Genomic DNA, 54,697 nt, shown 5'->3' on the forward strand with positions numbered 1-54,697 from the left:
TCGCCCAAGGAGTGAAGCCGACGCATTGCGCCTTCGCGCTGTTTGGCTGCCACTGTCCCGCCGCTGCTTCCCGCCTGCGGCTGCAGGTCTGCCCGAAACGCAGTGTCTGTCATGGTAGCCCCTCGTGGTTGCCGGTGCGCGGACTACGGTCCCTTCGCCATCGGACTCATTTGTTCGCTCGTTGGCTGGCCAGCGTCGAAACGCGGGGGCTCTAAACCCGCCGGACTATCCGCTTTGCCATTATTTCTTCGACCGTTGGAAACGCCTTGAGGGTCTGATCCGGTAGGCCGCTCCCTGAAGCGATCGCCTTCATCCAGCCGCCATGCGGTTCTGGTTCGCCGACTATGATGCGTCCGACCATTCCCGCCAGCTCATGGGGAACGCAATAGTAGTCATAAACTCCTTGCTCGGTGAAGGTTACCGAGAAGCTCGCGTCGGGCAGGAGATAGTCCGAATCCCAGGACTTAGCCCTTTCAGGAATGCGCCGCGGCCTCCCGAAGTTTGCTGGATGATAGGCGGTCGTCGTATGCGAATTGCCGGGGTTGGTGTTGGTCCAGCGGACCATCTGACCCGGCTTGATCAGGAGACCGATCGGGTCAAACCAGGCATGTGAGCCATAGGCGCGCCCTTGCATCCGGATCTCCACTACCTCCTCGGCCCATACGTCCCGCCCGGACAGCGAAAGGACGGCGACGAGCCCGCCACCGAGACCCAGCACTTCACGCCGCGCGACACTCATTTGGCGACGCTCGCTTCGCCGGCAGTTGCAACATGCCACAGGACGACATGGACATGCGGCTCTTCCACGCCTGGATGGCCGGCATTGTAGTAGACGTCGACATGGTCGACGCTGCCTCCGGGCGCTGCAAGATTATCGAACGACCTGTCCGGATTGAGATCCTTGGTCGGCAGCATGTAGATCGTGCTGACAAGCTTTCCGTCATGATTATATGCGAGGAACGGACCAGCCGGCAGTGTCGCCGGATCGACGAAGAGCTGGCCAATGCCGGGGAGGAAATCGGGTAACTTCACCAGCTTGCTGACCTGCTGATAAGGGGCGGCCGGCGGCGCCTTTGCGGCTTCATCCGCAGCCATGGCACCAAGCGTGCTGGCCAGTGTCAGAACAGGAACGAGGAAGAGTTTTTTCATCGGGGAGATCCTTTTCTCCGTTCAAAGCCGAGATCGCGGAAATTCCGGCGGCTAATGGCTGCTCGTACGACCTGTCGCGTGCAGCCATTCAAGAACCAGGCGGTAATATTAGTCCAATGAAATAAACTGGCATTTCAGTGCAGTATTTCTGCATCCCTCCGAATTTTTGGCCTCACCGCCCTCTGATGGCCGGAAGTCTACTGAACGCGAGATATCCACGAATTCAGAGCGATCCACGTCCTAGCCGCGCGCTTGATTTCGAGAATTCCGTCCCCATGTTTTAGTTACTATGAATACTTTCGCACCACAGAGAGAGCCACAACGCCTCAAAGCAGGCCTCTAGCCCGGACGTGAACTCTACCGGCTTCGCGTCCGGGTCAGCCACATCCTCGATTAAATCAGTAAGCGCAGCAGACGGCGTGCCAAACGCAGTTCGTTTGCGCTCGCGCGTATCGGCTTAGAGGCAACCATGATGACGTTCGGCAACCTGTCAGAAGAAAATATTACTCTTGACCTTGCGACAAAGGGAAAGCACTCGGCGCTGTCCAGGATCGCTGTCAAACTTGCGCGAGGAACCGGGCTTGATGACCAAGCGATTCTTCGGAGCATTTGGAGGCGGGAGCGGCTCGGCTCAACCGCCATCGGCCGTGGCATCGCCGTCCCGCACGCATTGCTGCGCTCAATCTCGTCGCCTGTAGCGTCATTTACGCGACTGGCTCCTCCGATAGATTTCAACACCCCCGACAGCGATCCCGTCGATCTCGTCCTTACCGTGCTTTGGCCCCGCTCTGAGGCTCGTACCTTCTTGCCTGCGCTGTCGCGACTATTCCGTATGGTGCGCGCGCCGCTGATCAGGGAGGGGCTCCGGCTGGCCCAATCCCCCGAGGAGGTGATGGCGATTTTTATGATCGAGGCAAGGCAGGTCAACGGTATCCCATGGCGGACCAATGTCGCGCACTCGGTGGCACTAAGATGAACACTGAGGAACGGAAAATGAAGAAGCACCTCCAGAACTCACAAAAGCCTTCGATCGTGATTGGCGAGACGGATCACCAGCGATTGAATAAACTTGCTCTTGCTGCGGCTGATCGCCTTCCCGAGGTTTCCGATGGTCTCTTGATTGAGCTCGAACGCGCACTCGTGGTTGCGGGCACCTCGGGGCCTCCGAATGTCGTTCGAATGGGATCGACGGTTGAGTATGAAGCTGACACCGTTGATGGGCGAACAGTGATACTCGTATTCCCGATAGACGCAGATATTTCCGAAGGCAGGATATCCATCCTGACCCCCATCGGAACTGGCCTTCTCGGCTTGTCCGCCGGTCAGACCATGGATTGGAGCGGACGGGATGATAGGGGGCACAAGCTGACGGTGTTTGCGGTTACTCAACATCGGGCGGAAAGCGAAGTCCTCCGTTCCTCCGAGACGTCAAGCATAAAGTAGAGAACGATTATCGCTGGCGTCGGGATCCTTTCCCCGATCAGCTCGAGCGTGGCAAATTCGCCACCTTGCTGGCCGAATGGCTACGATTGATCGCCCCGATGCTGGGGCGGTCTTGTTTGTAGAAAAGGAGAATAACCATGATCACTGGCTCCCAATGTCGTGCGGCACGTGCACTTACCGACCTCTCGCCCGAGCGTCTCGCAATATCTGCCGGCGTGGGCGTGGAAACCGTGCTGCGTTTTGAGCGCAAGCTCGACAAACCGGGTGATGATGAAATGTTTGCCTTGCAATCGGCTCTGGAAAGAGCCGGCGCCGTCTTCATTCCTGACAATGGCGCCGGCATTGGTGTGCGCCTGAAATTTACTGGATCAGAAGCTAAACGCATCGACATTCTTGAGAATGAAGGCGGTATAGTTGCACCTGACCGGGTGCCTTAACTGGAGTATGACAGTGGCAATTTGCGTGCCAGTTTCTCGAGCAAACGGGCATCGACATCGCGTTCCAAGAGGTGCGTCCGGGCCTGGAAAAACTTTGGTTTAGCGCCCGCTCGCTTCCTTCTGCAGTCATAGGTTCCCAGAATTCCACCTTGGCAAATCTCTGATCTTTGCCGTCGCCCCAAGGATCCTCGCAGATCCGAAATGAAGCAGGTCACGCTGAACGGCGGCTCGTCTCGCATCGCGCCCCTTCATGCTAATCGCTGCGAGCGACCGCTTGCCACCCGGTCCAGTCATTCCCGCACCCTTCGCGGACGACCGCTGTACGCCCCGGTCGTTGAGGAACAGCCCTGTTATTCGAAGCGGACTCGATAGCGGCCGTGCAACGAACGCGTCCCGAGAGCGATGTGCCGTTGCGTCACGTTCGGATCACACCATCCTCTAACGCCAGCAGGTCACTCGTGCGGAAGGGGTCCCCGGAAAGGCCGTGCTTTGCTCCCCTTCGAACGATAAAGAGAAGGGGCGAATGAACCGCCCCGGTCTCATCGTAGCAACAGTGCCTGAGCGTTATTTTTTCAGGCGCGCTTGAGTGCGGGCTCCAGGCCAACGGCGGCGGCTAACCCGCCGATATCCTCGATCTCGGTATATTCGTAATAGGGATTGGCTGGCTCATGGCCGCGGTTGACCCAGACCTTGCTCTTGATGCCCAGGTCATAGGCGGTCATCAGGTCGTAACGGAAGGATGAGGACACATGAGTAATGTCTTCGGGCCCGCAGCCGAGCTTGTCGAGCATGTATTCGAAGCCCTTCATCAGAGGTTTGTATGCCCCGACTTCTTCCGCCGTGATGACCATATGGATGGGCGCGCCCAGCTTTTCCACGTTCGACATGATCAGGCTGTTCATGGAGTTCGACAGGATGACCAGCGGAATTTCCTCGGCCACCCTGGACAGGCCAGCCGGGACGTCCGGGTGCGGACCCCAGGTTGGCACTTCGTCATAGATGCGTTGCGCGTCTTCCGGTTTGAACGGGATACCGATGCGTTTGCAACTGCGTTCGATGGAATTGTGCACCACTTCGAGGAAGGGTTTCCATGGCCCTAGCACCTCGTCAAGGCGATAGCCTCTAAAAGCCTCGACAAAGCGGGCCATCGTTTCTGGGGAGAGGCGCTCGGCGTAGACGCGTCGCGCAGCGCCGGCCATATCGAAATTGGTGAGTGTGCCGTAGCAGTCGAAGGTGACGTACTTCGGTCGAAATCGAGTCATGGCGTGTATTCCTTCCAATTTTCACGGCACAGTGTGCCTATACAAGGTCAGGTTGCTGGGCATGCCGCCTCGTCTAAAGAGTCGCGGTGCCGATAGACCGCAATGCGGCAGCGTATCTGATCAGTTTCATTGCCTTCGCCTCTTTTGGTATCGGGCCAATTCACCCAGCGGAGCACTCCAACTTGCTTGCTGCACTCCGGCCAGTGGGGAAGACATTGGCATAACTTTGTGGCCATGGCAATTAAATTGTCCAACAATTTTTCGAGACTGATCGTCCTGCTGCTTTCCGGCAGCTTGAGTGCGTCGTTATTCGCACAACACAAACTGCGCGGTGATGCGACGCAATTCCCTGGTATTCGCTCGTTTTGGTGTACGCATTCACCAGAAAATCTCGCGAATTCGTTAATCTTCCTTGGGCAGAGAAAGACCATTCAAACGGCAAGAAATTTCAATCAAAAAAGAAATTGTTGTACAAAAATTGGAAAGTGAGATACTAAAGCCTCGAGCTGCCCATTCCCGAGGCAGGATCTGAATGAGTTAAAGATGGGTCACAAGCATCAGTGCGGGCCAGCCCGCGTCCCTGAGCTTTCCGAGGTGTGCCACCCCGTGGGCGCTGCGGAAGCCGAAGAAATCGCCGAACGGCTATATGGCGCGCGAGGCTCGGCCACGCGCTTTCAAACCGAGAAAGACGACACGTTCCTCCTCAACTGCGCGGCCCGGGGGAAGTTTGTGCTGAAGATCGCTCATCCTTCCGAGCGGATGGAGGAGCTCGATTTTCAGGTCGCCCTGCTGCGTCATCTCGAGCAGCGGGCGCCAGATCTACCCGTCCCCCGTGCACTTCGCGACGCCGACGGTGTGGATTTGCCCAGCGTCACCACCACGGCCGGCGAGCGGCGGGTGGTGCGGCTCATCACCTTCCTCCCCGGTACGCCGCTCGACCGGACATCTGCCACAGCCCCACAGCGCGAGCGGATCGGTGAAATCCTGGCAAAGCTGCGTCATTCCATGGCCGATTTCTCGCATCCCGCAGACGGCCGGACGCTGGCATGGGACGTCACCCATCTGCTCGATCTCACCGATTTGTTGAGTTTCATCCCCGGGGGCGGCAAGCGGGCCTGGACCGTCCGCGCGCTCGAGCGGTTTGCCGAAGTCAAGCCGAGCCTCGACCAGTGCCGGCGGCAGGTGCTCCACAACGACTTCAATACGTCGAACCTCGTCGTCGATCACGCCAGCCCGCAGTTCCTGACCGGCGTCATCGACTTCGGCGATGCGGTCCGTACCGCCATCGCCGTCGATGTCTCCACGGCGTTGATGAATCAGATGCCAAAAACGTTCGACCATGGGAACCGGCGTGACCTGTTCGACGAACCGCGCGACGTTCTGCGCGGTTATCTCCGCCAAGCCGAACTGACGGACGAGGAACTTCGGCTCATCCCCTTCCTGTCGATGGGCCGTCTTGCGGTCCGTGCGCTTCTGACGTGCTGGCGTGCCGAAATCTTCCCGGAGAATAGCCGCTATATTCTGCGCCATACCGAAGCCGGCTGGACCCACCTCGAGTGGTTCCACTCGATTTCGGCCGCGCAGATTTCCGATCTTCTGACACGATAGGAACCGTGATGTCCCAGCAATCGACTACCCTGCCCAAGGGCTTCCGTGGCGACATGCCAAATGGCTTCAACCCCCAGGACACGTCTCATCTCACAAGTGAAGATTTGGCGCATATCGCCAGGCGGCAAAGGCTGCTCGGGCCCGCTTATCGGCTCTTCTACAAGTCGCCGGTTGAGATCTCCCGTGCCAAGGGCGTCTTCCTCTATGACAGGCACGGCGACGAATATCTCGACGCCTATAACAACGTGGTATCGCTGGGTCACTCTCATCCACGCGTCATCGAGGCGATCCAGAAGCAGCTCGAGGTACTCTGTACCCACACGCGTTACATGCAGGAGCCCCTGCTGGACTATGCCGAAGCCCTGATCAATACGTTCGGTGGCGAACTCGGCCGAACCGGATGCGCGATGTTCACATGCACCGGCTCGGAAGCCAACGATCTCGCCTTGCGTATCGCGCGTTACCACACACGCAAGACCGGCGTCATCGTCACGGCCGAAGCCTATCACGGCAACAGCGGCGCGATAGCGGCAATCTCGCCCTCGCTCGGCAAGAAGTCGGCTCTGGATCCCTATGTCCGCACGGTCGCCGCGCCCGATTCCTACCGCCTACCCGCCGAGGAAATCGGCCGGCGGATGGCGGAGGACGTCGCACGGCAGATCGCGGACATCGAGCGGCACGGCGGCGGCCTGGCGGCCTTTATCGCCGACTCCGTCTTCTCCTCCGATGGCCTCTATGTCGATCCGACGGAAGTATTGGCGCCGGTGGCGGAAGTGGTGCGCAAGGCAGGCGGCCTGTTCATCGCCGACGAGGTGCAGTCCGGATTCGGGCGGACCAGCACCCATTTTTGGGGTCACTCCCGTCACAAGGTCGATCCGGACATCGTGACAATGGGCAAGCCCATGGGCAACGGCTATCCCGTTGCCGGCGTAGTCCTGCGGCCTGAACTCATCGCCGAATTCGGTTCCAGCATGCGCTACTTCAACACGTTTGGCGGCAACTCCGTCGCTATCGCCGCTGCAAGGGCCGTGCTAGACACGATCCTCGAAGAGGGCCTGTTGGACAACGCCGCCAAGGTCGGCGGCGAAATCCTCGACGGCCTGCGGGACCTGCAGAAGAAATATGAACTCGTCGGCGATGTTCGCGGGGCCGGCCTCTATTTCGCCGTCGAACTCGTCAGGGATCGAGATCGGAAAACGCCGGACATGGACCGGGCGCTTGCTGCCGTCAATGCATTGCGCGACCGGCGCATCCTCATTTCCGCGACGGGAGCGGACGCGCATATCCTCAAGATTAGGCCCCCGCTCGTCTTCACATCGGCCAATGCGGCGCGTCTGCTCGAGGGTGTCGACGAGGCGCTTCGGTCCGTCCAGATCTAGGACCCGGGCGGCACAATATCATCTCCCTTGCCCTATGCCGCCGCATGTGGCGTAGGTATGAAAGCAAATAAACGAGAAAAGCCACAGCCATGCCGACGCTGCACGCCACGAATCAAGCCGATGATCTTGAGATGAAAGTCGAGCCCATGCCGGCTAGCGCGGTGGAAACCCTGACACACGCCTTGCGACGGCGCATCTTGTCGGGAGATTTCCATCCGGGCGAGTTCCTTCGCGACGTGAGGATGTGCGAGGAGCATTCGACCTCGCGGCACACATTCCGTACAGCAGCCCAAGTGCTCGTCACGCAGGGCCTGCTGCGGCAGATACCGAACAGAGGCTTTGTGGTGCCTGAATTCGGGCCCGACGATATCGTTGATATCACACGCGTGCGCGGCGCCATCGAAGGCGAGGCCATTCGTCTGATCGTGCTGACCGGCGTCATCCCATCTCAGGCGCTGGAGGCGGTCGAGGTTATGCACAGGTCGACTCTATCCACCGACAGATCCCTGTTGGTTGGCGCGGACCGTGACTTCCACCGCGCGATTATCGCCGCAAGCGGCAGCGCTCGGCTGAAGCGAACCTATTCAGACCTCGAGGGCGAGATCGAGCTTCTCCTCGCACAGCGGCAGGATTTCTACGCCACTGCCGAAGAAATGGCGGAAGAACACGAGCGGCTCATCAACAGCTTGAAAAGCCGCCACTACGACACGGCGCGGGAGGCGTTCCAGGAGCACTGGGAAGATCTCCAGATCAAATTGCTCGATCATCGCTGACCAGCGCTCCGCGCCCATAACCGGCGAGCCGACGCTGTGGATGCCGGCGCCGCCGGTTCGACGCGGAGCAAGCACCATCTCGGGTCCTTCCTCTCCGCCAGAGCCTGCTTTTCGGCGGAGTCGCGGCGTCGCCGCCAGCCGCATGGCGCCGAAGGCGCAGTAACGGCCGCTGCCAATTTGAGCGAATTACGCCACGGAGAAGTTCGATGCGTGAATACTTTATCGCAAGCATACCCGCCGACGGTATCGGACCTGAGGTGATCGCCGCCGGCCAGACGGTTCTTGCGAACCTCGAGAAGCGACTCGGCGACGTAAAATTCACCGTGGAAAATTTCGACTGGGGATCTGACTACTACAAGAAACATGGTGTGATGATGCCCTCGCATGGGCTGGAGCAGCTCAAGAAATTCGACGCTATCTATTTCGGCGCGGTCGGAGCACCGGATGTTCCGGACCATATCACCCTTTGGGGGCTCAGATTGCCGATTTGCCAGGGCTTCGACCAGTACGCCAATGTCCGGCCAACCAAGATCCTGCCTGGGATAACCCCTCCGCTGCGCAATTGCGGCCCCGGCGACCTCGACTGGGTGATCGTGCGTGAGAACTCCGAGGGCGAATACTCCGGTCATGGCGGCCGCGCCCATCGCGGCCTGCCGGAGGAGGTCGGAACTGAGGTCGCCATCTTCACCCGCGTCGGCGTCAGCCGCATCATGCGCTACGCCTTCAAGTTGGCGCAATCGCGGCCTCGGAAGTTTCTCACGGTCGTCACGAAATCGAATGCCCAACGCCATGGCATGGTCCTGTGGGACGAGATCGCCGCCGAGGTGGCCGAGAAATTCCCTGACGTCACCTGGGACAAGATGCTGGTCGATGCCATGACGGTGCGGATGACGCTCAAGCCGCAGAGCCTCGATACCATCGTGGCAACCAACCTGCACGCCGACATTCTCTCCGATCTCGCTGGCGCGCTTGCCGGTAGCCTGGGGGTTGCACCGACGGCGAACATCGATCCGGAGCGCCGATTTCCCTCGATGTTCGAGCCGATCCACGGCTCCGCCTTCGACATTACCGGCAAAGGCATCGCTAACCCGGTTGCCGCCCTCTGGACTGCTGCCCAGATGCTCGACCACCTCGGCGAGCGGGAGGCTTCGTCCCGCCTCATGCGCGCTGTCGCGCGGGTGACAGGCGCGGGCATCCTTACCCCTGACGTTGGCGGTACTGCCACCACCCGGGAGGTTACCGAGGCAGTCTGCGACGCGATCCACTCCTCTAACGTCTAGGGAGACGTGGCCGACTATGGTCTTGGACAATCAGAAAGCAAGGAAGTCATTGCGCCGGATCTTTGACGCTGCTGTCGGCAGTGCCGACACCGCGTTTTTCGTCCCGCGGGATCTGCCGCCCCCACCAAGAGGCAGATGTGTCGTAATCGGCGGCGTCCGCCGGCAGCCCTTCGGGTGCTCGAGTATGGGAAGAAACGCCGAAGGGACTGGAGCCGCCGGCAGCAGTACGTGTCGTGGCGGCGCCCGCGCTGGCGCTGGCGCTTGCAGCAGCTGCCGAGGCTCCGACGAGCCTTGGGCTGAAGCCGCGCGCCGCGATAGGTATACGGCTTTCGAGCCATCGGAGATCTCGTGGTCACCGGCCCAACTCTCACCAACATCAACGAGATCCGCGCGAGCGGGAGCAAGCCAATGAAACTTGATCGGATCGACGTCAAGATACTCAACGCATTGCAGAGGAACGGGCGAATGACGAATGTCGAGCTTGCGGAAATGGTCAATCTCTCGCCAAGTCCCTGTTTGCTGCGAGTGAAAAAACTGCAGGCGGAGGGCTATATCGAGGGCTATTCTGCGCAGATCAATATCGGAAAACTGGGCCAGACGGTGACGGTGTTCACCGAAATCACGCTGAAGAACCACCGCCAAGTCGACTTCGCGAAATTTCTTGCTGCGATTAAGAAGGTCGATCAGGTCATCGAGTGCCATCTGGTTTCGGGAGACTACGACTACCTCGTAAAATGCGTCACCGCTGGAATCGAAGAGTATCAGACGCTGATGGAGCGGCTCCTGGATTCGGAGATCGGCATCGACAAGTACTTCAGCTTCGTCGTGCTGAAATCGCCCCTTGTCAAAGCGCATTTGCCGCTGGCAAGCCTGTTCCAGCAGTAACCTCGTGGCAGACCTCGATTCCCTCATTCGACTGCCGTAAAGATCGCGTGTGCCTCTGCGATCTGAGGTTGATCAGTGTGCCGTGCCAGTCGAAGTGATGTATTTCGGGCGGAAAGTGGTCATGCGCTTCGCCCTTTTTGGCGGAATCTGTTTCCGATATGAGCAATCGTGGGCCGCGCCTCAGCCGCTGTACCGGCCGGACTCCTCGGCCCATCAGCACAGATTCTGGACGAAAGGTCAGGTTGGCTCTTTCGATTTCGCGTGGAGGGTGATGCAATCTCGAGGCGCCGAGGCGAGCCGCCATCGCCAGTCAGCAAAGGATAAAACACCATGACCCGCTTCTCAGCGCCTGCCGCAAAGGCTAATGATGCCGCCATGTATATTCGCCCCGCCGCATCCGCAGACGCTCCGGTCGTCTGGTCAATTATTGAGCCCATAATCCGAGCGGGAGAGACCTATGCGCTTGATCCCAACCTGAGCCGGGCAGAGGCTCTCGCGTACTGGATGGGAGCAGACAAGGAAGTCTTCGTTGCCGAACAAGCGGGCGCCATCCTCGGCACCTATTACATGCGTTCCAATCAGGCGGGTGGTGGTCAGCATGTTTGCAACTGTGGATACGTCACAGCACCTAATGCGACCGGTAAAGGCGTCGCACGTAGTTTGTGCGAACACTCAATGGCAACCGCCCGCGCCCTCGGGTATCGGGCGATGCAGTTCAACTTCGTAGTGAGCACCAACCTGCGGGCCATTTCGCTATGGCAGAAAATGGGTTTTGAAGTCGTGGGCACGTTGCCCGGCGCGTTCAGGCACCCGACGCATGGCTACGTTGACGCCTTCGTTATGTATCAAGCGCTATAAAGGCATTTGGCGTTCGCAGTGTGACAGTTGCGCCGTTGGCCGTTTCAGCACCCGCGCGCCGATGGCCGCGATAGGACGGCGAGTGGCTGAGGCAGATCGCACCGTCGAGTGTGACAAGCGGGTCCACGCAGTTTTTAACCAAGATCAACCGAGTGCCTGACTGACCAGCGCGAGTTGCGGTGATACGTGGGTCTGCTTTGCCCGCACGCGGTTAGCCATCCTGCAAGATCCGTGAGACATCCGTATAGATACGGACGAACCCGCCCTGGTGATGGGCGAGCGTGAAATCGATCGGGGCCCTGGCTTCGGAAGCGTTCCTGTCCGCCAACGACAATGGCCTAGCAAGATTGGCATCAACGAATTCGGCAACTCATTTGAACTGGCGCTGACCAAGCGGAGTTGCTGTCAACGGAGGTTCGCTTTTGCCCGTCTTGTTGGAATGTCGCTGCGGCAGACGCGTAGCGAATGCTCTGCCCAACTGGTCTACGTAGAGAGCGGACGATGGAATGGGGTCACGAGCGATCTCGGAGATCCCGATAGCCAGTTGCTCCAGAAGCGGATCGGAAGCCGCGAACTGTGGGATGATCTCAATCAGTTCCGGGTCGCCCTTACAGAGATCGCCCGCCAGTTCCTCTGATCTGGGATTGTCAGAAAGACATCGCCGAATACCTGCCCGACGAGAGCGGCATTACTGAGCACGAGCTGGTGCAGATGCTCATCGCCCGTCTCGACGGGAGCCAGGCGAAGGAAGCGCTAGGCGACGACTGGCAAGGCTGGTGGCCAAATGACGATGGAGGCGGCGACGGCGGCAGCCCCCGCTGGCCTGACACGAATAGAGCTGCAGTGGTGGAAGTGAGGACCGCTGCAGCTCCATAAGCGACATTTTCCAAGGTCATCGGCTCTCGCCTGTTCCATCTAAGGGAACCGCTTCGAACGTCGCTGACCATATTGTACTCTCAGCGGAAGCCGTATCAAGTGCGCACCGGGGAAAACTAACGAGGAACCGAGCCCATGGTCGAGATTTATCTGTTCCCGAAGACCGCCGAAGAGCAGGAGGCTGAGCGCCGACTGACCGAGGCTCTGCACACCTTCAATGCGGCCATAAAGCATGCTGCGCAATGTGGGTTCGACATTGAACTGAGGCGGGAACATGGTCGTTCACCACATACATTCGCACGCCGGTGCCTTACGTCGACCTTACGGCTCGTCTTCCGGGGAGGAACGTGCAGCCAGAATTTGTCGAGATCTGAGGAGCGCCTACCAGCGCGCTGAAGTGAACCCAATGAGATTGCGCACTGGCGACGATTTCAGCACTTGCATCTTCCTACAATTTCGCTGCCCGAGCGCTGCCATTAAGATCCGGTTCTCCGATCTGAACAGTCAAGGTCGAAACACAGAGCGATGGCAGCAAACTGAAATTTCCACCGATGGTCGACAACCGCAGACTCTCACTGTCCCTGAGGACGCTCCACGCAGCGAAGCATCGCGAGGACCTTCACCCCGCATTGCGCAAAATTTGCGTGCGACACGGCCTGTCGCACATGACATTGCTTGTGGTTTGCAACGGAGGCAGGTCGGGTTTGTACCCCGACTACTGCACGACATATCCAGATACGTGGACTGAGATATACGTCGACAAGGGCTATTTCGACATAGATCCGGTAATTGACGTCGCCCGTTGGGGGTTCCTCCCGGTGGACTGGTCCTCTCTCGATCGGCGGTCAGCACAGGTCTACCGATTGTTTAAGGAAGCGCGTTCCTACGATATTGGCCCCTATGGCTTGACGATCCCCATCCGAGGCTCGAAAGGCGAACGGTCTCTCTTTTCCGTGACCTCGAACCTGCCCAAGCGCGACTGGTCGCGGCTACGCGCTTCGAGCATTCACGAGCTGCAGATCCTTTCCCACTTCTTCATGAGACGATGCTGTCTGCAAGCGGTCTTCGAGAGATTGGCCGCTACCGGAGCCTCTCCAGGCGCGAAAGCCAGTGCCTTCAGCTTCTTGCAACAGGTCGGATTTCCAAACAAATAGCAGCGGATCTAGGCATATCAGAAAACGCGGTGAAGTTGTACCTGAGATCGGCAAGACAAAAACTCAGTGCTTTTACAAGTTATCACGCCGTTGCCAAGGCAAGCTTCCTCGAGTTGATCAAAATCTGACTGCGCGCCCGATCGCATTTGCGGCCCTTCCCTCTCTTTCGACATTCCCGGAACGGTCAACCTCCCGAATTAGGTAGATTGGCTACCCGCTCCGCTCGGTCCACAGATGAGATCGGAAGCTCACGCATGGCAGATGCGGGCGGCAAATAAAACGTCTCGACGATGGCTGAGATGAAGCACGCCACCCGATGGCTATATCGGGAGGTAGCGATGGTGGATCGAATAACAATTGAACACTGGCGGAATGCTCCCAGACTTACCGCGTTCGCAGAGTTCTTCGAAAGAACTGCCAGCGGAAAGGGTGGAGCACCGGATCTTGCCGAACCGAAACTTGACATGAGCCTGCTCGACTTTGATCTCGAGAGCGCAATTTTCGCGGATACGCATCGGCGTCTTTGGGGTCCTTTTGACAGCCATTACTTTGCCAGTATTCCATATAGGCTTGAAGAGGAGTGCCGTCTGGGTGCTGCACTACTTTCCTTCGCCTTAAGGACCTGGGCGCGCAACGCCTCCCCAACGACAATATACACGTTGGGCACGGGCACCGGTTGCCTCGCGCGCACGCTCGCCACGCTTGGCGACGGTCGCATCGAGGCGCTCTGCTGCAGTCCAACCGCAGCCAATCGAGCGTCGTTCTTTGCGAACCGGGGAAGCGAGCACGCGCACTTCTTCCACGGCCCATTCTTTGAGTTGGACGACGATCGATACGCGACCGACAAGGATCTTCTCCCATTTCGGGGCGGCTTTGACGTGCTGTTGGAAGACACGACGTTTCAGATGTACGACCGCGATCGGCTAAAGCAGCTGGAGTTCGTTGTTCCTCGCATCCGGCCTGGCGGCCTCCTCGTGCAGGTGCAAAAGCTCGCTCATGAAGACCGCGACATCTATGAGGAACGCGAGCGGCAGAAGGACGAGCTTTTTAAGTCCCGGTTCTTCTCGACAGATCACATATCCAGGAAAAAGGATGAGGTCCTGAACACGATGACGGATCTTCAAGTCGATCTGGCGACCACGGTAGCCGCTCTGAGGGCGTTTTTCCGATATTCGGTGTTAACCTGGAACAGCGGGAACTTCTACACCATCGTGTCATCCAACTCCCGCGCTTCCATGTTGGAACTGGTTTCGCTGATGGTGAAGCCGGCAATTCCACCGAACTATTGCTACGAACGTTTGCCAGCGGCGATCGTCGATACCGAGGCAGAGGCCTTGGCTCCTGATCTGACGTGGCGTAGCGCGAATACCATGATGCTCGCCCCGAAGCTCGGCGTCATGAAATGAGGATAATCGGAAAGGCCGGCGAGCATTGGAGCGCAGCCGACGTGCGCCGCACGTTGTCTGCCCTGATGCCGCATCTTACCTCCTGTTGGGAATGTCCCCTTCGACACTACGCGTCGGTTGCCCATCACGTCGAGAAATTCCATTCCGAGTGTTGCGCGCGTCGCCATGCAATGGAGCTGCTATGCCGTTGCGTCGAGCGAGCGGCGCGGAGGTCCGGTTACGGCCCTGAGGAGGCTCGAAGCGCCAGCCATCAGTTGATGGGGTCACCGGTACTGCAAACCGGTCCGCATTGCCTGCTGCTGATCGACCCGGATGCGTTCTACACGCATCTGTTCAGCCTGCTAGGCCTGCAGGCCCATGGCCGCGAATGGTACATCACCTATCATGCCTCGACGGTCAGTTTCTCGGAAAAGGCAAAGAAGGGTCCCGGCTGGCTCTGGCTTCAAGACGAGCCCCTCAACGTCTTCGGCTTACCCCGGAGCCGGATGGATTCATTCAGCATCTGCGGGTTGAATGGTCCCTATCGCTTCGCGCTCTCGAATGCCAAAGGCGATCCGGCGCCCAATGCCACTGCCGCCGGTCTCCTCGGCGAACTGCCGTCCGAGGAATTTGCTTCTGCGGCCGACGCAATCAGGGCGGCCAATCAAACCCTCTGGCGCGGCAAACTCCCCTCCCCCATCAAGCTGCTTCAGCTCGATGATTTCGACATCGCGGACCTGGTCGCCGACCACCTTGAAGACGCTGGATCCTGGATGTCGGCTGATTTCATCGGAGACGGAAAGGTCGCCGAGAGCATCCTGGATGCCATGGATCGCCTGAACATTGGACCGTGGCAGGGTTGGGTCCGCAGGACGACCGATCTCTTCTGGCGCATGGAAAAAGGGAGGATTGTTCCGCTCCGCCTCCAGGACAACGCCCTCAGGGCCAAGTGTCCGTCGGACTTCGAAGTGAAGTTCCGGCCGGACAGCATCGCTGCGGCGCTTCGGCAGCGAGCGATCGCGCCGAGCCTCTATACTGTGTTCCTGGTGAGTTCCATTTTGCCCGGCGTGAGAGCGCTTGGGGGATGTCGCCAGACGATCTACTACCCGCTTATGCGCTATCTCACCGTCATCGGGCTTGAGCAATCGGGTGATTTCGATTTCCTGACCGAAATGCGTGAAGACGACCAACCTGGGCTTTGGGGCCATCGTGTCTTGAAGCCTCTCAACGGCAATCCCTTCCGGGAGATCAAGCTCTTCAGAGGAGCCGAGACGCCTCTTGAAACATACGCGGCGATGCCTTTGGTGCAATCGAGCGGTGACCTCGCAAGTTTCATCAGCGATCCGATTTGGGCGGACCTTTCAGGGCACATCGTCAGCGGAGCTATCACCTTGGGGTCCGAGGAGTGGCAGTGGTCGGGCTCGTGATCGAGGATGCTGAGCGGCTTCGATGCTGGGATTTCGTCCGACCTGACCTGGAACTTTTGTTGGAGGCGATGTGTCGATTGAAGAAGAGGCGGTAATCAGACGCCTGTCAGTCCGGGACGTAGACGTGTTTCGCCGCATACGCCTGGAGGCGCTTTCACATGAACCGCTTTCGTTTGCGAGTGTATATGGCGATTGGGTCCATCTCTCCGACCGCGAATGGCGCCGACATCTCGACCAGCCAGTTTTCGCCGCATTCTTGAATGGTGAGCCCGTCGGCATGATGGGGCTAAGATTTGAGCGTGCAAGGAAAATGGCGCATCGTGCAAGGCTTGTCAGCGTGTATGTGCGGAAAGGCGAACGAGGGACCGGGGTTGCGGCAACCCTTTTGCATGAGGTTACGGAGCATGCACGAGACCGGGGAGCACTGCAGCTGGAGCTTGCCGTAAATGCCGAGAATTCGGCAGCGATACGCTTCTATCAGCGTCACGGATTCCTAGAGGTTGGCCGCATTCCGAACGGCTTACTGGGTCACGATGCGGAGAATGACGAGTTAATCATGGTCCTGCGCTTGAAGAGATAACCATTTCCGTTCGTTTCACTTCACTCGCCTCATTAGGCCAATTGACGGACATTTGTTTTAGTATGAGTTCAGCTGAGCTTTGCGTCTAACATGGCTCACCTGTTCGTATGGGTTTCACGGAAGAGTCGCGGCGTCACCCCGAAGCGTCTTTGGAAGACCTGCGTGAAGCGTGCGGTCGGCGCAAGCCCCACCCGCCTTGCGATTTCCTTCAACGGAAGTTCTTGGGAGAGCAAGATACGCGCCGCGTCCAGCCGGACGGTCTCGATATACTGTGCCGGCGTCTCGCCGATCGCGGCGACAAACCGTCTGTAAAACGTCCGCTCCGAGAGGCCAACCCTGGCCGCAAGGCTCGGCACATCCAGCGCGGTATCGAGATTGGCTTGTGCCCACACCAGGAGATCTGCGAGAGGAGCATCGGCTTTCGCCTGGGCAAGCAGCAGCGGGCTGAACTGAGACTGATAGCCGGGACGGCGTGCGTAGAGGACTAGGCGCTTGGCGACCCGACTGGCAAGCGCGCTGCCGAGATCCTCGCTGACCATGGCGAGGGCCATGTCAATACCGGTGGTCACTCCCGCCGATGTCCAGACGTTGCCGTCGACGACATAGAGTGCATCGGCGTCGACCGCAAGGGAGGGGTAGAGTCGCGCGAGCGCTTCGCAGGCGCTCCAGTGTGTGGCAACACGTTTACCGTCCACCAGTCCCGCCGCTGCGAGCACAAAGGAGCCGGCGCAAACCGACCCGAGTCGTCTGACGGACGAGGCGATCCGCGACAACCACCGCCCTAGTTCCGGCGTCCGGGTTGCTGCCGTGACCGCGCCGGCGTCGGCCCCGGCCACCAGGATTGTGTCAACCTCTCGTGGCACCTTCGCCAATGCTTTGGTTTCGACGATGACCCCGCTGCTACTCGGCACCGCACCGCCGGTCGGCGAGGCCAAATGCACGGCATAGCGTCCAGGCTCTCCATCCTCTGCGAGTGCGTGGTTGGCGGATGCGAAAACGGAAGCCGGGCCGGTCGCATCCAGCAATTCGAAGTCTTGATAGACGACAATGACGATATGACAAGGCACTGGCAGGAATTACCATCTTTTTGTCATTCCTGCCAACTCTGTGTGCCTGCTAGTGTTCACACTGGTGGTCGGCCAAGGACCACCACCGCAGGGAGGAGTAATCATGACTGAAGCATCGCAACCATCAAAGTCAGCGCCCGAATCCCCCACGTCGGGCTGGCAGTCGATACAATGGTGGCCCACGGCTATCGGCCTGGCATTCGCGGCTTTCGTTTCGGTCGATCTGCTCAATGGTTCGGAGCACGGCACGGACTTGGCTGCGATCGTCGTCGCCTCGGGCCTCGTGTACCTGGCAGCGGCTGCCTTGGAGATTCCGTGGGTTTCCTGGCCGGTATTCCTGCTATCGGTTGTAGTGATCACCGTCGCAAGGTTCGGCCTCATACCTTTCGATGCGACATGGGCGATGCTTATCCTCGCCGCCCTCTTTGCGGTCTATGGCGTGATCCGCGCTCTGAGACGTCCTAACCGCGAACTGCCGCTGCAAGCCATCGCAATGAGTGCCTTCGGCGGTTTAGCCACCGTGGCCCTCTTTATCAGCCCCTTTGTGGGAGCGCTGCTGGTAGCGGCGGGACTGGTCGCGCATGCCGGCTGGGACGTCTATCACCACGTCAAAAACAAAGTCGTCGTACGGTCGATGGCGGAGTTCTGCTTCGTGCTGGACACTGCTCTCGCGATCGTCATAGTCTTAGCAACACTGAGAGGCTGAGACGGGCACCCTGCCGTAGGTTACGGCGTTGAGGTTGATCTCGATGCGCTCGCGCGGCGACGCCCTTCGACAAACCCGCGCAGTGTCCGCTGTGACGCAACCTTGTCATGCCTTGACCCAACACTACAACGCCAACTCGCGGCGCAATGCTTCGAGACGTTCCATGGCAATCACGCCGTCTGCGATGGTCGGGGCCGAAGTTTTATGTCCCGCTAACGCCGGGATAACGTCGGCGAGCAGCGAATGGTAACCCTTTGGGTCCTCGTTGGCGGCCGCAGTGAAGTTGGGTTTCCAGATTAACGTGTCGACGGCATCGTCAAGCGTGGCAGCGGGATCGTCGACCTTAAAGGGCGGGTTGCGGTTCCAGCGTACGTCGATGACGTTGTCGACCTCGATGCGCTGGTGATCGCCCATAATTTCGATGCGTTCGACGGGCGCGCCGCGCGATTGCGCGGTGCCCATGGCGATCGTGCCGATGGCGCCGCATTCGAAATCGAAGTTCACATGGAAGAGCACCTTGCCCCTGCCCTTCTCGACCTTGCGCGCCGTCAGCTTGGTGACCGGCGAGACGAGGAAGGAGACGAGGTCCATGTAATGCACACAGTGATGCAGGAAGAAGCCGGTATAGTCGACATTGCCTGCGAAATAGCCGGGCGCGGTCATGTAGTAACCGGTAAGGCCGTAGATTTCCCCGAAATGACCAGACCGCAGGATGTTGGCCGCGATCTTGTTGCCTGCTGAATAGCGCTTCATGAAGCCGAGAAGCAGCGGCTTGCCCGACTTTTCCGAGGCCGCGAGCAGTTCGCGTGCCCCGGCGGCGCTACCGGACGGTGGCTTTTCCATGAAGACGGGAAGGCCCCGCTCCAGCGCCATCTTGCCGAACAGGAGATGCTGGTCCGGCCCGACCGCCATGCCGACGGCGTCGATGTCGGAGCGGCGTATGAGCTCCTCCGCATCACTCGTCAGGTTTGAGACGCCGAACTGCCGCCCGGCGGAGGTCAGACGATTGCGGTCGATATCGCAGAGCGCGCCGATCTGCACATCATGGCGAACGAGCTGCGGAAGCAGCATCTGAGTGGCGTGGACGCCGCAGCCAATCCAACCGATCTTGAGTGTCATCGACGATATTCCGTAAGCAGGATGTGGGACTTGATGAATGCGGCACTCGCGGCGAGACGTTCGCTCTCGTCCTCGTGCGGAGCACGCCACTGCGCAAAGGGAACGCCGAAGCGGTCGTCGTTGCGACGGAAGGGTTCGAGCGAGATAGGGCCGCCGTAACCGATATCATGGAGCGCGCGGAATACCTCGACCCAATCCGTCGCCCCTGTACCGGGAAAGCCGCGGTGGTTCTCGTTGGCCTGAAAATGCACGACGCGCTTTCCGCCGAGTCGGATCGCTTCGGCAATGGAGGCTTCCTCCATGTGCATGTGGAACGTGTCGAGCATGAGCTGGATGGCTGGATGATCGACAGCGTCGAGCAGTTCAATCGCCTGCTGTGTGGTGCAGAGCACGTCGCTTTCGAAGCGGTTGAGCGGCTCGACCGCCAGTGCGACGTTCAGTCTGGCAGCATGATCGCCCGCTTCCTTCAAACCCGCGACGCAGCGAGCCTTGCGGGAAAAGCGCTCCTCCTCGCTCACCGGCTGCGGCGGCCGACCGGCAAAGACGAGCGGGTTGCCCGTGAGCGGCCCGCCGACGATCGTGGCGCCGAGAGCTGCGGCGCAATCGGCCGCATATTTGAGGTAGTCGACGCCGGCGCGATGCGCGCCCGGATCATCCGACGAAAGATTGCGCTGCAGGTTGACGCGGGCGGCGAGAACGACCTGGAGCTCGGCAGCCTCGAGCGCATGGCGCGCCTCCTTCAGGTCGAGCTCGCCCGGTTCAGGCACAAGAAGCTCGACGAAATCGTAGCCGAGCCTTTTCATCTCGGAAAACAGCGGGAAATGCTCCGACGTAAACGGCCGCGCATATTGCATGGAGATCAACCCGACGGGGTTCATTGTCTGTCCTCTTTCACTCGGTTCAGCCCTTCACCGCGCCTTGGGTCAGCCCGCCGATCAGGCGGCGCTGCACGAGAAGGAAAAGGATGGTGGCCGGCATCGCGCCCACGACGGCGCCCGCCGCAAGCAGGCCCCATTCGATCTGGTATTCTCCGATCAGCGTCTGGATCGCCACCGTGACCGGACGGACGTTCCTGCCGCCGAGCGTCAGCGCGTAGAGATATTCATTCCAGGCCGTGATGAAGATGTAGATGCCGGTGGAGATAATGCCTGGTATCGTGAGTGGCAGCACGACCCGGAGCAACGCCGTCAGCCGCGAGCAGCCGTCGATCATCGCCGCCTCGTCAAGGCTTTTCGGGATCGCGCCGACATAGCTCGTTAGCATCCAGACCGCGAAGGGAATGGCGACCGTTGCATTGGCGAGGATCAGGCCGAAATGGGTGTCGAGAATGCCAGCCTTCCGCATCAGCACGAAGAGCGGCAGGATCAGGAGCACGATCGGGAACATGTTGATGAGCAGGAACTGCAACATCAGAAGCTTGCGGCCCGCAAAGCGGAAGCGCGAGAAGGCGTAGGCCGCCGTCACCGCGACGGCAAGGCCGAGCACCACTGTGCCGCAGGCTATGATCAGGCTGTCGAGCATGTTGTCGAGGAAGGAGGTCTGCTGGAGCAGGCGCACATAGTTGTCGAGGCTCCAGCCGGCGGGCGAGACGGAAACGCCGGTGGCGTTCAGCGCCTCCGTCGGCGTCAGCGAAGTCAGCACCATCCAGACGAAGGGCCCCATGGCGAAGAGCACGATCAAGAGTACCGGCAGGTCGGTGGTGAGGATACGGCGGAACGTGGAGGGTCTGTTCATCGCTCAACCTCCCGCATGGTACGGGCAAGATAGACGGCGACGATCGCGCCGAGCAGGATCGTGAAAGTCACGGCGATCGTCGTGCCGTAGCCGAAATCGAGGTTCTGGCGGGCGCGGACGAAGGCGTAGAGCGGCAGGGTATGAGTGGCATAGCCCGGGCCGCCGCCGGTCATGACGAAGATGACGTCCATAGAATTGGCGACCCAGATGACGCGAAGCAGTCCGGCCGTCGCCAGCACCGGGGCGATACCAGGCAGCGTGATATGCACGAACTGGCGCCATGGAGAGGCGCCGTCGATGGACGCGGCCTCATAGTGGCTCCGTGGAATTCCCTGGAGGCCGGCAAGGATCATGACGGCGAAGAAGGGAAAGCCCTGCCAGGTGAGCGTCGCTATGATCGCATAAAGCGCCAGATTCGGATCGGCAAGCCACGGCACGGCGGACTGCACGACGGAGAGATAGATGAGGATATCGTTTAAGACACCCGTATTGGGATCGTAGATCCAGCGCCACATCAACGCGATCACCACGCTCGGCAGGGCCCACGGAATGATGATGAGGGCGCGCGCAAGTCCCCGCCAGGGAAATTCCCGGTTGAGCAGCAGCGCAGTCAACAGGCCGAGCCCCATCTGAAGCGGCACTGTCAGGCCGATCCAGATGGCGGTATTGCCGAGTGCAGTCCAGAAGACGGGATCGGCGAAGAGCTTCACATAATTCCCGAACCCGACGAAACGGCTGGCGTTCGGCTTCCAAAGGACAAGATCGTAGAGACTGGTGAAGACCGCCTGGGCCATGGGAAAGAAGACGATGAACAGCGTGACGACCACGGCCGGCGCCAGCAGCATGTATGGCATCAGCCGCACGCTCCAGGGCGTCGGAATGGCAGGCGTCGTCGGAGATGGAGCGGTTGTCGCGGTCATGCGGTCGTTCCCGGCAGTTGGCATTCGGAAGCCATCCGCCCTGAGGTTCGGGCGGGCGGATGGCAAGGGTGGAGCGTGCGCAGACTGCTCGCTCCGGGGGGCTACTGCTGCGCGAATAGCGCCTCGAGCTGCTGCATCATCTGCTCGGAGGTGATCTGGCCGGTCAGCGCTTGCTGCATCGCCGTCTGCCAGGTCGTATTGACGAACTCCGACGTCGCCGTGTTCTGCGGCAGCACATGGGCGAACGGCAGTGACTGAACTGTCGCGTCCACGAAACGACGCTCATGCAGCGTCCAATTTTCTGCGCCGCTCTTCGTCACGGTCATCTGGCCGGTGGCCTTGTTGAAGGCCACGTTGTTGTCACCCTCGGCCAAGAAGGATATCCACTTCCACGCCGCATCCTTCACCTCCGACGAAGTGAAGATAGCCAAGGACTCATCGCCGTAGGACGTCCAGCGTCCACCGCCGCATTCCGGCACCGGCACGGCGGAGACCTTGTCGCCGAGCGCCTTGACCATGTCGTTGGAAGAGCCGATGTGATGGATCGTCATCGCCGTCGTGCCATTCTTGAAGGCACCGGTGATTTCCTGGAAGCCATCGTTCGGTGCCGATGGCGGAATGACCTTGTCCTTCTGGAAGAGATCGATCAGCCACTGGTTGGCGGCAATCGCCTCCGGCGTCGTTAGACCACCGGACTCGAGCTTGGCGCCCTGCGAGAGCACGAAGGCGCCCCACTGGTCCCATCCACCCTTTCCGCCGCGCAGGCCGAAGCCGTAGGTCTCAGGCGCCTTGGTGAGCTTTATTGCCGCGTCGCGGAACTCCTCGCAGGTCGCAGGCGGCTTTAGGCCCGCCTGCTCGAAGAGGTCGGCGCGATAATAGAGATAAAGCACGACGTACTGGATCGGTAGATAATACTGCTGGCCGTCCGGACCCTTGTTGAGTTCCAGCAGGTTGTCGAGCAGGTCCGCCTTGCCGGGCCAGGCATCGATGCGCTCGCCGATCGGCTCCAGCGCTCCCATTTCGATGAGACGCGGCTGCGCAAACAGCTTCACCATGGCAGCATCCGGGGCATTGCCCCCGACAAGCGCGGTGTAGAGATTATCGTAATAGCTGTTCCAAGGAACGTTTTCCGCCTCGATCTCGATGCCCGGATTGGCGGCCTCGAACTTGGCGACCAGATCATCCATCGGATTTTCGGGATTGTCGAAGTGATACCAGAAGCGGACAGTTTCCGCCGATGCAGTGCCTGCGAGAAGCGACGTCGCGAACGCAGCGCCGATTGCCAGTTTCTTCCAGTTTTTCATTGTCTCCTCCTCTGAAAACGCACGTCAGTTACCGGCAGCCATTCGTTTTGCCGCCGCCCCCGCGGCCACCAGCGCCTCCCGCGCGGCAGCCAGATCGAGGGTATTCTGTAGAAAGCCGTGCGTAACACCCGGCACGACCGTCAGAGTATCGCTGCGCCCGAGGCTCTTGAGGCGGGCGTGCAGCAGGATGCTGTCGGAAAGCAGCGGATCGACACCTGCGGCCATCAGGTGAAGTGGCGGCAGGGCCTTCAGTGTTTCGTCCGAAGCGACGAGCGGACAGGCCAAGGGGTCGGCTGACATATCTCGGTGGCCGACATACCAGTGCCAATAGCGTTGCATCTTTGCGGTCGTCAGACCCGGTCCATTCTCGAAATCGCAGTAGGATTGCGTACGAAAATTGCCAGCATAGGTTCCATAGAAAAGCAGTGCGCCGGCCGCAGCGGTCTTCACTGTGGCTTGCGCGTGAAGCATGGCGGCCAGCGCCAGGTTGGCACCCGCCGAGTCGCCTGCAAGGATGAGAGGGCCGTCACCGACGCCGAACGCGCCGGTGACGGCAAAGGCGGAGCGGAACGCTGCGACAACGTCCATCAGGCCCGCGGGATAAGGATATTCGGGCGACAGCCGATAGTCCGGCAGCAGCACTGGCAGGCTGCACTCCAGCGCAAGGACCCGCGCACAGCGCTCATGGGTCTCGGGGCTGCAAAACGCGAAACCGCCGCCATGCACGAAGAAGACCGCGCCCGGCCGATGATCTGGCGGCACGAGAACCTTCAGCCGCACGCGCGCAGAACCAAGGATTTCATCCGCGTCGACCCAGGCCTCGCCCACAGCAGCCATCTCGGGGAGATCGAGGTTCCAGCGGCGATTGCTCTGCGCAGTCAGCGCCCTCCCCTGCGCAGGAGACAGCGTCGTCGGATCCGGTTGCGGGCCGGTTTCTCGCTCGACACGGTCAAGGAGCGCCGCCATTTCGGGAGAAAGCCGGGACATGTGGGGAGACGCGTTCATTGGCTCGCATCCGGGAAAACGTCGGGACCGAGGTCCACGATGGTCGCGATGTGGTGCCGAAGTGCTTCACTCGCCCTTTCCACGGCCCCACTTTCTACCGCTTCAATGATCGGGCCGTGACGCTGCGCTGTTGCGACAAGATCGCGGGGACTGGTGCTGCGTGAAATCTTGAAGCGGTGATTGTGCACCAGACAGCGGTGCAAGATCGGGTCCAGAGCGGGAAGTTGAGCATCTTGAAAGATGCGACGATGGAAATCGCGGTCGAGAGAGGCGAGCTCAAGCTCGTCGCCAGTGGTCGCCGCCTGCAGCATCTCAGCGAACAAAGCCTTTAGATCGGCAACAAGCGTACGGCTCGGCATCTGCAGCGCACGCAGAATGCCGCTGCACTCGATCTGTTGGCGCACGCGGAACATCTCCACCGCTTCGGCTTCAGTGCATTCAGAAACCTGCGTGCCCCGATGCCCCTGCCGACGCACAAGCCCCTCCTCCTGCAATTGCAGCAGCGCCTCGCGCACGGTTCCCTGGCTGCATGAGAAATGAGCGGCAAGATCAAGTTCCGTCAGTGACGCGCCGGCAGGAAGCACTCCGAGCATGATGTCCCGCTTGAGCGCATTGAAGGCGGCCGCCGACTTCGCCGGTTTTGCGTCTCGCGAATGTGAATGGGCCGAAAAGTACTTCATGTGCGTCCGCGGAGTTGCCAACCATCTTTCCTGCGATTATTGATATTGATATCGATAATGGAGGTCAAGGCTTAAAGCTGACCTTTTGGAGGACCAAACCGTGACGGCAATCAGCTTGGCGCAGATTCGGAAATCCTATGGCTCGCTACAGGTCATCCATGACATTGATATCGACATAGAAAGTGGTGAGTTCCTCGTTCTGGTAGGTCCTTCCGGCTGCGGCAAATCTACTCTACTGCGCATGATTGCGGGGCTTGAGGAGATTTCCGGAGGCAGACTCGATATTGGAGGAAAGCTGGTGAACGCGCTTCCGCCATCCCAGCGAGACATCGCGATGGTGTTCCAGGATTATGCCCTCTACCCGCATATGAGCGTGCGCGAGAACATGGCATTCGGACTCAAGATGCGCGGGGCTGACGAAGCGATGATCAGGCAGCGCGTGGCGCAGGCGGCCGAGATCCTTCAGATCCAACCATTTCTCGACCGTCGGCCTGCCCAGCTATCGGGAGGTCAGCGCCAGCGCGTTGCCATGGGCCGCGCCATCGTGAGGGAGCCTTCCGCTTTCCTTTTTGATGAACCGCTGTCGAACCTTGATGCAGCGCTGCGGGTAGAAATGCGGCTGGAGATCGCGAAACTCCATAACCGCATGAAGGCGACGACAGTCTACGTCACGCACGACCAGGTCGAGGCGATGACGCTTGCGGACCGCATTGTGGTGCTGAATGCCGGGCGCGTCGAGCAGGTGGGCCCGCCGCTGGAGCTGTACCGCCGTCCAGCCAGCCTCTTTGTCGCCCGCTTCATTGGCAGCCCGACGATGAACACTATCTCCGCGGAAGTCGTCACCCATGGCGATGAGATCGCAGTTCGGCTGAAGAGCCGCACAATCAAGCTTGGGAACAAGACCGCACATGAACTGCGAGCCGCGACCGCAACCGTTGGAATCCGCCCCGAGGATCTTGTCGTCTGCGCTCCAGAAGAAGCATGGTTCGGCGGAAAACTTGCTGTGGCTGAGCGATTGGGCAGCCAGACTTATGGCTATCTGGAAACCGGCGACGCGCGTATGCTGACGGTAGAGTTTCCCCGCGAGAGTACCATCAGCGTCGGCGATCTAATCCACGTGCGCCCAAACCCAGACGCTCTTCATGTGTTCGATGGCTCTTCCGGTCGGCGGTTGAATTGACGAGCGCCGTAAAGGCGAGCCAGGATCCTATTGGGAGCTAAGAGAGCTCCCGGGTTCTGCGCGACCATTGTCCGACTGCGTGGCCTTCGCTCTGGCACCACTTTCGAAGGCACTGCACCTTACCTGGAGTGTCGTGCGTAGGCTCTGTCAAGCTTAAAGGCCGGAGGACGCCTTGCCGTATCGAGGCCTCATCGTCACAATCAAGAAAACGGGCCGACTGTTTCCAGGCTTGAACCCTGGCTCATCGAACGCCTGAGATGACGGCGCATAACGGCCTCTTAGCCCCCTCTCGACAGACTTCCGCTCACCACCCTCTCGCGACTGAGGGAACCGGAAAGATCGACCCGTTGCAGCCATCCGAATTTGCTCGCGCTACGGCGCAAATCGGCCCGAAGCACACTCTCACAGGCGAAGCGCGCATGGCTGCTGTGCGCCCCCATCCCGGCCTTTAAGTACGTCTTTTCCGGCTCCTTAAAAGCAGACATGTCCGGCGACCACGCTGCAGGTCGTGGGCGCCGGACACGGAGCGATCGTCATGCTTCAACAATGTGATTTGTGGTATGCACCACGTATCACTGCGCTAACGCGATTCAGGAAGGCATTCTCCTTCCATCAGAAGTCGGTCGACACCGAAACGCTCCGCCATTCCGCGAGGATGCGGGCATCCGCGGCGTGTTTCGCCTCGATGGCGGCGACGGTGTCGCTGCCCAGCGGTAGCCGCACCGGCGGGTTGGCCGTATCGACGAAAGCGACCAACACATCGGCGAGTTTGGAGGGGTCGCCCGGCTGACTATGGTTGAGCTCGAGCGCAGCCCGCCGAACCCTGCCAGCGGTGCCGTCATAGTCCGCTATCCGGGCGGGACTGGTTGACAGCGAGGAGGCGTCGAGGAAATCGGTTCGGAAATAACCCGGCTCGATCACCGTCACATGAATGCCGAGCGGAGCAAGCTCTGCGTGCAACGCTTCGGACAGTCCCTCGACTGCGAACTTAGTCGAGCTATACACGCCAAATCCTGCCGCGCCGCGATAGCCGCCGATCGAAGAGATGTTGAGGATGCGGCCTGACCGCGCTTCGCGCATATGGGGCAGGACCGCGCGGGTCACGTTCAGCAATCCGAACACATTGGTGCGATACACCGCTTCGATCTCTGCCGCTGCGGTGACGCCAGCAGCGCGTCGAAGGTGGCGCGCAGCTCATCGCGCTTGGTGAAGTTCCTGTTGTCGTCCAGCCAGCGGAACGCCGTGTCTGCCATCGTCTCGTTGTAGCCGGTCAGATAGGCGCCGGGATTGATGGTCTGGACCTTGATGCCGAAGGGAGCGACCTCCTGGGCAATGGCTTCGGCGATAGACTCCAGCGCGTGCTTGGTCGACACATAGGTGCCCCAGCCGGCCGGCGTGAACAGACCACCCATCGATGAGGTGAAGACGATCTTCGCGCGCTTCTTCTGCTTCATCCATTTGGCGATGAAGCCCTGCGTGAGTTCGAGCGGCTTGAAGACGTTGGTTTCGTAGTTGCGGCGGACGAGGTCGATCGGGATCTCGCTGATCGGGCCGCTCTCGCCGATGCCGGCATTGTTCCAGAGGACATCGATGTCGAAGCGTTGGGCGAAGGCCACGTCGTAGGGATCGAGCAGATCGAGTTTCTCCACCCGGATGTTGTCGAGGCCGAGTTCGGCCACCTTGTTCCGTAGCGCCGCAACCTGGGGAGCGATCTGCGCGGTGGCAATGATGTTGTGACCGGCCTTGGCCATGCCGATGGCGGCGGCTTCAGCGAAACCAGAGCCAGCGCCGGTGATGAGAATGGTTTTGATCATGGGAATGGTCCTTTGTGAATTGTGAGGAAGAGGCATAAGGCGGGTGTCAGCCAAGGAGCACGGTTACCGCGGCCTCGGCGATTTCGAGGTCTTGCGGTACTGCACTGCCGGACACGCCAATCGCGCCGATCATCGCGCCATTGGCACCGTGGATCGGCAGACCGCCCGCAAAGGGGGCCAGGCCGCCGTTGCTGGCTTCCAGGTTGTGCGCTGGCGCTCCCGGCTTGCAAAATTTCCACACGGCTTCGCTGCTGACGGCGAACAGCGCCGCAGTGGGGTTTGCGCATGGCGAGATCAATCGATCCGAGGACCGCGGCGTCCATGCGGACGAACGCATTGAGTGCGCCCCGGCGTCCAGCACGGCGATGTTGGCTGCCACGCCGATCCGCTCGGCGCAGGCTCCGGCAGAGGCAATCGCGTGACGCGCCTGATCGGCCGTTATCGTTTCTGTGATGATGGTCATATCTGTTTCCCTTGTTCGCCAATCGCGATCGGCTGACGGGAGCAATTTGAGCCTTTTCAATTGAACTGATTAGATTGATAATTCTCAGATCAACCATGAATGAGGTTCAGTAATGCGAACGACCGATCTCGCGGAACTCGCGGCCTTCGATGCGGTGGCGAGGCATCGCAGCTTCCGAAAGGCAAGCGAAGAGCGAGGCGTGACGGCCTCCGCGATCAGCCATGCCGTGGCCAATCTCGAGGCTCGCATAGGCATTCGCCTGCTCAACCGCACCACCCGAAGCGTGTCATTGACCGACGCCGGTGCCATGCTGCTGGCGGACCTGTCCCCCGCGTTCAATAGCATTGGCTCGGCACTCGACGCCCTCAACCAGTACCGCGAAACGCCCTTCGGCAAGGTTCGCATCAATGCCCCGAATTCGATCGCTCCCTTCGTGCTCGGACCAATCATAGGCACGCTGGTCGAACGGAATCCGAAACTGGTGTTGGAGGTCATCGCAACCGATCGCCTCGTCGACATCGTGCAGGAAGGGTTCGACGCTGGCATCCGTCTCGGCGAGAGCCTGCACGAGGGCATGACTGCTGTGAGGATCAATCGACGGCTGCGCTTCACTGTGGTCGGGTCTCCCGCCTATTTCGCGCGCCGGCCGATGCCGACCACGCCGGACGACCTAAAGCAGCATGTCTGCATTCGGAACATGTTCGCGACGGGCGCGCACTATCCATGGTGGTTCAACCGCGATGGAAGCGACGTCGAGTTCGAGCCGACCGGGCCTATCGCTCTGCATGATCACGAATTGATGATCGAAGCGGCGCTCGCCGGGGTCGCACTCGCCTATGTCTGGGAGGATCGGGCGCGGCCCTATATTGCAAGCGGACGGCTGGTCAATTGCCTGGAGGCATGGATCGCCCCGGAGAACTGGCTCTACATCTATTATCCGACGCGCAAGCACATCTCAGCGGGGCTCCGGGCCGTCATCGACGCGCTGCGCGGCAGCGCGGGGATTTGACGTTCGGTGGCGGCCATTGAGTGCGTGATCGCCACCGGCAGCTTCGCGCCTTCATGTCGGTCATAGCGGAAGTCATCGCGCCTGGCGGAAAGCAGACATGGTTCTGAAAGCGGCGTCACGCCGCCTGTGCGCCATGAGCGGCTACGTCTTTCGGGTTGTCATCCATGGGGCTTTACGTAAGCTCCATTTTCCTGGATATCCTTCAGAACGACAGCGAAGCCATATGGACATTCAACCAGCAGCCCCCGAAGACGAGGAGGCGATAGTTCACCTTTGGCATCAGGGATGGCATGACGCTCATGCCGAACTGGTTCCTCCAGAGGCTCTAGTTTACCGGACCAAGAGTCACTTCCGCATCTGGTTGAGGGAAGCGCCAGATACTTTCTACGTTGCTCGATCAGGCGACAACCTGATTGGTTTCGTTTCCTTGATGGGGATCGAAGTCGTCAAACTCTACGTTGGCGTAGGCGCTCGAGGCACCGGCGTGGCGTCTGCCTTGTTGGGTTTCGCAGAACACGCTTTGCGGCAAGACGGGGTATCTCAGGCGGAGCTTTTTTGCACAGCGGGCAACATCCGAGCCGAACGTTTTTACATCCGACAGGGTTGGTGCCTCATCGACACATTCGACGATGCTCTCTGGGCACCGCCTGGCATCAGTCAGAAGTTCGTCGTCTCCACTCACCGCTATCGGAAAAGTTTGGCGAACTAGCAATGACGGCCAAGGACCGACAGCGGCCATGTCGCTGAGTGCCGATAGAAGACATGCACTGGCCGGATCGGCTAACATCGGTTGTTCGCCATATCGACGGATCCGCACATGCCGAGCTTAGTCGAACTCGTCCCTTACGATACGAATTGGTTGAAAGATTTTTCAGCGGCTGAAGCTTTGCTAAGAACAACGCTTCGCAAATGCGTCTTGGCTGTCGACCACATAGGCAGCACGGCTGTACCGGGCTTGGCCGCAAAGCCGATGCTCGACATTGATGTAACCCTATCCGGGTTGGCCGACATTCCCGACGCAAGCGCGAACCTCATCAAGGCTGGATTCGAACCGCGTGGCAATCGCTACGATGTCAATGTTTGCGCTTTCCTTTTGAAACGCCTGCGCCTCAGATCAGGGTCTACCTCTGCCCGCCCTCAAACCAGACCCACGAACAGCGGATGCTTTTCCGAAATCATCTTCGTCAACATGACGACGTGGCTGCTGCATACCTGGCCCTGAAAAGCCAGCTTGCGGCGCAGTTTCCGTATGATGGGGATCGTTATACGTCGGGAAAGAGTGCCTTCATCTCCGAAATAGTCCGCGCGGCGCAAAGAGAGGCGCGGTGACCGGGGCCGACTACCGCCTTGGCTAGGAGCGCTCCAGAAGCGTTCTTCGCGAGTGATCAATGCTGATTGACGAATCAGCGCGGGGCGGCGCATCATTCGCGCGGCGTGGCCTGCGCCTAACCTCCTAGACCTCCCCCAGCATGGTCTTGAACAGAGGCAAAGGGACTGACGTCTCGGGTCGGTTGTCTTGGTCCGATCGTTTTGGCGGGTTGCTGGGGAACTACGTCCGGAACGTGAAAGGCCTCACAATGACCCAAAACGGAAATTTCAAACGTCGTGTACGCGCTCGCGCGGCAAAGACAGGCGAATCTTACACCGCAGCTCTTCACCACATCCGCCAGCCGTCGGCCAAGCTTGCCATCCACGCAATACGGCTTGCTGTGGCGCAAACCTCTCTATTTGAAGATCCTCGCGACAAGTCTGCGCTTCGAGCGAGTGGGACGGAGTTGCGCGCCCTGATGATTGCCGCTCATAGAGCAGGCGCTCGTGTGATCCATTTCCCTGAAGGCGCGACATGCTCGCCCAACAAGCGGCTTATGTCAGAGAGCGGCCCCAAGGAGATCGGCCCATCAGACTGGGGGCGATATGAGTGGGCCACTTTGCGTTCAGAATTGGCGGCCACCAGCGAGCTGGCGAGGAAATTGAAGCTATGGACGGTGCTTGGGTCCGTCCATCAGCTTACACCTCCTCATCGGCCGCATAATAGCCTCTACGTCATATCAGATTGCGGAAGACTGGTGACCCGCTACGACGAGCGTATGCTATCGAATACCAAAATTTCCTTCATGTATTCGCCTGGAAAAATGCCGATGACATTCGAAGTGGATGGAGTGCGGTTCGGCTGCGCACTCGGGATGGAATCACACTATCCAGAGTTATTCACGGAGTATGAGCGGCTTGAGGCAGATTGCGTTCTGTTCTCGACTACCGGCGAAAGCCCTTCCGCCGCACCAGCTTTCGCCGCGGAGGTGTTAGGCCACGCTGCCAGCAATACGTATTGGGTCAGCTACTCAGCTCACGCGCCGCAAAGCGTAGCTATTCCTGCTGGGATAGCATCGCCAGATGGCCGCTGGGCAGCCCAATGCGCGGCAGATGGCTCAACTTCGATCTCCGTCACCGATGTTACCATTGACCGGGAGCATCCGGCGCGGCCCTGGCGGCGAAGCGCTCGCGCCGACCTATACGCTCCTCATCAGGTGGACGGCGACGTGAGAAGCGACAGCCGCGACCAATTCTGATTAGAAATACGGTCAGGGGCAGCCCCTGGCCGCGACTTGATCCCTTCGGGCCGGCTGCCGACTTGGCCGGATCGCGCCTTCATGTCGCGTTCCGGCGCGGCTCCGGCGACCCTAAACCTGCCATAAGCGGGCCGCGTTGCTTGGTCATCGAAGGTCCAATGATCGCCTTCAGAGCCTCCGACACGTATCCTTGCAGATCCTCTACTTCCTTCGTGCCGCCCTTGATGTTCACCTTCTTGGTGCGCCTTTCTCGTCGAGGCCGAGGTGATACTCATCCCTCTTCTGCCTTTCGACGACCGTTCCGCCGCCCACCTTCGAGCGTCCGAGCGAACAAGCGTTGGTGAAGTCGACGGTCTGGTGGGTGATCTGGTCCGGTGCGCGCGCTGGTATTGACAGTTCGCACAAGGAGATAAATTATACGTTGTATAATTTTGGGGCGCGAGATGATTACCGGTCATATTTTCATTGCAACCAGCCTGGACGGGTTCATCGCTCGCGATAACGGCGACATTGAATGGTTGCTTGAGCATGACGCTTCAGGCGAAGACCACGGCTACAATGATTTCATCAAGGACATCGACGCCATAATCATGGGCCGAGGCACCTTCGAAGCGGTGCGCGACATGAAACCGTGGTTCTATAGTCGCCCGGTGCTCGTCCTTTCAGCCACCCTGGCGGACCAGACGGTTCCCGACGATCTTGCCGGTAAGGTGCGTTTCACGGAAAAGTCGCCACAGCAAGCCATGGCGATGCTCGAAACGGAAGGGTGTCGTCGTGTCTATGTCGATGGGGGGCGTGTCATTCAATCCTTCCTTTTGGACGGATTGGTCAGCGATCTGGTGGTCACGCGCGTTCCCATACTGCTCGGCAGCGGCCGTCCCTTATTCGGCCCGCTTACGCGCGACATTCGTCTCGCTCATGTGAGCACCCGCGCGTTTCCTTCCGGGCTGGTACAATCGACCTACACTATTGCGCAATGACAAGGCGAAGCCGAGGCAGGCCGCGCGCCGATAACGAAAGCGTCTCGCCGGCAAAGATCCTTTCCGAGGCGCTGACTCTGCTGGACATTGAGGGGGTTGAAAGTCTCACCATGCGCGCGGTCGCCCTGCGTGCGGGCGTCAATCCTATGACTATCTATCACCACTTCCAGGATCGGGACGGATTGATCCGAGCGTTGGCGGACACCGTCTATGCCGATGTTGCTCCACCTTCGGGAGGAACCGTCCGATCTCGGATAGAGGGCTTGTTGCGGGCATATCGGTCGGAGGTGGTGCGCCATCCGGGTTTGACCCTTGCCATTTTCAACCGGCCAGCCGTGTTCCCTCAACACGCTAGACGGATCACCGAAAACCTTGCAAACCTCTTGGGCAACCTTGGCCTTTCGCCTTCGCAGGCCTTGCTATGGGTCCATATTCTGGTGGACTATACGCACGGCGCGGCGCTTGCCGTGGCGATGAGCGGGACGAGCGGCAGCGCGCTGCAGGTAGACATCGATCCGGATTATGGAAACTACGAACGGGCCGTTTCTGAACTGCTGGACCGTCTTAACAAGTAGTGCTAGCGGCGGCTTACGAGGACGCTAAGTACCAGGCAGCAATGACCGTTATAAGGTCGTCAGCCGAAAAGCAGATTCTGCAAAATTCCACCCGTTAGCGGACTATCAGCAGACGTGCCCCTTTTCACCCTCAACTAATGGCAACTGCCCACGTCTGCCAAAGTTGACACGGTGGATGCCCATGCGCAAAAAGTCCTCGGTATTGGGAGGCAAATGCGGATGACGGATTCGCAACTAAATGCGGAGGTTCTCCTGAACCTCGGCTTCGTCGACGTAGGCAAATGGCAGCCGAAAGGCGACTCCATTGCTTACGATCTTGACGGCGCAGACACCTCAGCGCGCGAGGTTCTGCTGGACGCCTCAAACGGGCTCTACGCCTTCGTGCGTGGTGATTAAGTTGTCTATATCGGGAAGACCGCCCGCTCGACGTCGAGGACGCACTGCTCTTAGCAGAGCGAACCGAAATTTGACATTTGGGCGGTCACCAAATTGGATGACCGCTTCAGCTCCGCTTTAAGACTGGCAGTGGATAAAGCACCATTCGGTGTCGCAGAAATCGGTCACGCAAAACCGAATTTGGCACCTGACTTTTGCGACGGAAATTCCTGAGAGTGCCGGCGATTTTGACGCGAAACTTAGGATTTCTGCGACATGCCTTGAAGCGCGGATAGAAAACGGGGGTACGTCGGGGCGAGCCTTCGCAAGGTGGCGGCCGCCTCTGCATCACGCCCAACCACCAATGGGTATTGCAGCGAGCCAATCAAAACGGCTTGGTCAGAGGCTATTTGGGCCGCGTCAGCTCGACCGACACGGGCAAGGCATCTTGCCGCATCGGCAAGCCGCCTTGCGCCCACGCGCACGGCGAAGTGGATCAGGTGCCCACGTAGATCGTCGCTGCACCCGTTCTCGATCATGCTTGCCAGCAGCTCGGCGGCTTCATCATTGCCAACGGTGCCCTCTGGCAAGTGCTGCGCGTGTTCCATCGACAGCCACCGCATCGCAGCGGGCAGCGAAGCCCGGATTATGTCATCCTCCCCAACCTCACGCACACGGCGAAAATGGGTCCGCATGGTATAGGGCTCGCCGTAGTCAAGGGTTTCCGCCCGCCACGCGGTTAAAAAATCATCCAGCGGCAGGGATGCGAAGGGATAGCCTTGCGGGTCGTGCATCCGCACCTGTCTGTTATCAACGGCAAGCACGACAACATAGTGGTCCGCTCCTATGGGGCCACGCATGCCGGGTTGGTGCCGAAGATAGCCCATCTCCACCGGGCCAATCCAGACCGGGCCGTCGGAGAGCGCCGATTTGAGCCGGGCAAGCGCATCCTCCGCGCTGCCGCCCTTGGTGACGCCCGAAGTCCAGCCCATCGCGTCGAGGGCGTCGTTGAAACCGGCTTCGGGTGTCCATCCATAGGGATCGAAGAACGGCAGCGCGCCACCCACGAGCTGCATACCGAAGGGGCTGCTGGTCGCGACCTCGATGGCCGCTGTTGACGGCGCATCCCCTCCGAACATCATCGCGAACGAATTAGCGTAGCAGTATGGGCCAGAGCCGACATAGGGAACATGCTTCATGGATTTGCCTCCGATGTGAGCGCGAGAGGCAAGACAAGAGCGGCATTTTCCCAAAAATTGTCAACTGTGTCGCGAAGATGATCAAGATAACAGCGACGTGCAAGGTTCGCTTTAAGCGCCCTTGCCTCCCATCATAAACGGCAGAAATGGGGTCGCTTGCCGAACGGCAGCTATCGGCTGGGCATTTTCCAAGACCGGACAGTCCGCAGTCGTGAAGAGTTTCGGGTGCCGGCAGGCGTACGAAAGTCCCCGAGGAAGGAACCCGCGGGCCACAGGCGATGGCGATGGCTATGGGGATTTTGATCTACGGCTGATCTGTGCGGTAGCGCGACTGCAGCCAGACGGTGGAGCGATGGATGCGGACAGGTCGCTTCGTTGCGCGTCCGCGCGGGTTAGCCGGCCCGGCACCTGGCCCGTCACAACCCTGTCAGCGGCGATAATCAGCATGAACGCGCGTGGGTCGGTTGCCGGAGGCGGGGCGTCTGCGGCTGAAGTCTTGCTTCTTCCATGCTGGGTCATGAAGCCGTCTCCCGGTTTGTCGCCGTCGCATCCGGCGGTCCGCGCGGCTGCTTCCAGCGTTCGAACATCTCGATGACGATCATTCGTCCGCCGCAGCAGGGGCATGGCGGGCGGAAGTCATCCTGTTCACCTGGTGCGCCGTCATCGACCGGTGCGGCGACGTGCAGGAGTTCGCGCGCGAGCGCGAGGCTGGTCTTGCGGGCGGAGCTGGCGAGCAGGCCGTAGTGCCGGATACGATGGAAGCCACGCGGCAAGACATGGAGCAGGAAACGGCGGATCAACTCATCGACCCGGGCAACCTCGTCGCGGCTCAGCACCACAGGCAGGTTCCGAGGATGCGCCAGCCGGACGAGCCTGCGCGCCAGGTCCGGGCGATCGAGGGTCTGGGTGAAGAAGAAGCGTAGCGCCGACACGATGCTGTTCATCGTCGGAACGGGAACGCCATCCTGCTGCTGCTCGATCTGGAACCGGCGCAGGTCGTCGGCGGTCGCCGTGTCTGGCGAACGCCCGAGGAAGGTTGCCAGGCGACCGATGTCGCGGAGATAGTTGCGCTGCGTTTCGCGTGAGAAACGTCGCATGTTCATGTCGTCGATCAACCGCTGGCGCAGCGGGCTGATAGGTGTGTCGAGTTGGGGGTACTGCATGGTCAGGCTCCTTGTTGAAGAAGCTCGTCATGCTCCGCCCTTGCCGGACGACGTTCAATTCAGGCGCAATCTCCAGCCTGCGTCCTCTACCTCAGCCGCAGACGCCCTCCCGCGCAGCGGGTTCGTTCGTCGGCCCCGTTGCGGTCATTGCCCACGGGTCCCCAGCCACCTCGTGAGGATACTCCAGTATACGCCGGAACCCCGTAGGATTGGCGCGGTCAGATCACGCAAGTAGCTGCGAAGACATCGCTTTTTCTACTGGGGAAATGCGGCTACGGAACTGAGGGAATGGGTCCACCAACGGCTTGCCTGGGGGCCTCGGATTCTCACATGATTGCAATGACTTAGAGAATTCGTCTTTGTTTCCCTTGTCTTTACCCGTCGCGAGCGACCGTGGATGCTACCCTTGTGCCCTGGCTTTGGGCATCAGTCAACAGGACGGGCGAGCGGCAATTATTTCCGTTCTTGGACCTCCTGAAGGTGATTACGCCGCCATTATACCGGCGGCAGTTATGCTCTCGATATCCATCATCGATGCAAGTAGTGGCGCTTCTGAAAGAGGACATTGGGTTGTGGGCAGCGCGTTAACGTCCGCCTATTGCGGCCTTAAAACCAGAGCCAAGTGCGAGCGATACCGCTCGATCCAGATCCGAAAGAGGAGAAAGCTGTCCCCCGTTGAAATCCTGAATCTTTGCTGCCACCAGCGCCTGAAGCCGCCATAAGTTGCGATCGTAGACGCGCCTGTCTGCGAGGTAGGAAACGGCGCGGTACAGATATTCTGCGCAGGATCCCGCCGGTCCGCATGCCTGGGCAATGAGCCCAGCGGCTTCGTCAAGCGCAATCTTCTCGGTCAACAGCGAGGTCTTTGGACTTGCCCAGAAGGTGAGCGCACGCCGGGGCCCGGAAGGAGTCCGGGCAGACACCCAGCGGATCATCTCGCAGACCTCCGCATAGCGGATCTCTCGTGCGAGAAGGCGGCGAATGTCCTGTTGCCTTTGGCTTCGGGACATCTTCAAAGCGACACCAGAGCAGCTTCCTCCAGGTCTAAGTGCTAGCATGAGGCCGGGCGCATCAGTGGTCGCCCTAAGGCGTTCAATCCGAAGCGAGAACGCCCTGTGCCATCCATGGATGACGGCAGCTTCGCGTGCAGAAGGCTCAAAACCAGGATTCCACATCAGGGATCCGTAGGCGAATACCCATATATCCTCGTCCGCGACCTCCTCCTCAACCCGCTTCACGAGCTCCTCGAGTTGCTGAGATGAAATCGGCGTCCAATTGGGCTCCGGGCCTTCATCTTCGACAACCTTGAGCGTTCTGGCAACAAGATCAGGCGTCAATTGTAGAGCAATTGGGGCACGTGTCTTATTGGCAGGTCTTCTTTCCATCTTGGTCACCGTTCTGAGGAGATGGGCGCCGAAGCTCGGTCGTGTCCGGCGGTTAATGACTTGGACTTTGAGCAGTCAGTCAGCGGGACGGTCGATAACCGCGCGGAATGTGATCTCAACGATCTGTTCCGGAAACGCCAATGCAGTGACGCCGATCAGATTGCTGGCGCACTGGGGTATGTCCGTTCCGTACATCTCCTTGCGGATCTTTGATCCGGCTTCAAAAGCGCTCGGAACATCCAGGACGTAAAGCGTCTCTTCAACGACATCGTCGAGAGTGGCGCCAAATTCCGCAAGCAGCTTCTTGGTATTGACGTAAGTCTGACGAATTTGCGCTTCCATCTGCGAGAAGTCGGAGGGACGACCGTTATCATCGAGCTCCGCTGGACCAACGAGCTTGCCGTCATCACCGTGGCTCAACTGCCCGGAGATGTAGATGGTGTCCTTGACCTGCACGGCCTGGACGTAACCGAAGGCCTGCTCCCAGACAACGCCGTGGTTGGCGATCTTCTTTGCGGATTTGTTGGTGGGCATAGTCGTCTCCTTGGAGAGGGTCGTGATTAGGTCTTTCTCGCGCTGTGCGAGGCGGCGGATGTGCTAGAGGCCGCTCCCGCCGCAGGCTCTGATCAAGCCTGGACGAAGGCCAGCAGGTCGGCGTTGAGAACATCGGCATTGACGGTAAGCATGCCGTGCGAGAAGCCGGGATAGGTCTTGAGCGTACCATTCTTCAGAAGCTTGACCGACTTGAGTGCCGAATCGGCGATCGGCACAATCTGGTCGTCTTCGCCATGCAGCACGAGTGTCGGCACACTGATTCCCTTGAGGTCTTCCGTCTGATCGGTCTCGGAGAAGGCCTTGATGCCGTCGTAATGAGCCTTGGCGCTGCCCATCATGCCTTGCCGCCACCAATTCTGGATTACGCCTTCCTGAACGGTCGCACCGTCGCGATTGAAGCCGTAGAATGGGCCAGCGGGAACGTCGCGGAAGAACTGCGCGCGGTTGGCGGTGAGTGCCGAGCGGAAACCGTCGAAGACTTCCATCGGCAGGCCTTCCGGATTGCTTTCGGTCTTCAGCATCAGCGGCGGAACGGCGGAAACCAAAACGGCCTTGGCAACGCGGCCTGCAGGCTCGCCGTGCTTGGTAACATAACGGGCAACTTCGCCGCCGCCGGTGGAGTGGCCGATATGGACGGCGTTCTTGAGATCAAGAGCTTCGGCGACCGCAAAGGCGTCGGCCGCATAGTGGTCCATGTCGTGCCCCTCAGAGACCTGGGCGGAACGGCCGTGGCCGCGGCGGTCATGGGCGACGACCCGATAGCCGTGGTGGAGGAAGAACAGCATCTGCGCGTCCCAGTCGTCCGAGGACAGCGGCCAGCCGTGGTGGAAGACGATCGGCTGCGCGTCCTTCGGACCCCAGTCCTTGTAGAAGATTTCGACGCCGTCGTTAGTCGTGATGTATGCCATTGTAGTAGCTCCTTTGTTTTATAATGCAGCACGCATTGAGCGTTCGGTGAGCTGCCGTTGTCTGACGCTTTCAATCTAGCGGAAGTCGCCCGATCAGCAATTGCAGCAATAGTTTCGAGTTTATTGCGATTTTGGAAATTATCCGAAGGCGGAGGTCACCCCGCTGTTACCCCGTCAGGCAGTGCCCGGTCGGTTGATTGTCAGGAAGTGGCGAACGACAGGCTTTTCTGCTCCGGCATGGAAGGCGAGAACCTTGCCTTGCAGGTCGGCGTCGGCGTTCGATACCCGCTTGTGCTGACGAAGATGCTCGGCCCAGGACTCGACCATGAACCATTCGACGATCTTCTCAGGGTCGGCTGAGTCTTCGGTGACGCCCCAGCCATAGGCCCCATCGCGGCGACGTTCCTGGGAGAGCTGGTCGAGCGCGTGCAGAAAGGCACTCCGGTGATGCTTCTCCACCTGGTATTCGATCAGGATCAGAACCGGGCCGCGGTCCTGGGCGACCGGTTCGGCGGCAAGCGGCTCGGGCCAGTGGTTCGACGGCACCAGGTCGGCTTCGCCTGCCGGGAGTTTGACGCGGTGCATGACGAACCCTGCGACAAGCAGACCTGCCGCGCCAATGAGCAGGGTAGACTGGATGCCAACGGCCTCGCCGATTGCACCCCAGCCGAGGCTGCCCGCAGTCATCGCGCCGTTGAAGACGGTCAGGTAGACGGCGAGTCCGCGACCGCGAACCCAGTTTGGCAGCACCGACTGCGCTGTGCCGTTCAGCGTTGTCAGGGCGGTAATCCAGGCGGCGCCGAGGAAGAGGAGGACAGTGATGGCGACGATCTTCGGCGGTGCAAGTGCAAGCACAACCATGGCGACCGCGGTGATGATGGCGGCGCCGAGAAGCAGGCCGTCGGAGTTCAGGCGTTGACGCAGCTTCGGCATCACGAGTGCTCCCCCGATTGCACCAGCGCCGACCGCGCCAAGCAGGATCCCGTAGAAGCTGGCATCACCACCGAGCAGTTGCCGGGCAACCAGAGGAAGGAGCGCCCAAACCGCGCTGGCAAAGGCGAAGAAGATCGTCGCACGGAGGAGAACCACATGCAGCGGCCTGCTGGAACGGGTGTATCGAAGTCCTGCTCGGAAGGCACCGAAGAAGTTCTCCTGAAGCGCGTCGCTGGCGTTCTTGGCGCGCGGCCACCAAAGCAGAGCGGCGATGACCACGATGTAGCTCGCAACGTCCGCCCCGTAGGTAATCCCTGCTCCAAAGGCGGCGAGAAGCAGACCGCCAGCGGCCGGTCCTATGGACCGGGCGATGTTGATGCCAAGCGAGTTAAGGGCGACAGCGCTTTTCACGTCTTCCCGCTTTACCAGTTCCGGCACGATCGCTTGCCAGGTCGGGCCCATCAGCGCCGCCCCAATGCCGCCTAAAAAGGTTAGGCCGATAAGTGCGCTGACCGAAAGCATGCCGGTCTGCGAAAGGACCATCAGGGAGATGCTGACGGATGCCAGCAGGAGCTGGACGGCGATCAGGAACTTGCGGCGGTCGAGGATGTCGGTGAGAACACCTGCGGGGATGGCGAGCAGGAAGATCGGCAGGGTTCCGGCTGCCTGAACCATGGCAACCGCGGCCGGCGATGCAGACAGGTCCGTCATCAGCCAGGAGCTTGCGACGTCGCGCATGAAGCTTCCGGTATTGCCGAGGACGGTGGCTGCCCACAGAACCGCGAAGACGGGCTGTGCAAGAGGCGCGAAGGTGCCTCCAGATGACTTGGCGGGGCTCATTTGCCTGCTCCCTTCGTGAGGTCGTATGCGGCGACGAAAACGAATGCGCCAGCGAGCCCAAGATGTTCGAAGAAGGCGTTTGTCGCCATAATGCGATCCATTCCGGGCGCCATTTCCCAGAAACGCAGTGCGATGAAGGTGGCGAGGATGGTGAAGCCGGCCAAGGCGAGCGCGCCCACCCAACGGAGAAAGCCTGTGACGACCATCGCGGACGCCGTGAGTTCGAAGACAATGACGGCCACCGCAAAGAAAGCTGTGGGGTGCAGACCAAAATGATTCATCTCGGCGAGCGCACCATTGAAGTCGGCGATCTTGGTGAGAGGCCCCTGGATATAGGCGGCGCAGAGCGCGAGGAGGGCCGTCGTCCGCAGTGCGGATGCCGATGCGATGTCGGCGAGAAGCCTGCGTGTTTTCGAATGTGAGGTGCTGGTCATCGTTGCTCCTGCGATCTTGGCCGGTCAGTTCGAGCGGCATGTGTGTTCGTCTGACAGAGCAATATTGTTGGGAACCACCTGTTATATCAATTGCATCAATAGTTTCCACTTAATTGCAGGATTCGCAATTATATGCGAGTGGCGGGAACGCAAACGGGCAGCGATTGCCGCCGCTGCCCGTGGTTTCATTGATATTGATATGGCCTCAGACGGCCCAGCAGGAGCATCCAAGGGCGCCGAAGAAACCCTTGAGGTCGGCGATGGGAAGCTTGGATGTCCAGGCGCCGGCATGATCGTGGCCATGCACACCACAATCGCTGGCGCAGCCGCAGGTCGAGATTGCCGTGCGGCGCAGCGAGCGGGCGCCTGCACCCTCCGGTTCGCCCCAGGCGGCGTATCCGCCGAACTTGCGAGCCGGCGACCAATCCGGCATGGCAGGCGGGATATCGTTCTCGTCGAGGGCCTTGAACTCGCCCGCACCGTAGACAATCTTGCCGCCGACCATGGTGAGTTCCGACACGATGAAGGAGATCTCGTCCTCGGCGCAGGCGAAGAAGTCCTTGTCCGGTACGACGAGATCGGCGAACTGGCCTTTCTCGATCCGGCCCTTCTTGCCTTCCTCGTTGGAGAACCATGTGACCTTCTCGGTCCACATGCGTAGCGCCGTTTCGCGGTCGAGGCAGTTGGCGCGCGGGTAAAGCTGCATGCCGCCCACCGTCTTGCCAGTCACCATCCACGACAGCGACACCCACGGATTGTAGGAGGCGACGCGGGTGGCATCGGTGCCGGCCGAAACGTTGACGCCCTTGTCGAGCATACGCTTGATCGGCGGCGTGGCTTCGGCAACCCCATGACCATAACGCTCGACGAAATATTCGCCCTGATAGGCCATGCGGTGCTGCGTGGCGATGCCGCCGCCAAGGGCCGCGATCCGGTCGATGGATCGATCAGAGATCGTCTCGGCGTGGTCGAAGAACCAGTTAAGGCCCTCGAGTGGAATATCCTTGTTGACCTTCTCGAAGACGTCGAGCGAGCGCGAGATGGTTTCGTCATAGGTGGCATGCATCCGCCATGGCCAGCGGTTTTCCGCCAGGACACGAACGACCTCTTCCAGTTCGCCTTCCATCTCCGGGCCCATCTCCGGACGCGGCTGGCGAAAATCTTCGAAGTCGGCGGCGGAGAAGACCAGCATCTCGCCAGCACCGTTATGGCGGAAGTAGTCGTTGCCCTGCTTGTATTTTACCGAGGACGTCCAGTTGAGGAAGTCTTCCTTCTCCTGCTTCGGCTTCTGCGTGAAGAGGTTATAGGCAAGGCGAACGGTGAGCTGATTCTCGTCGGACAGCTTCTGGATGACTTCGTAATCATCCGGATAGTTCTGGTTGCCGCCGCCCGCATCGATGACGCCCGTCACGCCGAGGCGATTGAGTTCGCGCATGAAGTGGCGGGTGGAATTGACTTGGTAGTCGAAAGGCAGCTTTGGACCCTTGGCAAGCGTCGAGTAGAGGATGCCGGCGTTCGGCTTGGCAAGCAGCATCCCTGTGGGGTTGCCGTTGGCATCACGGGTGATCTCGCCGCCCGGCGGGTTCGGCGTGTCGTGCGTGTACCCCACGGCGCGCAGCGCGGCACCGTTCAGCAGCGCCCTATCATAGAGATGCAGCAGGAAAACCGGCGTATCGGGCGCTACTGCATTGATCTCCTCGATCGTCGGCAGGCGCTTCTCGGCGAACTGGTTCTCGGTGAACCCGCCGACGACGCGGACCCATTGCGGTGCCGGAGTGATCGCCACCTGGCGCTTGAGCATGTCCATCGCGTCGGCCAGTGATCGAATGCCATCCCAGCGGAGTTCCATGTTATAGTTCAGGCCGCCACGGACGACATGGGTGTGGTTGTCGATCAGGCCCGGCAAAACGCGCTTGCCCTTGAGATCAACGATCTTTGTGGTGGATCCGGCGAGTGCCATGATTTCGCTATCGGAGCCAACTTCCAGAAACAGACCGTCCTTGATTGCGATTGCGGTTGCGTTCGGATTTGTGCGGTCGAGCGTGGTCACGCGGCCGTTGCGAAGGATCAGGTCGGGATGCATGTTATCTACTCCGGTCTGTTTGAGATCGGCGGCTTTCGCCGGGGAGAAGAGGTTGGAGAAGGCCAGACTGGACGCCCCGCCAAGAAAGGATCGGCGCGTCGTCATGAACTTCGCTCCTCTGCATCCGTCGTCGCCCTATGGGTAACCTCGGTGCGGTCGGCGCCCTTGGGGAGGTGACCGAACATGTGCGGCCTGATCTGGTTCATCCACGAGACAGCCGCCGGTTCCTGCGCCAGCAGCGTCCTGGCGAAGGGAATAAGCTGCTCGCCGACCAGAATGCCGAGCAGGCCGACGAGGGCGATCACCGGCGGGGCAGGCGAGCGAACATTCAGTAGGCTGTAGACGATCCCGACGAGCAGACCGGCTCCGAGCGACATGAGATACATTTTCATGAAACACCTATCCGATTTGAAGCCGCTCCGACGGGCTGCCGGAGCGGCGGGGAGATCATTACTTTGCCGGGTTCGGGCCGATGCGCTTGCCATGCTTGACACGTTCTTCCGCGCCATGGACCATCGTGTAGGCATAGTCGATGCCCATGCCGTAGGCGCCCGAATGCTCCTTCACCAGCTTGGTGACCGCGTCGTATGTCTCCTTGCGTGCCCAGTCGCGCTGCCATTCGAGCAGGACCTGCTGCCAGGTGACCGGGATCACGCCCGCCTGCACCATGCGATCCATGGCGCGGTTGTGGGCCTCCAGCGAGGTGCCACCGGAGGCGTCGGCCACCATGTAGATCTCGTAGTCGGAAACGTCGTTGAGAGCGGAGAGGGCAAACGTCGTGTTGCAGACTTCTGTCCATAGACCGGAGACAACAATCTTCTTGCGGCCATTGGCTGCATTCTTCGCCAAGGCGTCGCGGACGTTCTGGTCGTCCCAGGAGTTCATCGATGTACGTTCAAGGATGTCGTTCTCGGGGAAAACTGCCAGCAGCTCGGGATAAGTATTGCCTGAGAAGGACAGTGTCTCGACCGTGGTAATGGTGGTTGGGATATCGAAGATTTTGGCTGCCTTGGCGAGGCCCACGACGTTGTTCTTCAGCGTCTGCCGGTCGATCGACTGGACGCCGAAAGCCATCTGCGGCTGCTGATCGATGAAAATGAGCTGGCTGTTTGCCGGTGTCAGGACTTCGAGCTTGGACATGGTTCTCTTCCTCTAGGTTGCGGCTGGCGAAGGGTGCCAAAATGGATAGCTGCTGTCGGGAGTTTCCTGGCCTGCTTGACCGTTTTGCTCACCGTCTTGGCTGCTGAAATCAAACCTATCGCCGAATGCGCCAGCGTGGAATGGCAATAAAAATGTCGAATGAATTGCTGAAAGTGAAATAGTTCCTGGTGAAGTTCTGCGGCCGCATGGCAAGAAGGGCCGCAACCCTTCCGGATCGCGGCCCTTCCTCTGTCGTTAGGAACGGAGTGCGGCTATGCAGTCAGGGGGACGAGGTTTGCCTCGATTTCGTCCCGGAACTGCTCGTATCGGCTCGGCAGCTTGAGTGCCTCCCCGAGATTGGCGGTGTCCTCGTCGCGATCAAATCCCGGCTCGTTGGTGGCGATCTCGAACAATACACCGCCCGGTGTGCGGAAGTAGATCGCCCAGAAGTAATCCCGGTCGATCACCGGGGTGACCTGATAGCCCGTATCCATCAGAGCCTTGCGCACTTCCAACTGCTTTTCCCGGTTTTCAACCGCGAAAGCGATATGGTGGACCGAACCCGCGCCCTGCCGGGCGAAGGGCGTCTTTGGGAGGAGCTGAAGATCGATTGTGTCGGCACCGTTTCCGTTTGGAATGACGAAGCGCGTCACATCCCCCTCCTTCTCCGCTCGCCGGTAGCCCATGAAGCCCAGTAGTTCCTCGGTCGCAGCCGTGTCATGAAGGCTGAAGCGTGCTCCTGCAAAACCGCGAATGGCCACGTCGTCGGGAATGTCGCCGCCCAGCCAGGGTGCCGAGCGGCGATCGTCAGCCGACTCGATCAGCGCGAGGCTGTCGCCGTCCGGTCCCATGAACCGCAGCCGGCTGGCCCCGAAGACGGTGTCTGTTTCCACTCCGTCGACACCCTGGGACGAGAGGCGGTCCCGCCAGAACTTGAGCGAACCCTTGGGCACGGAAAACTGCGTCTCGCCGACCTCCCCGACGCCCGGACGTCCAAGCATCATGTTCTGGAACGGGAAGTAGGTCATCACCGTCCCCGCAGATCCTGTCTCGTCCCCGTAGTAAAGGTGATAGACGCTGGGATCGTCGAAGTTCACGGTCTGCTTGACGCGGCGCAGGCCAAGCGTCTCGGTGAAAAAGCGGTTGTTCTGGCGCGCGTCCGACGCCATCGACGTCACGTGGTGCAGTCCCTTGATGTCCTTGATCATGTCGATGCCTTTCAATCAGCACTTGTTTTTGTTGCGTGAACTGAGTGTAGGCCGATTGATCAAGCGACAGAATTGCAATACTTCTTTTGACAGAATTGCAGAAAGTGAAATAATAAAATGAACGATTATAAGGCTCTTCGCACCTTCCTCCTTGCTGCGGAGAAGCGCAATTTCGCTCAGGTGGCTCGCGAACTCGACATGACGCCCGCGGCCGTAACCCGCGCCATCGCTGCGCTCGAGGCGGAACTGGGTCTGCAGCTTTTCGTTCGCACGACGCGGCAGGTGTCCCTGACCACCGACGGCGCGATCTTCGCGGCGCAGATCCAGCCGGCAGTGAAGACACTTGAAGATGCGCGCCGCGAGGTGATGAACGCCCATAAGGCCGAGGAGGGACGCCTCAGGATTAGCGCGCCGACTTGGTTCGGAAAGGTCGTGCTGCCGCCGATCCTGTCCGGCTTCAAGGAGAAGTATCCGAAGATGTGCTTCGAGATCTCTCTTTCGGACGGCCTGGTGAACATCGTCGACGACGACTATGACCTCGCAATCCGCATCTCATCCCAGCCATCCGACAAGTTCACGATCTGGAGAAAGATCCGTGTCGTGCCGCGCATCCTGGTTGCAGCGCCCGGCAGCCGCTTCGTCGACATGTCGCATCCTCATGAGCTGACGCCGGACGACTGCCTTGCCTATAGCGGGGAAAGCCGGCGGGAGAACTGGGTCCTGTCGGACGGTGGGTCAAGCATCGCGATTTCTGCTGGGCGGTCATTCAGTGCCAATAGTGGCGAGGTGCTGGCCGGTATGGCCGCGGATGGAGCAGGCGTCGCCTTGCTTCCCGGTTTCAACATCGCGGAACATATCCGTAGCGGACGTCTCGTCCACGTCTTCAAGGGATGGGCGCCGCCTGACCTCTGGCTGACCCTCTACTATCCGCCTTACCAAGCATTACCGCCGCGTATCGCCTCGTTCTCGAAATTCTTCGAGGAGCAAGTCGCCTCTCACATGGTGATGCTGGACTAGGCTCACTTGCCAGGCCGATAGCAACGCTTTGCGTTTCCGTTTAGTGCCCGTGCCGGAAATCCGAAAGCGGACAAGGTGGCAAAAGCGCTTTTTGCACGGCCGCCGAGCTGCTACGCTGGTGTTTCCCGTTTCTCCATCGGTTAATCAAGGCCGAGGAGAACTCACATGGGCCACGCTCAATACCATGATGCCAGCCGTGAACGAGCCGCTTGGAACGCAGGAAAGAAGGTGGGAACCAAGCGTCCGCTCACACAGAAGCAAATCTGAGCTGTTCGCTTCTTCCTCGATCACGAGGGACGTATTCGTGACCGCGCCTTGTTCGATCTGGCAATCGACAGCAAGCTTCGCGGCTGCGACCTGATAAAGATCAGGATGATCTGGTCGCCGGGGCCGGAAATTCGGACCCGTGCGATCGTTGTTCAGCAAAAGACGGGTCGGCCAGTCCAGTTTGAGATCACCAGCGACGTCAGAGCCAGCCTTCTGGCTTGGCTTGAAAGGCGTGGGGGCACGATCGACGACTATGCATTCCCGAGCCGGATCAATCACGCCCACCACATGTGCACGCGGCAATACGCCCGCCTGGTAGGGGTGACCGCGATTGGTCCGCCTCCGGAGGAGTATGGCACGCATTCGCTTCGACGCACGAAGGCATCGATGATCTACAAAGCGACAGGAAATCTCCGCGCCATCCAGATCCTGCTTGGCCACTCCAAGATCGAGAACACCGTTCGCTACCTTGGCGTCGATGTCGAGGACGCACTGCTCTTGGCAGCGCGAACCGAAATTTGACATCTGAGCGGTCACCTGATGCATATTGGATGACCGCTTCAGGTCACAGCGTACGTTGCCGTTCTGCAAGTCCTGGGTGGGAAGCCGAACGGCCGCTTTAAGACTGGCAGTGGATAAAGCGGCCATTCGGTGTCGCAGAAATTGGTCACGCAGGACCGAATTTGGCACCTGACTTTTGCGACGGAAATTCCTGAGAGCGCCGGCGATTTTGACGCGACGTCCCAGCCCAACCGGGCGGAAAAGATCCGGGCGCGCAATTGGGGATGCATGCGGAGGAGCCGGGCTTCTTCGTCATTCCGTGGCTTCGAGATCGCGAGAATCTGCATGAATTTCTCCGTCGTTGTTGGTCGGCGGTGAAATCAGCACGGATCGGAATCGGTTGGCAGTTGTAGAATCCTACAAAGCCAAGCCGAGATAAGCGGGCAATGCGGAAAGGGCTTGGTCATTCGGATGGGGATATCGCTGCCTTCGCTCGCAATCTCAGCAATCGGAGCTTGGGACAAGACGCCGACCCCGCGAGTGCCCTCTGAAGGCCGACGTCGGCAGTTTCGGCAGTGAGCGGGGTTCCATCATGGAAGGTTGCCTTGCTGCGCAGCGTAAAGGCCCAGCTGAGGCCGTCCTGCGAAACCGCCCATTTTTCCGCAAGACCTGGAACGAGTGCGCCTTGCTCGTCTGTCGTAAGAAGCGTTTCGGCTCCCTGAAGACGGCTGAAGACATAGCCGGTCTGTGCGGGCTCGATACCGGTGACTTCCCCTGGCCCAGCCACTTTCGGCCTCTGGGCGGGAAGCCCGATATAGGCGCAGCGAGCGCCAGCGTAAGGAAGGGCGCCTTCATTATGCGCATCGTATTCTCCGTAGTGCTTTAAGGTGATGTCTTCTTGTCAATCGGGCTTGTTCCAGAAGGGCGAGAACGCGTGCCCGATATCGTCTTCGTGACATCCTGCAGGCGTCGCGCTACGCAGTCGCAAAAGCACGCGGAGAGCGGGAATCCGAGTTCCTGCGTCCCGCCCGCCAGTATGAGCAGATGCGGGTCCGACACGCTGTCGCCGACCAGGTAGCCAAGGTTGCCGCCGATAAGGTGGGGGGTGTGCGACGAGGCAGATTGCCGCGTCTCCGATGGTCAGACGGCCGTAACGGGTTCGACTGGACAGTCACCGCGCCGAGCCGCCTCAATGGGGGTGATGGCCGAGTGTCTGCATGGGCGACCGTGTTACAACTCGGTTCGAGGCTCGGTTGGCTGCCAAATGCTTATTCTGCGGGTCTCTGGCATTAAGAAGATGGCGAGCACGAAACACACGGCAGGAACGGCAATTGGGTAGATTAGCGCGTACCCGATACTACCTGTCGCTGCGAAGGCCGCCGAGGTTATGAACGGCACCAGTCCGCCACCCCAGCCGTTTCCGATGTGATACGGCACTGATACCGACGTGTACCGAATCCTACCGGGAAAATATTCCGCCAGAAACGCCCCAACCGGTCCGTAGACCATGCCGACATAGCAAACGAGGATGAAGATGATGAAGATAGCGATCGGATAGTTGATGCTCCCAGGCTGCGTGACCGCACCGAGCCACAAATACAGCGGGTAATAGGTGAGCGCGGCGAGCAGCATTCCTCCCAGGATCACTGGCTTGCGGCCGATTATGTCGGAAAGCCAGCCAAAGAGGATTAGGCTCGGCGTTGCAAGAAGCAATGCCGCTCCGACGATGTAGGCGGAGTTCAGCGGATCCACTTTGGAGACCTGCTGCAGAAAGTACAACGCCCAGAACTGTCCGCTGTACCAGACCACGCCCTGTCCAATAAGCACGATGGTGGCGATCCCCACATATTTAATGTTGGAGCTGAGAAACGCTTCCCTCCAGGGATTTTGGGTCATTTGCCCCTTGGCCTTGATCTCCTGGAAGATTGGTGTCTCCTGGAGCTGGAGCCGGATGTAGATCGCGATGCCTACAAGCAGGAACGACACCAGGAATGGAACGCGCCACGCCCATGCGTCGAAAGCTTCACTGCCGAAATAGGTCCGCGCCGCGATGATCACCGCCAGCGACACCACGATTCCGAGAGTCGGGGAAGTCTGAAGCCAGCCTGTATAGTAGCCGCGGCGTTCGTCGGGGACGTGCTCGGCGACGTAGGTGATGGCGCCGCCATACTCGCCGCCCAAGCACAAGCCCTGGATCATCCGCAAGCTGAAAAGAAGGAAGGCAGCGGTCAGACCGATCGACTCATAGGTGGGGATTAAACCGATCGCACCGGTGCCTAACCCCATTCCCGTCAGCGTGATGAGGAACGTGTATTTGCGGCCGACCCTATCGCCCATCCAGCCGAAGAGGAAAGCGCCAAGTGGGCGGATCAGGAATCCTGCCGTGAAGAGCGCAATCGTACTCAGCAGCGCCGCAACCGGGTGTGATTGCTCGAAGAACTTGACGGACAGAACCGCAGCCAAGCTCCCGAAGATATAGAAGTCATACCATTCGATGATGTTTCCAACCGATGCGGCAACGATCACGCGGCGGAAATCCGTCGGGACTTGAACAGCCATGTTGCTTCCTCCCGTTTCAAGACATGGCTCTCAGTAATTTCCTATAGTTTACCACGAAAATCGCTTGGCCAAAATCGAGCAGTGCTCGCGAAACGGCATCGCGCCACCAGGATTAGCATTGAAGACGGAGGAGGGCCCCGTGAAACAACACTCCCGCTTGGCCATGCCGAGCCGCTCTTTTAGAGTTCCAGGGTGCGGGCGTCATTCCAAGCGCTTTGCTCACCAATTTCCGCTCTCCACTGGTGGCGGACCGAGGAAGCGTCCGCCCTTCGAAAGCCGGCTCTGAATCCTGTGCCTTGAATGGAGCCCAACCGAAGACTTCGAATGCTTCGGCAAGCTTGCCTCATACGCTCTTACCGCTAGTTATTCGCTTGACCAGGAGACGAGTGCGGTGATGATGGCGTTGTCGCGTAGCGGCCTCTTGCTGGCGGCTGCTATCTCCGGCCGCTACTGCGCGCATGTCATGGCAGGGTAAACGGCTGTGGCGAAAAAGGTCGTGCTTCTGGGCGATTCGGTGTTCGACAACGGGGCTTACGTCGCCGGCGGGGCAGACGTCCTGCAGCATCTTGTGCGTCGGCTGCCGGCGGGGTGGTCTGCCTCTTTACTTGCCGCTGACGGCAGTCTGATGGAGGATGTGCGTCTGCAACTGCAGCGCCTACCGACCGATGCCACCCACCTGGTAGCAAGCGTGGGCGGCAACGATGCACTCCGCGTCTCCGAGGTCTTAAACGCTCCCTCGCGCTGGGTCGGCGACGCACTGCTCAGGCTCGCGGCCGTAAGAGAGCAGTTCTGCTCAAGCTATTTCGATATCCTAGATGCCGTACTAGCCGCCAAACTTCCGACGGCCATCTGCACGATTTACGACGTACGCTACGCCGACCCCGACCAAAGGCGCGTTGCGGTCACGGCCCTCTCGATCCTTAATGACTGCATTACTCGTGCAGCCGCCGAGCGAGGGGTTGCGCTAATCGACCTCCGCGTTATCTGCGACGAGGATAGCGATTTCGCCAATGCCATCGAACCGTCCGAGAAGGGCGGCGGCAAAATCGCTTCCGCCATCGTCTCGTTTGTTGCCCCGAATCCATCACCAGGTGGACGCGGCGAACTGATTGTACGCTGATTTCGACATCGAGCCCAATTCGGCGAATCGGGCTGCGGCTTGGCTCGGTTTAGACGCCGCGGGTCCTTGCGCTCACTCTGCTCGCAACTTCGCAGCGCCGGCACGCTCGTGACCGGACGAGGTAGCGGGGTGTACTTTGGCTCAACGCGTCCTACCGCCAACCTTGTGACAAGCCCCCTGAATGAACTTGAGTTGCGCGCGCGACCGACCCGAAAGCGCTAAAACTCAGCCACTTTGCCCCAGGCGGAGCCTGTAAGACGCTCCGGTTTGTAGGGAATAGGGTCGACAAGGGGCGTTTGTCCGGTGATGACATCTGCGATCAGATGACCGGCACCCGGGCCGATTCCGAAGCCATGTCCGCTGAAACCGGCCGCGAGAATGAAGCCGGGAATGTTGGGGACCTCGCCGATGGCCGGCACACCGTCGGGCGTGCTGTCGATATAGCCGGCCCATCTTGAGGCGATTTTCGCCTTTGCGAGACCTGGCAGTAAGTTCCGGGCCCGGCGGAGAACTTCGGAAATCGTGCCCTCGTCGACAGCCGGATCGAGAATACGCATGTGTTCCATCGGTGTGCGCTCATCGAGCCGCCAGCGTCTGAGCGTTTCATGTCCCGAGCGCCAGCCCTCGACCCCGCCCGGTGCCAGATTCCGCCAGCGGCGGGCAAACATCGGTACGAAATATCTCGCGAACCGGAGTTGCTGTGCCGTAACGTCGACCCTGGCGCGGCCGCTGATCGCCAGGGTGTAACCGCCATCGGCACGCCGTGTCGTGGAGACCTCCGTCGTGTGGAGAGCATCCGGCAGGCCCTCGACAGGTTCGACGGACAGAATCGACGACCGGACCGAAGCCTGAGGGAAGCGCACACCCAGGTTGTTGCAGAATGACGAGGCCCAAGCGCCACCGGCAAGGACGGCGACCTTTGTCCGGATTGTCCCTTTCTCGGTGATAACGGCGGAGAGTCGGCCGCCACTCGTCTCAATGCCGCGAGCTGCGCAATTCTGGAGTACAACGCCGCCCGCGCTGATGATCGCGCGCGCCACCGCAGGCGCTGCCTTGGACGGATCCGCGGTGCCGTCAGACGAAGAAAAGACACCGCCTTTCCACGGCTTCCCCGTGGCTTTGCCACGCTCGGTCGCCTCCGTGGAAGATAGCATGAAGGTGGTCACACCCGCCGTGCGGGCGAAGTCCCGCCAGCGAGCCCAGCCCTCCAACTCCCTCTCGTTGTTGGAGAGATAGAGAAGCCCGCAGCGTCGGAAGCCGGTGTCCTCTCCGGTCTCGGCGGCGAACCGATCCCAGAGATTAAGGCTCTTGGTGGAGAGTGGAAGTTCGCGGGCATCGCGGTTCTGTTGCCGGCACCACCCCCAATTGCGGCTCGATTGCTCGGCGCCAATAAGCCCCTTTTCAACGAGAACTACCTTGAGACCGCGGCAAACGAGATAGTAGGCCGTAAAGACGCCGACGATGCCGCCCCCGATCACGACCACATCTGCGGCTTGGGGCTGGGAGTCCGTGGTTTCTAGGAGAACGAGCGGGGCAGGCATGGTCATCTCCGTTGAGGCAAATCCATACTATTGCGGGCTCCGCCAAAGTGGCGCGCTGAATCCAGCGTTCAACGGAATAATGTTCTGCAATCGATGGCAAGTATAACCATTTATGCTGGCTGGATGTTTCCAAGCGAAAATGGACAAGGTGGGAAGCTGTGTTATGCTCTCTGGCATAATCTGCTGAAAGGCGGGCCCGAAACGGCCCCGGGGAGACCGCGTGAAGCTCGACCGCATCGACATCAAGATTCTCTATGAATTGCAGAAGAACGGCCGGATCACCAATGTCGAGCTCGCCGAATTAGTTCATCTATCGCCGAGCCCTTGTCTGATGCGGGTGAAAAAACTGCAGTCGGAGGGCTATATCGACGGCTATTCCGCCCATATTAACACCGCCAAACTCGGTCAGACTATAACGGTATTCACCGAAATCACCTTGAAGAACCACCGGCAGGTTGATTTCGCACGCTTCCTGTCGACTGCCGAAAAGATTGACTCGGTCATCGAATGCCACCTGGTTTCAGGTGGGTACGACTATCTGATCAAGTTCGTCACCAGCGGCATCGCCGAATATCAGGAGATCATGGAGCGTCTCATCGACATGGATATCGGCATCGACCGATATTTCAGTTACGTCGTGTTGAAATCGCCGATCGTCAAATCGCACCTGCCGCTGACCAGCCTATTTCCCTTGTGAGCCGGCAAAAGCCAGCAAAGTTCGAGTGGCGCCTCCCGAGCAAGGCTTTTCCGAGCTGCCGGAAGTAAACAACTCGCTCCCGCATCAAGCCATGACCAACCTGACGTCACTGTCTTCCAGCGTCTGGTCGAGTGTCTTCCGGGTGCGGGCGACAATCGCATCGATATCGCCATCTGTGCAACAAAGCGGCGGCGCATAGCCCAGCACGCCATTGCCGAAGGCGCGGATGATGAGGCCGTTGTCCCACGCCCGGTCGAAAATCCGACGGGAAGGATCGGCCGTGGCCGGAAGCGGCGTCTTCTTCGTCTTGTCGGTGACGAGCTCGATCGCCGCCAGCATGCCGCGGCCCCTGATGTCGCCTACGAGCGGATGGTCGGCAAGGCCCTGCAGCCCCTCCATTAGGCGCTTGCCGGCCTTGCGGCCATTTTCCAGAAGCCCGCCCTCGTAGAGGCGCAAAACCTCGAGCGCCACCGCGGCACTCACTGGGTGGGCTGAATAGGTATAGCCATGCCCCACCAGGGAAGTGCCAGCGCCGTCTGCGATCGTGCTATACACGCGCTCGGTCATGAAGACCGCGCCCATCGGCACATAGCCCGAGGTCAGGCCCTTGGCGACTGTCAGGAAATCGGGAACGACTTCGTCTTCGCTGCAGGCGAAGAGCGGGCCGGTGCGGCCGAAACCGGTGATCACTTCGTCGGCGATGAACAGGATATCCAGTTCGTGGCAGAGGTCGCGCATCGCCTTCATCCAGCCCCTGGGCGGCACCAGTACGCCGCCCGAGCCCTGGATCGGTTCAGCATAAAATGCCGCCACCCGCTCCGCGCCGATCTCCTCCACTTTCTGCCGCAACGCCTGTTTCGAGGCAGCGATGATCGCTTGCGGATCGGGGCCCACGGGATTGCGGTAAGCGTAATGCGAGGGGATCTTGTGCTGCCAGTCGAAGGGGATGCCGAAGTTGGCATGGAAGGCCGGAAGAGCCGTCAGCCCGGCGCCGACCGTCGAAGAGCCATGATAGCCCTGTTCGAGCGATATGAACTGGTCTTTCTGCGGGGTACCCTTGGCGTGATAGTAATAGCGGATGAACCGGACAGTGCTGTCGATCGCGTCGGATCCGCCGAGGGTGAAATAGACATGATTGAGATCGCCAGGGGCC

General features: G+C 59.8%; 56 protein-coding genes and 4 pseudogenes (2 of these 60 only partly in view). 29 read left to right on the forward strand and 31 right to left on the reverse strand.

Going from position 1 to position 54,697, the window contains the following annotated elements:
• From ACFHWW_RS17650 to ACFHWW_RS17660, 3 genes are all read right to left on the reverse strand, one after another.
• A protein-coding gene (locus tag ACFHWW_RS17650; RefSeq protein WP_338280703.1) for an ATP-binding protein crosses the window boundary here: on the reverse strand, positions 1 to 113 show its 5' portion. 682 nt of this gene lie to the left of the window's left edge; only the first 113 of its 795 coding nucleotides appear in the window; the start codon lies at positions 111 to 113; its stop codon lies beyond the left edge, outside the window.
• Positions 114 to 211: 98 nt separating this feature from the next.
• Positions 212 to 739 (reverse strand): plastocyanin/azurin family copper-binding protein, encoded by a 528-nt coding sequence (locus ACFHWW_RS17655; RefSeq protein WP_379939628.1) that lies wholly within the window; start codon positions 737 to 739, stop codon positions 212 to 214.
• Positions 736 to 1,149, reverse strand: coding sequence for a DUF5602 domain-containing protein (locus ACFHWW_RS17660; protein WP_324765212.1), 414 nt, complete (start codon positions 1,147 to 1,149; stop codon positions 736 to 738). Before ACFHWW_RS17660 ends, ACFHWW_RS17655 begins: the two co-directional genes overlap by 4 nt.
• Before the next feature lie 469 nt (positions 1,150 to 1,618).
• On the opposite strand from ACFHWW_RS17660, the gene ACFHWW_RS17665 reads away from it, so the two are divergent.
• The 3 genes from ACFHWW_RS17665 (at position 1,619) to ACFHWW_RS17675 (ending at position 3,029) form a co-directional block, all read left to right on the forward strand.
• Positions 1,619 to 2,125, forward strand: coding sequence for a PTS sugar transporter subunit IIA (locus ACFHWW_RS17665; RefSeq protein ID WP_379939630.1), 507 nt, complete (start codon positions 1,619 to 1,621; stop codon positions 2,123 to 2,125).
• A 17-nt stretch (positions 2,126 to 2,142) separates the two neighbouring features.
• Positions 2,143 to 2,592 (forward strand): nucleoside diphosphate kinase regulator, encoded by a 450-nt coding sequence (rnk, locus tag ACFHWW_RS17670; protein ID WP_379939632.1) that lies wholly within the window; start codon positions 2,143 to 2,145, stop codon positions 2,590 to 2,592.
• Positions 2,593 to 2,729: 137 nt separating this feature from the next.
• Positions 2,730 to 3,029: an XRE family transcriptional regulator gene (locus ACFHWW_RS17675; protein WP_324765209.1), complete on the forward strand. Its 300-nt coding sequence runs from the start codon at positions 2,730 to 2,732 to the stop codon at positions 3,027 to 3,029.
• Between the two features lie 572 nt (positions 3,030 to 3,601).
• On the opposite strand, the gene ACFHWW_RS17680 is transcribed toward ACFHWW_RS17675, so the two are convergent.
• A complete protein-coding gene (locus tag ACFHWW_RS17680) occupies positions 3,602 to 4,291 on the reverse strand; it encodes a haloacid dehalogenase type II (RefSeq protein ID WP_127712384.1) in 690 nt (229 codons plus the stop codon).
• A gap of 606 nt (positions 4,292 to 4,897) precedes the next feature.
• On the opposite strand from ACFHWW_RS17680, the gene ACFHWW_RS17685 reads away from it, so the two are divergent.
• The 12 genes and pseudogenes from ACFHWW_RS17685 to ACFHWW_RS17740 all read left to right on the forward strand — a co-directional run bounded on the left by ACFHWW_RS17685 (position 4,898) and on the right by ACFHWW_RS17740 (position 16,496).
• Positions 4,898 to 5,899, forward strand: coding sequence for a phosphotransferase (locus ACFHWW_RS17685; protein ID WP_379939635.1), 1,002 nt, complete (start codon positions 4,898 to 4,900; stop codon positions 5,897 to 5,899).
• 8 nt (positions 5,900 to 5,907) lie between these two features.
• Positions 5,908 to 7,278, forward strand: a complete 1,371-nt coding sequence (locus ACFHWW_RS17690) for an aspartate aminotransferase family protein (RefSeq protein ID WP_379939638.1) — start codon at positions 5,908 to 5,910, stop codon at positions 7,276 to 7,278.
• 89 nt (positions 7,279 to 7,367) lie between these two features.
• Positions 7,368 to 8,051: a GntR family transcriptional regulator gene (locus tag ACFHWW_RS17695; RefSeq protein WP_379939640.1), complete on the forward strand. Its 684-nt coding sequence runs from the start codon at positions 7,368 to 7,370 to the stop codon at positions 8,049 to 8,051.
• 206 nt (positions 8,052 to 8,257) lie between these two features.
• Positions 8,258 to 9,331: a tartrate dehydrogenase gene (locus ACFHWW_RS17700; RefSeq protein WP_379939642.1), complete on the forward strand. Its 1,074-nt coding sequence runs from the start codon at positions 8,258 to 8,260 to the stop codon at positions 9,329 to 9,331.
• Between the two features lie 408 nt (positions 9,332 to 9,739).
• Positions 9,740 to 10,216, forward strand: a complete 477-nt coding sequence (locus ACFHWW_RS17705; RefSeq protein WP_379939644.1) for an Lrp/AsnC family transcriptional regulator — start codon at positions 9,740 to 9,742, stop codon at positions 10,214 to 10,216.
• Positions 10,217 to 10,591: 375 nt separating this feature from the next.
• Positions 10,592 to 11,074: a GNAT family N-acetyltransferase gene (locus ACFHWW_RS17710; protein ID WP_379939853.1), complete on the forward strand. Its 483-nt coding sequence runs from the start codon at positions 10,592 to 10,594 to the stop codon at positions 11,072 to 11,074.
• 271 nt (positions 11,075 to 11,345) lie between these two features.
• Complete coding sequence (locus ACFHWW_RS17715; protein WP_379939647.1) at positions 11,346 to 11,711, forward strand: hypothetical protein; 366 nt, start codon at positions 11,346 to 11,348, stop codon at positions 11,709 to 11,711.
• Positions 11,708 to 11,950, forward strand: coding sequence for a hypothetical protein (locus tag ACFHWW_RS17720; RefSeq protein WP_379939855.1), 243 nt, complete (start codon positions 11,708 to 11,710; stop codon positions 11,948 to 11,950). The genes ACFHWW_RS17715 and ACFHWW_RS17720 overlap by 4 nt, the downstream gene beginning before the upstream one ends.
• A gap of 551 nt (positions 11,951 to 12,501) precedes the next feature.
• Positions 12,502 to 13,232: pseudogene (locus tag ACFHWW_RS17725) on the forward strand (LuxR family transcriptional regulator).
• Positions 13,233 to 13,442: 210 nt separating this feature from the next.
• Entirely contained in the window at positions 13,443 to 14,510 is a 1,068-nt protein-coding gene (locus ACFHWW_RS17730; RefSeq protein ID WP_379939857.1) for a class I SAM-dependent methyltransferase, read from the forward strand.
• A gap of 257 nt (positions 14,511 to 14,767) precedes the next feature.
• Positions 14,768 to 15,916: a hypothetical protein gene (locus ACFHWW_RS17735; protein WP_379939649.1), complete on the forward strand. Its 1,149-nt coding sequence runs from the start codon at positions 14,768 to 14,770 to the stop codon at positions 15,914 to 15,916.
• Positions 15,917 to 15,986: 70 nt separating this feature from the next.
• Entirely contained in the window at positions 15,987 to 16,496 is a 510-nt protein-coding gene (locus ACFHWW_RS17740) for a GNAT family N-acetyltransferase (protein WP_379939651.1), read from the forward strand.
• Positions 16,497 to 16,591: 95 nt separating this feature from the next.
• Here ACFHWW_RS17740 and ACFHWW_RS17745 read toward each other — a convergent pair whose 3' ends face one another.
• Positions 16,592 to 17,563 carry a GlxA family transcriptional regulator gene (locus ACFHWW_RS17745; RefSeq protein ID WP_379939653.1) on the reverse strand — a complete coding sequence of 324 codons (972 nt, stop codon included), beginning with the start codon at positions 17,561 to 17,563 and terminating at the stop codon, positions 16,592 to 16,594.
• A gap of 103 nt (positions 17,564 to 17,666) precedes the next feature.
• Here ACFHWW_RS17745 and ACFHWW_RS17750 point away from each other — a divergent pair, with 103 nt between their 5' ends.
• Positions 17,667 to 18,269, forward strand: coding sequence for a hypothetical protein (locus ACFHWW_RS17750; RefSeq protein ID WP_029961246.1), 603 nt, complete (start codon positions 17,667 to 17,669; stop codon positions 18,267 to 18,269).
• A 123-nt stretch (positions 18,270 to 18,392) separates the two neighbouring features.
• On the opposite strand, the gene ACFHWW_RS17755 is transcribed toward ACFHWW_RS17750, so the two are convergent.
• From ACFHWW_RS17755 to ACFHWW_RS17785, 7 genes are all read right to left on the reverse strand, one after another.
• Positions 18,393 to 19,388 (reverse strand): Gfo/Idh/MocA family protein, encoded by a 996-nt coding sequence (locus ACFHWW_RS17755; RefSeq protein WP_379939655.1) that lies wholly within the window; start codon positions 19,386 to 19,388, stop codon positions 18,393 to 18,395.
• Entirely contained in the window at positions 19,385 to 20,266 is an 882-nt protein-coding gene (locus ACFHWW_RS17760; RefSeq protein WP_379939657.1) for a sugar phosphate isomerase/epimerase family protein, read from the reverse strand. The genes ACFHWW_RS17755 and ACFHWW_RS17760 overlap by 4 nt, the downstream gene beginning before the upstream one ends.
• 22 nt (positions 20,267 to 20,288) lie before the next feature.
• The gene (locus ACFHWW_RS17765) at positions 20,289 to 21,122 is read right to left on the reverse strand and encodes a carbohydrate ABC transporter permease (protein WP_018098107.1); all 834 of its coding nucleotides are present in this window, start codon (positions 21,120 to 21,122) and stop codon (positions 20,289 to 20,291) included.
• A complete protein-coding gene (locus tag ACFHWW_RS17770) occupies positions 21,119 to 22,042 on the reverse strand; it encodes a carbohydrate ABC transporter permease (RefSeq protein WP_018098108.1) in 924 nt (307 codons plus the stop codon). Before ACFHWW_RS17770 ends, ACFHWW_RS17765 begins: the two co-directional genes overlap by 4 nt.
• Positions 22,043 to 22,143: 101 nt before the next feature.
• Positions 22,144 to 23,346: an ABC transporter substrate-binding protein gene (locus ACFHWW_RS17775; RefSeq protein WP_379939660.1), complete on the reverse strand. Its 1,203-nt coding sequence runs from the start codon at positions 23,344 to 23,346 to the stop codon at positions 22,144 to 22,146.
• A gap of 24 nt (positions 23,347 to 23,370) precedes the next feature.
• Positions 23,371 to 24,351 carry an alpha/beta hydrolase gene (locus ACFHWW_RS17780; protein ID WP_379939662.1) on the reverse strand — a complete coding sequence of 327 codons (981 nt, stop codon included), beginning with the start codon at positions 24,349 to 24,351 and terminating at the stop codon, positions 23,371 to 23,373.
• Positions 24,348 to 25,031 carry a GntR family transcriptional regulator gene (locus ACFHWW_RS17785; RefSeq protein ID WP_379939665.1) on the reverse strand — a complete coding sequence of 228 codons (684 nt, stop codon included), beginning with the start codon at positions 25,029 to 25,031 and terminating at the stop codon, positions 24,348 to 24,350. Before ACFHWW_RS17785 ends, ACFHWW_RS17780 begins: the two co-directional genes overlap by 4 nt.
• 100 nt (positions 25,032 to 25,131) lie before the next feature.
• Here ACFHWW_RS17785 and ACFHWW_RS17790 point away from each other — a divergent pair, with 100 nt between their 5' ends.
• Entirely contained in the window at positions 25,132 to 26,211 is a 1,080-nt protein-coding gene (locus tag ACFHWW_RS17790) for an ABC transporter ATP-binding protein (protein ID WP_379939668.1), read from the forward strand.
• A gap of 612 nt (positions 26,212 to 26,823) precedes the next feature.
• Here ACFHWW_RS17790 and ACFHWW_RS17795 read toward each other — a convergent pair.
• The 3 genes and pseudogenes from ACFHWW_RS17795 to ACFHWW_RS17805 all read right to left on the reverse strand — a co-directional run.
• A pseudogene (locus ACFHWW_RS17795) lies at positions 26,824 to 27,363 on the reverse strand (SDR family NAD(P)-dependent oxidoreductase); the annotation flags it as partial.
• On the reverse strand, positions 27,318 to 28,025 hold the full coding sequence (locus ACFHWW_RS17800) for an SDR family oxidoreductase (RefSeq protein WP_379939670.1): 708 nt from the start codon (positions 28,023 to 28,025) through the stop codon (positions 27,318 to 27,320). The gene ACFHWW_RS17800 and the pseudogene ACFHWW_RS17795, both read right to left, overlap by 46 nt.
• A gap of 46 nt (positions 28,026 to 28,071) precedes the next feature.
• Positions 28,072 to 28,488 carry a heme-binding protein gene (locus ACFHWW_RS17805; protein WP_379939672.1) on the reverse strand — a complete coding sequence of 139 codons (417 nt, stop codon included), beginning with the start codon at positions 28,486 to 28,488 and terminating at the stop codon, positions 28,072 to 28,074.
• Between the two features lie 112 nt (positions 28,489 to 28,600).
• On the opposite strand from ACFHWW_RS17805, the gene ACFHWW_RS17810 reads away from it, so the two are divergent.
• From ACFHWW_RS17810 to ACFHWW_RS17845, 8 genes are all read left to right on the forward strand, one after another.
• On the forward strand, positions 28,601 to 29,497 hold the full coding sequence (locus tag ACFHWW_RS17810; protein ID WP_379939674.1) for a LysR family transcriptional regulator: 897 nt from the start codon (positions 28,601 to 28,603) through the stop codon (positions 29,495 to 29,497).
• A gap of 97 nt (positions 29,498 to 29,594) precedes the next feature.
• Complete coding sequence (locus ACFHWW_RS17815; RefSeq protein WP_379939676.1) at positions 29,595 to 30,206, forward strand: GNAT family N-acetyltransferase; 612 nt, start codon at positions 29,595 to 29,597, stop codon at positions 30,204 to 30,206.
• A gap of 108 nt (positions 30,207 to 30,314) precedes the next feature.
• On the forward strand, positions 30,315 to 30,719 hold the full coding sequence (locus ACFHWW_RS17820) for a GrpB family protein (RefSeq protein WP_379939678.1): 405 nt from the start codon (positions 30,315 to 30,317) through the stop codon (positions 30,717 to 30,719).
• Entirely contained in the window at positions 30,659 to 30,826 is a 168-nt protein-coding gene (locus tag ACFHWW_RS17825; protein ID WP_379939681.1) for a GrpB family protein, read from the forward strand. The genes ACFHWW_RS17820 and ACFHWW_RS17825 overlap by 61 nt, the downstream gene beginning before the upstream one ends.
• A gap of 248 nt (positions 30,827 to 31,074) precedes the next feature.
• On the forward strand, positions 31,075 to 32,064 hold the full coding sequence (locus ACFHWW_RS17830) for a carbon-nitrogen hydrolase family protein (RefSeq protein ID WP_379939683.1): 990 nt from the start codon (positions 31,075 to 31,077) through the stop codon (positions 32,062 to 32,064).
• 443 nt (positions 32,065 to 32,507) lie between these two features.
• Entirely contained in the window at positions 32,508 to 33,044 is a 537-nt protein-coding gene (locus ACFHWW_RS17835; protein ID WP_379939685.1) for a dihydrofolate reductase family protein, read from the forward strand.
• The gene (locus ACFHWW_RS17840; protein WP_379939687.1) at positions 33,041 to 33,619 is read left to right on the forward strand and encodes a TetR/AcrR family transcriptional regulator; all 579 of its coding nucleotides are present in this window, start codon (positions 33,041 to 33,043) and stop codon (positions 33,617 to 33,619) included. The genes ACFHWW_RS17835 and ACFHWW_RS17840 overlap by 4 nt, the downstream gene beginning before the upstream one ends.
• 219 nt (positions 33,620 to 33,838) lie before the next feature.
• Positions 33,839 to 34,015 carry a hypothetical protein gene (locus ACFHWW_RS17845; protein WP_379939689.1) on the forward strand — a complete coding sequence of 59 codons (177 nt, stop codon included), beginning with the start codon at positions 33,839 to 33,841 and terminating at the stop codon, positions 34,013 to 34,015.
• Between the two features lie 239 nt (positions 34,016 to 34,254).
• On the opposite strand, the gene ACFHWW_RS17850 is transcribed toward ACFHWW_RS17845, so the two are convergent.
• The 11 genes from ACFHWW_RS17850 to ACFHWW_RS17900 all read right to left on the reverse strand — a co-directional run bounded on the left by ACFHWW_RS17850 (position 34,255) and on the right by ACFHWW_RS17900 (position 45,842).
• A complete protein-coding gene (locus ACFHWW_RS17850; protein ID WP_379939691.1) occupies positions 34,255 to 35,193 on the reverse strand; it encodes a hypothetical protein in 939 nt (312 codons plus the stop codon).
• A gap of 515 nt (positions 35,194 to 35,708) precedes the next feature.
• Positions 35,709 to 36,356 carry a phage integrase N-terminal SAM-like domain-containing protein gene (locus tag ACFHWW_RS17855; RefSeq protein ID WP_379939693.1) on the reverse strand — a complete coding sequence of 216 codons (648 nt, stop codon included), beginning with the start codon at positions 36,354 to 36,356 and terminating at the stop codon, positions 35,709 to 35,711.
• Between the two features lie 584 nt (positions 36,357 to 36,940).
• Complete coding sequence (locus ACFHWW_RS17860) at positions 36,941 to 37,741, reverse strand: gamma-glutamylcyclotransferase (protein WP_379939695.1); 801 nt, start codon at positions 37,739 to 37,741, stop codon at positions 36,941 to 36,943.
• Positions 37,742 to 37,816: 75 nt separating this feature from the next.
• On the reverse strand, positions 37,817 to 38,275 hold the full coding sequence (locus tag ACFHWW_RS17865) for a Rid family hydrolase (RefSeq protein ID WP_379939697.1): 459 nt from the start codon (positions 38,273 to 38,275) through the stop codon (positions 37,817 to 37,819).
• Positions 38,276 to 38,367: 92 nt separating this feature from the next.
• Complete coding sequence (locus ACFHWW_RS17870; RefSeq protein ID WP_379939699.1) at positions 38,368 to 39,204, reverse strand: alpha/beta fold hydrolase; 837 nt, start codon at positions 39,202 to 39,204, stop codon at positions 38,368 to 38,370.
• A 174-nt stretch (positions 39,205 to 39,378) separates the two neighbouring features.
• On the reverse strand, positions 39,379 to 40,977 hold the full coding sequence (locus ACFHWW_RS17875; protein ID WP_379939701.1) for an MFS transporter: 1,599 nt from the start codon (positions 40,975 to 40,977) through the stop codon (positions 39,379 to 39,381).
• On the reverse strand, positions 40,974 to 41,411 hold the full coding sequence (locus tag ACFHWW_RS17880) for a DoxX family protein (RefSeq protein WP_379939703.1): 438 nt from the start codon (positions 41,409 to 41,411) through the stop codon (positions 40,974 to 40,976). Before ACFHWW_RS17880 ends, ACFHWW_RS17875 begins: the two co-directional genes overlap by 4 nt.
• Positions 41,412 to 41,616: 205 nt before the next feature.
• On the reverse strand, positions 41,617 to 43,599 hold the full coding sequence (locus tag ACFHWW_RS17885) for an amidohydrolase (protein ID WP_379939705.1): 1,983 nt from the start codon (positions 43,597 to 43,599) through the stop codon (positions 41,617 to 41,619).
• Positions 43,596 to 43,886, reverse strand: a complete 291-nt coding sequence (locus tag ACFHWW_RS17890) for a XapX domain-containing protein (RefSeq protein ID WP_379939707.1) — start codon at positions 43,884 to 43,886, stop codon at positions 43,596 to 43,598. Before ACFHWW_RS17890 ends, ACFHWW_RS17885 begins: the two co-directional genes overlap by 4 nt.
• Positions 43,887 to 43,944: 58 nt before the next feature.
• Positions 43,945 to 44,634, reverse strand: coding sequence for a hydrolase (locus ACFHWW_RS17895; protein WP_379939709.1), 690 nt, complete (start codon positions 44,632 to 44,634; stop codon positions 43,945 to 43,947).
• Between the two features lie 272 nt (positions 44,635 to 44,906).
• Positions 44,907 to 45,842: a VOC family protein gene (locus ACFHWW_RS17900; protein ID WP_379939859.1), complete on the reverse strand. Its 936-nt coding sequence runs from the start codon at positions 45,840 to 45,842 to the stop codon at positions 44,907 to 44,909.
• Positions 45,843 to 45,959: 117 nt separating this feature from the next.
• On the opposite strand from ACFHWW_RS17900, the gene ACFHWW_RS17905 reads away from it, so the two are divergent.
• Entirely contained in the window at positions 45,960 to 46,859 is a 900-nt protein-coding gene (locus ACFHWW_RS17905) for a LysR family transcriptional regulator (RefSeq protein ID WP_379939711.1), read from the forward strand.
• A gap of 165 nt (positions 46,860 to 47,024) precedes the next feature.
• Positions 47,025 to 47,648 (forward strand): annotated as a pseudogene (locus ACFHWW_RS17910) (tyrosine-type recombinase/integrase).
• 215 nt (positions 47,649 to 47,863) lie between these two features.
• Here ACFHWW_RS17910 and ACFHWW_RS17915 read toward each other — a convergent pair.
• The 3 genes and pseudogenes from ACFHWW_RS17915 to ACFHWW_RS17925 form a co-directional block, all read right to left on the reverse strand.
• Positions 47,864 to 47,974, reverse strand: a pseudogene (locus ACFHWW_RS17915) (autoinducer synthesis protein); the annotation flags it as partial.
• A 116-nt stretch (positions 47,975 to 48,090) separates the two neighbouring features.
• Positions 48,091 to 48,414, reverse strand: coding sequence for an ABC transporter substrate-binding protein (locus tag ACFHWW_RS17920; protein ID WP_379939713.1), 324 nt, complete (start codon positions 48,412 to 48,414; stop codon positions 48,091 to 48,093).
• Between the two features lie 443 nt (positions 48,415 to 48,857).
• Positions 48,858 to 50,186 carry an MFS transporter gene (locus tag ACFHWW_RS17925; protein WP_379939715.1) on the reverse strand — a complete coding sequence of 443 codons (1,329 nt, stop codon included), beginning with the start codon at positions 50,184 to 50,186 and terminating at the stop codon, positions 48,858 to 48,860.
• A 481-nt stretch (positions 50,187 to 50,667) separates the two neighbouring features.
• Between ACFHWW_RS17925 and ACFHWW_RS17930 the strand changes: the two genes are divergently transcribed.
• Positions 50,668 to 51,306, forward strand: coding sequence for a GDSL-type esterase/lipase family protein (locus ACFHWW_RS17930; RefSeq protein ID WP_379939717.1), 639 nt, complete (start codon positions 50,668 to 50,670; stop codon positions 51,304 to 51,306).
• Between the two features lie 218 nt (positions 51,307 to 51,524).
• Here ACFHWW_RS17930 and ACFHWW_RS17935 read toward each other — a convergent pair whose 3' ends face one another.
• Positions 51,525 to 52,847, reverse strand: coding sequence for an NAD(P)/FAD-dependent oxidoreductase (locus ACFHWW_RS17935; protein ID WP_379939719.1), 1,323 nt, complete (start codon positions 52,845 to 52,847; stop codon positions 51,525 to 51,527).
• Between the two features lie 220 nt (positions 52,848 to 53,067).
• Here ACFHWW_RS17935 and ACFHWW_RS17940 point away from each other — a divergent pair, with 220 nt between their 5' ends.
• Positions 53,068 to 53,544 (forward strand): Lrp/AsnC family transcriptional regulator, encoded by a 477-nt coding sequence (locus ACFHWW_RS17940; protein ID WP_102762975.1) that lies wholly within the window; start codon positions 53,068 to 53,070, stop codon positions 53,542 to 53,544.
• Positions 53,545 to 53,628: 84 nt separating this feature from the next.
• On the opposite strand, the gene ACFHWW_RS17945 is transcribed toward ACFHWW_RS17940, so the two are convergent.
• Positions 53,629 to 54,697, reverse strand: partial view of an aspartate aminotransferase family protein gene (locus ACFHWW_RS17945; protein ID WP_379939722.1) — the 3' portion only. It continues 305 nt past the right edge of the window; the window shows 1,069 of its 1,374 coding nt (coding positions 306–1,374); its start codon lies beyond the right edge, outside the window; its stop codon occupies positions 53,629 to 53,631.

It is taken from the genome of Sinorhizobium sp. P24N7 (assembly GCF_042436655.1).
Lineage (GTDB): Bacteria > Pseudomonadota > Alphaproteobacteria > Rhizobiales > Rhizobiaceae > Sinorhizobium > Sinorhizobium meliloti_A.

What these genes read in the sequence shown, in the direction of transcription:
- ACFHWW_RS17675 (WP_324765209.1), top strand. Translation starts at nt 2,730, where the DNA reads ATGATCACTGGCTCCCAATGTCGTGCGGCACGTGCACTTACCGACCTC.
- ACFHWW_RS17905 (WP_379939711.1), top strand. Translation starts at nt 45,960, where the DNA reads ATGAACGATTATAAGGCTCTTCGCACCTTCCTCCTTGCTGCGGAGAAG.
- ACFHWW_RS17815 (WP_379939676.1), top strand. Translation starts at nt 29,595, where the DNA reads ATGGTTCTGAAAGCGGCGTCACGCCGCCTGTGCGCCATGAGCGGCTAC.
- ACFHWW_RS17770 (WP_018098108.1), bottom strand. Translation starts at nt 22,042, where the DNA reads ATGACCGCGACAACCGCTCCATCTCCGACGACGCCTGCCATTCCGACG.
- ACFHWW_RS17785 (WP_379939665.1), bottom strand. Translation starts at nt 25,031, where the DNA reads ATGAAGTACTTTTCGGCCCATTCACATTCGCGAGACGCAAAACCGGCG.
- ACFHWW_RS17655 (WP_379939628.1), bottom strand. Translation starts at nt 739, where the DNA reads ATGAGTGTCGCGCGGCGTGAAGTGCTGGGTCTCGGTGGCGGGCTCGTC.
- ACFHWW_RS17780 (WP_379939662.1), bottom strand. Translation starts at nt 24,351, where the DNA reads ATGAACGCGTCTCCCCACATGTCCCGGCTTTCTCCCGAAATGGCGGCG.
- ACFHWW_RS17855 (WP_379939693.1), bottom strand. Translation starts at nt 36,356, where the DNA reads ATGCAGTACCCCCAACTCGACACACCTATCAGCCCGCTGCGCCAGCGG.
- ACFHWW_RS17850 (WP_379939691.1), bottom strand. Translation starts at nt 35,193, where the DNA reads ATGAAGCATGTTCCCTATGTCGGCTCTGGCCCATACTGCTACGCTAAT.
- ACFHWW_RS17830 (WP_379939683.1), top strand. Translation starts at nt 31,075, where the DNA reads ATGACCCAAAACGGAAATTTCAAACGTCGTGTACGCGCTCGCGCGGCA.
- ACFHWW_RS17840 (WP_379939687.1), top strand. Translation starts at nt 33,041, where the DNA reads ATGACAAGGCGAAGCCGAGGCAGGCCGCGCGCCGATAACGAAAGCGTC.
- ACFHWW_RS17710 (WP_379939853.1), top strand. Translation starts at nt 10,592, where the DNA reads ATGTATATTCGCCCCGCCGCATCCGCAGACGCTCCGGTCGTCTGGTCA.
- ACFHWW_RS17680 (WP_127712384.1), bottom strand. Translation starts at nt 4,291, where the DNA reads ATGACTCGATTTCGACCGAAGTACGTCACCTTCGACTGCTACGGCACA.
- ACFHWW_RS17660 (WP_324765212.1), bottom strand. Translation starts at nt 1,149, where the DNA reads ATGAAAAAACTCTTCCTCGTTCCTGTTCTGACACTGGCCAGCACGCTT.
- ACFHWW_RS17775 (WP_379939660.1), bottom strand. Translation starts at nt 23,346, where the DNA reads ATGAAAAACTGGAAGAAACTGGCAATCGGCGCTGCGTTCGCGACGTCG.
- ACFHWW_RS17715 (WP_379939647.1), top strand. Translation starts at nt 11,346, where the DNA reads ATGGGCGAGCGTGAAATCGATCGGGGCCCTGGCTTCGGAAGCGTTCCT.
- ACFHWW_RS17925 (WP_379939715.1), bottom strand. Translation starts at nt 50,186, where the DNA reads ATGGCTGTTCAAGTCCCGACGGATTTCCGCCGCGTGATCGTTGCCGCA.
- ACFHWW_RS17870 (WP_379939699.1), bottom strand. Translation starts at nt 39,204, where the DNA reads ATGGCATACATCACGACTAACGACGGCGTCGAAATCTTCTACAAGGAC.
- ACFHWW_RS17810 (WP_379939674.1), top strand. Translation starts at nt 28,601, where the DNA reads ATGCGAACGACCGATCTCGCGGAACTCGCGGCCTTCGATGCGGTGGCG.
- ACFHWW_RS17730 (WP_379939857.1), top strand. Translation starts at nt 13,443, where the DNA reads ATGGTGGATCGAATAACAATTGAACACTGGCGGAATGCTCCCAGACTT.
- ACFHWW_RS17835 (WP_379939685.1), top strand. Translation starts at nt 32,508, where the DNA reads ATGATTACCGGTCATATTTTCATTGCAACCAGCCTGGACGGGTTCATC.
- ACFHWW_RS17900 (WP_379939859.1), bottom strand. Translation starts at nt 45,842, where the DNA reads ATGATCAAGGACATCAAGGGACTGCACCACGTGACGTCGATGGCGTCG.
- ACFHWW_RS17820 (WP_379939678.1), top strand. Translation starts at nt 30,315, where the DNA reads ATGCCGAGCTTAGTCGAACTCGTCCCTTACGATACGAATTGGTTGAAA.
- ACFHWW_RS17895 (WP_379939709.1), bottom strand. Translation starts at nt 44,634, where the DNA reads ATGTCCAAGCTCGAAGTCCTGACACCGGCAAACAGCCAGCTCATTTTC.
- ACFHWW_RS17800 (WP_379939670.1), bottom strand. Translation starts at nt 28,025, where the DNA reads ATGATCAAAACCATTCTCATCACCGGCGCTGGCTCTGGTTTCGCTGAA.
- ACFHWW_RS17755 (WP_379939655.1), bottom strand. Translation starts at nt 19,388, where the DNA reads ATGACACTCAAGATCGGTTGGATTGGCTGCGGCGTCCACGCCACTCAG.
- ACFHWW_RS17665 (WP_379939630.1), top strand. Translation starts at nt 1,619, where the DNA reads ATGATGACGTTCGGCAACCTGTCAGAAGAAAATATTACTCTTGACCTT.
- ACFHWW_RS17890 (WP_379939707.1), bottom strand. Translation starts at nt 43,886, where the DNA reads ATGAAAATGTATCTCATGTCGCTCGGAGCCGGTCTGCTCGTCGGGATC.
- ACFHWW_RS17690 (WP_379939638.1), top strand. Translation starts at nt 5,908, where the DNA reads ATGTCCCAGCAATCGACTACCCTGCCCAAGGGCTTCCGTGGCGACATG.
- ACFHWW_RS17750 (WP_029961246.1), top strand. Translation starts at nt 17,667, where the DNA reads ATGACTGAAGCATCGCAACCATCAAAGTCAGCGCCCGAATCCCCCACG.
- ACFHWW_RS17805 (WP_379939672.1), bottom strand. Translation starts at nt 28,488, where the DNA reads ATGACCATCATCACAGAAACGATAACGGCCGATCAGGCGCGTCACGCG.
- rnk (WP_379939632.1), top strand. Translation starts at nt 2,143, where the DNA reads ATGAAGAAGCACCTCCAGAACTCACAAAAGCCTTCGATCGTGATTGGC.
- ACFHWW_RS17885 (WP_379939705.1), bottom strand. Translation starts at nt 43,599, where the DNA reads ATGACGACGCGCCGATCCTTTCTTGGCGGGGCGTCCAGTCTGGCCTTC.
- ACFHWW_RS17860 (WP_379939695.1), bottom strand. Translation starts at nt 37,741, where the DNA reads ATGGAAAGAAGACCTGCCAATAAGACACGTGCCCCAATTGCTCTACAA.
- ACFHWW_RS17845 (WP_379939689.1), top strand. Translation starts at nt 33,839, where the DNA reads ATGACGGATTCGCAACTAAATGCGGAGGTTCTCCTGAACCTCGGCTTC.
- ACFHWW_RS17865 (WP_379939697.1), bottom strand. Translation starts at nt 38,275, where the DNA reads ATGCCCACCAACAAATCCGCAAAGAAGATCGCCAACCACGGCGTTGTC.
- ACFHWW_RS17765 (WP_018098107.1), bottom strand. Translation starts at nt 21,122, where the DNA reads ATGAACAGACCCTCCACGTTCCGCCGTATCCTCACCACCGACCTGCCG.
- ACFHWW_RS17760 (WP_379939657.1), bottom strand. Translation starts at nt 20,266, where the DNA reads ATGAACCCCGTCGGGTTGATCTCCATGCAATATGCGCGGCCGTTTACG.
- ACFHWW_RS17700 (WP_379939642.1), top strand. Translation starts at nt 8,258, where the DNA reads ATGCGTGAATACTTTATCGCAAGCATACCCGCCGACGGTATCGGACCT.
- ACFHWW_RS17735 (WP_379939649.1), top strand. Translation starts at nt 14,768, where the DNA reads ATGGGGTCACCGGTACTGCAAACCGGTCCGCATTGCCTGCTGCTGATC.
- ACFHWW_RS17935 (WP_379939719.1), bottom strand. Translation starts at nt 52,847, where the DNA reads ATGCCTGCCCCGCTCGTTCTCCTAGAAACCACGGACTCCCAGCCCCAA.
- ACFHWW_RS17880 (WP_379939703.1), bottom strand. Translation starts at nt 41,411, where the DNA reads ATGACCAGCACCTCACATTCGAAAACACGCAGGCTTCTCGCCGACATC.
- ACFHWW_RS17825 (WP_379939681.1), top strand. Translation starts at nt 30,659, where the DNA reads ATGCTTTTCCGAAATCATCTTCGTCAACATGACGACGTGGCTGCTGCA.
- ACFHWW_RS17705 (WP_379939644.1), top strand. Translation starts at nt 9,740, where the DNA reads ATGAAACTTGATCGGATCGACGTCAAGATACTCAACGCATTGCAGAGG.
- ACFHWW_RS17875 (WP_379939701.1), bottom strand. Translation starts at nt 40,977, where the DNA reads ATGAGCCCCGCCAAGTCATCTGGAGGCACCTTCGCGCCTCTTGCACAG.
- ACFHWW_RS17695 (WP_379939640.1), top strand. Translation starts at nt 7,368, where the DNA reads ATGCCGACGCTGCACGCCACGAATCAAGCCGATGATCTTGAGATGAAA.